The sequence below is a fragment of the Nitrososphaera sp. genome, from assembly GCF_037447015.1.
GTDB lineage: Archaea > Thermoproteota > Nitrososphaeria > Nitrososphaerales > Nitrososphaeraceae > Nitrososphaera.
In genome coordinates, this window is sequence record NZ_JBBIHK010000014.1 from 1 (window position 1) to 43967 (window position 43967).

48 protein-coding genes, 2 tRNA genes and 1 pseudogene are annotated in these 43967 nt (G+C 56.6%); 24 read left to right on the forward strand and 27 right to left on the reverse strand.

Annotated elements, in window-relative coordinates; all coding sequences use genetic code 11:
* Positions 1-5 precede the first annotated feature (5 nt).
* The 5 genes from WKI84_RS06755 to WKI84_RS06775 form a co-directional block, all read right to left on the reverse strand.
* A tRNA-Leu gene (locus WKI84_RS06755) sits at positions 6-150 on the reverse strand.
* Positions 151-204: 54 nt separating this feature from the next.
* A complete protein-coding gene (gene hsp20, locus WKI84_RS06760) occupies positions 205-798 on the reverse strand; it encodes an archaeal heat shock protein Hsp20 (RefSeq protein WP_337862774.1) in 594 nt (197 codons plus the stop codon).
* A gap of 38 nt (positions 799-836) precedes the next feature.
* A complete protein-coding gene (gene dnaJ, locus WKI84_RS06765; protein ID WP_337862775.1) occupies positions 837-1991 on the reverse strand; it encodes a molecular chaperone DnaJ in 1155 nt (384 codons plus the stop codon).
* A gap of 51 nt (positions 1992-2042) precedes the next feature.
* Positions 2043-3932: a molecular chaperone DnaK gene (gene dnaK, locus WKI84_RS06770; RefSeq protein ID WP_337862776.1), complete on the reverse strand. Its 1890-nt coding sequence runs from the start codon at positions 3930-3932 to the stop codon at positions 2043-2045.
* 26 nt (positions 3933-3958) lie between these two features.
* Complete coding sequence (locus tag WKI84_RS06775; protein ID WP_337862777.1) at positions 3959-4567, reverse strand: nucleotide exchange factor GrpE; 609 nt, start codon at positions 4565-4567, stop codon at positions 3959-3961.
* A gap of 139 nt (positions 4568-4706) precedes the next feature.
* Here WKI84_RS06775 and trxA point away from each other — a divergent pair, with 139 nt between their 5' ends.
* A complete protein-coding gene (gene trxA, locus WKI84_RS06780) occupies positions 4707-5156 on the forward strand; it encodes a thioredoxin (protein ID WP_337862778.1) in 450 nt (149 codons plus the stop codon).
* A gap of 45 nt (positions 5157-5201) precedes the next feature.
* On the opposite strand, the gene WKI84_RS06785 is transcribed toward trxA, so the two are convergent.
* Both WKI84_RS06785 and WKI84_RS06790 read right to left on the reverse strand, forming a co-directional pair.
* Positions 5202-6125: a hypothetical protein gene (locus WKI84_RS06785; RefSeq protein WP_337862779.1), complete on the reverse strand. Its 924-nt coding sequence runs from the start codon at positions 6123-6125 to the stop codon at positions 5202-5204.
* 62 nt (positions 6126-6187) lie between these two features.
* On the reverse strand, positions 6188-6403 hold the full coding sequence (locus WKI84_RS06790) for a hypothetical protein (protein WP_337862780.1): 216 nt from the start codon (positions 6401-6403) through the stop codon (positions 6188-6190).
* 217 nt (positions 6404-6620) lie between these two features.
* Between WKI84_RS06790 and WKI84_RS06795 the strand changes: the two genes are divergently transcribed.
* A complete protein-coding gene (locus WKI84_RS06795) occupies positions 6621-7160 on the forward strand; it encodes a hypothetical protein (protein ID WP_337862781.1) in 540 nt (179 codons plus the stop codon).
* A 68-nt stretch (positions 7161-7228) separates the two neighbouring features.
* On the forward strand, positions 7229-7456 hold the full coding sequence (locus WKI84_RS06800) for a hypothetical protein (RefSeq protein WP_337862782.1): 228 nt from the start codon (positions 7229-7231) through the stop codon (positions 7454-7456).
* On the opposite strand, the gene WKI84_RS06805 is transcribed toward WKI84_RS06800, so the two are convergent.
* Positions 7453-7884, reverse strand: a complete 432-nt coding sequence (locus tag WKI84_RS06805) for a translation initiation factor IF-2 subunit beta (protein WP_337862783.1) — start codon at positions 7882-7884, stop codon at positions 7453-7455. The two genes, WKI84_RS06800 and WKI84_RS06805, sit on opposite strands and share 4 nt — an antisense overlap.
* A 799-nt stretch (positions 7885-8683) precedes the next feature.
* Here WKI84_RS06805 and WKI84_RS06810 point away from each other — a divergent pair.
* Together WKI84_RS06810 and WKI84_RS06815 are read left to right on the forward strand one after the other, a co-directional pair.
* The gene (locus WKI84_RS06810; RefSeq protein WP_337862784.1) at positions 8684-9352 is read left to right on the forward strand and encodes a hypothetical protein; all 669 of its coding nucleotides are present in this window, start codon (positions 8684-8686) and stop codon (positions 9350-9352) included.
* Between the two features lie 4 nt (positions 9353-9356).
* Positions 9357-9887, forward strand: a complete 531-nt coding sequence (locus tag WKI84_RS06815; RefSeq protein WP_337862785.1) for a hypothetical protein — start codon at positions 9357-9359, stop codon at positions 9885-9887.
* A gap of 427 nt (positions 9888-10314) precedes the next feature.
* Here WKI84_RS06815 and WKI84_RS06820 read toward each other — a convergent pair whose 3' ends face one another.
* The 5 genes from WKI84_RS06820 to WKI84_RS06840 all read right to left on the reverse strand — a co-directional run bounded on the left by WKI84_RS06820 (position 10315) and on the right by WKI84_RS06840 (position 14353).
* Positions 10315-10938, reverse strand: a complete 624-nt coding sequence (locus tag WKI84_RS06820; protein WP_337862786.1) for a hypothetical protein — start codon at positions 10936-10938, stop codon at positions 10315-10317.
* A gap of 179 nt (positions 10939-11117) precedes the next feature.
* Positions 11118-11327 carry a hypothetical protein gene (locus tag WKI84_RS06825; protein WP_337862787.1) on the reverse strand — a complete coding sequence of 70 codons (210 nt, stop codon included), beginning with the start codon at positions 11325-11327 and terminating at the stop codon, positions 11118-11120.
* Positions 11312-12730, reverse strand: coding sequence for a glycosyltransferase (locus WKI84_RS06830; protein WP_337862788.1), 1419 nt, complete (start codon positions 12728-12730; stop codon positions 11312-11314). Before WKI84_RS06830 ends, WKI84_RS06825 begins: the two co-directional genes overlap by 16 nt.
* The gene (locus tag WKI84_RS06835) at positions 12727-13491 is read right to left on the reverse strand and encodes a polysaccharide deacetylase family protein (protein ID WP_337862789.1); all 765 of its coding nucleotides are present in this window, start codon (positions 13489-13491) and stop codon (positions 12727-12729) included. Before WKI84_RS06835 ends, WKI84_RS06830 begins: the two co-directional genes overlap by 4 nt.
* Positions 13492-13498: 7 nt before the next feature.
* A complete protein-coding gene (locus tag WKI84_RS06840; RefSeq protein WP_337862790.1) occupies positions 13499-14353 on the reverse strand; it encodes a hypothetical protein in 855 nt (284 codons plus the stop codon).
* A gap of 224 nt (positions 14354-14577) precedes the next feature.
* Here WKI84_RS06840 and WKI84_RS06845 point away from each other — a divergent pair, with 224 nt between their 5' ends.
* The 6 genes from WKI84_RS06845 (at position 14578) to WKI84_RS06870 (ending at position 20087) form a co-directional block, all read left to right on the forward strand.
* Positions 14578-15702: a DegT/DnrJ/EryC1/StrS family aminotransferase gene (locus WKI84_RS06845; protein WP_337862791.1), complete on the forward strand. Its 1125-nt coding sequence runs from the start codon at positions 14578-14580 to the stop codon at positions 15700-15702.
* Between the two features lie 163 nt (positions 15703-15865).
* Positions 15866-17092 (forward strand): ammonium transporter, encoded by a 1227-nt coding sequence (locus WKI84_RS06850; RefSeq protein ID WP_337862792.1) that lies wholly within the window; start codon positions 15866-15868, stop codon positions 17090-17092.
* A 111-nt stretch (positions 17093-17203) separates the two neighbouring features.
* A complete protein-coding gene (locus WKI84_RS06855; protein ID WP_337862793.1) occupies positions 17204-18379 on the forward strand; it encodes a TRC40/GET3/ArsA family transport-energizing ATPase in 1176 nt (391 codons plus the stop codon).
* Positions 18380-18442: 63 nt separating this feature from the next.
* Entirely contained in the window at positions 18443-18823 is a 381-nt protein-coding gene (locus tag WKI84_RS06860) for a hypothetical protein (RefSeq protein WP_337862794.1), read from the forward strand.
* A gap of 64 nt (positions 18824-18887) precedes the next feature.
* The gene (locus WKI84_RS06865; RefSeq protein ID WP_337862795.1) at positions 18888-19424 is read left to right on the forward strand and encodes a ferredoxin family protein; all 537 of its coding nucleotides are present in this window, start codon (positions 18888-18890) and stop codon (positions 19422-19424) included.
* A 75-nt stretch (positions 19425-19499) separates the two neighbouring features.
* Positions 19500-20087 (forward strand): hypothetical protein, encoded by a 588-nt coding sequence (locus WKI84_RS06870; RefSeq protein ID WP_337862796.1) that lies wholly within the window; start codon positions 19500-19502, stop codon positions 20085-20087.
* Here the strand turns inward: WKI84_RS06870 and WKI84_RS06875 are convergent.
* Both WKI84_RS06875 and WKI84_RS06880 read right to left on the reverse strand, forming a co-directional pair.
* The gene (locus WKI84_RS06875; RefSeq protein ID WP_337862797.1) at positions 20076-20630 is read right to left on the reverse strand and encodes a hypothetical protein; all 555 of its coding nucleotides are present in this window, start codon (positions 20628-20630) and stop codon (positions 20076-20078) included. The genes WKI84_RS06870 and WKI84_RS06875 overlap by 12 nt on opposite strands.
* A 4-nt stretch (positions 20631-20634) precedes the next feature.
* The gene (locus WKI84_RS06880) at positions 20635-20919 is read right to left on the reverse strand and encodes a hypothetical protein (RefSeq protein ID WP_337862798.1); all 285 of its coding nucleotides are present in this window, start codon (positions 20917-20919) and stop codon (positions 20635-20637) included.
* A gap of 88 nt (positions 20920-21007) precedes the next feature.
* On the opposite strand from WKI84_RS06880, the gene WKI84_RS06885 reads away from it, so the two are divergent.
* Positions 21008-21171: transfer RNA gene (locus WKI84_RS06885), tRNA-Ser, on the forward strand.
* A 38-nt stretch (positions 21172-21209) separates the two neighbouring features.
* On the opposite strand, the gene WKI84_RS06890 is transcribed toward WKI84_RS06885, so the two are convergent.
* The gene (locus WKI84_RS06890) at positions 21210-22340 is read right to left on the reverse strand and encodes a CBS domain-containing protein (protein ID WP_337862799.1); all 1131 of its coding nucleotides are present in this window, start codon (positions 22338-22340) and stop codon (positions 21210-21212) included.
* A 57-nt stretch (positions 22341-22397) separates the two neighbouring features.
* Here WKI84_RS06890 and WKI84_RS06895 point away from each other — a divergent pair, with 57 nt between their 5' ends.
* From WKI84_RS06895 to hisF, 10 genes are all read left to right on the forward strand, one after another.
* Positions 22398-23549 carry a PQQ-dependent sugar dehydrogenase gene (locus WKI84_RS06895; RefSeq protein ID WP_337862800.1) on the forward strand — a complete coding sequence of 384 codons (1152 nt, stop codon included), beginning with the start codon at positions 22398-22400 and terminating at the stop codon, positions 23547-23549.
* 14 nt (positions 23550-23563) lie between these two features.
* On the forward strand, positions 23564-24826 hold the full coding sequence (locus WKI84_RS06900) for a hydroxymethylglutaryl-CoA reductase, degradative (RefSeq protein WP_337862801.1): 1263 nt from the start codon (positions 23564-23566) through the stop codon (positions 24824-24826).
* A gap of 136 nt (positions 24827-24962) precedes the next feature.
* A complete protein-coding gene (hisG, locus tag WKI84_RS06905) occupies positions 24963-25940 on the forward strand; it encodes an ATP phosphoribosyltransferase (protein ID WP_337862802.1) in 978 nt (325 codons plus the stop codon).
* Between the two features lies 1 nt (position 25941).
* The gene (gene hisD / locus WKI84_RS06910) at positions 25942-27258 is read left to right on the forward strand and encodes a histidinol dehydrogenase (protein ID WP_337862803.1); all 1317 of its coding nucleotides are present in this window, start codon (positions 25942-25944) and stop codon (positions 27256-27258) included.
* Positions 27255-28382, forward strand: coding sequence for an aminotransferase class I/II-fold pyridoxal phosphate-dependent enzyme (locus tag WKI84_RS06915; RefSeq protein WP_337862804.1), 1128 nt, complete (start codon positions 27255-27257; stop codon positions 28380-28382). The genes hisD and WKI84_RS06915 overlap by 4 nt, the downstream gene beginning before the upstream one ends.
* Complete coding sequence (locus WKI84_RS06920; protein WP_337862805.1) at positions 28379-29362, forward strand: HAD-IA family hydrolase; 984 nt, start codon at positions 28379-28381, stop codon at positions 29360-29362. The genes WKI84_RS06915 and WKI84_RS06920 overlap by 4 nt, the downstream gene beginning before the upstream one ends.
* A gap of 8 nt (positions 29363-29370) precedes the next feature.
* Positions 29371-29979, forward strand: coding sequence for an imidazoleglycerol-phosphate dehydratase (locus tag WKI84_RS06925; protein ID WP_337862806.1), 609 nt, complete (start codon positions 29371-29373; stop codon positions 29977-29979).
* 3 nt (positions 29980-29982) lie between these two features.
* Complete coding sequence (gene hisH / locus WKI84_RS06930) at positions 29983-30639, forward strand: imidazole glycerol phosphate synthase subunit HisH (protein WP_337862807.1); 657 nt, start codon at positions 29983-29985, stop codon at positions 30637-30639.
* Positions 30636-31340, forward strand: a complete 705-nt coding sequence (gene hisA, locus WKI84_RS06935; protein ID WP_337862808.1) for a 1-(5-phosphoribosyl)-5-[(5-phosphoribosylamino)methylideneamino]imidazole-4-carboxamide isomerase — start codon at positions 30636-30638, stop codon at positions 31338-31340. The genes hisH and hisA overlap by 4 nt, the downstream gene beginning before the upstream one ends.
* Positions 31337-32146 (forward strand): imidazole glycerol phosphate synthase subunit HisF, encoded by an 810-nt coding sequence (hisF, locus tag WKI84_RS06940; protein ID WP_337862809.1) that lies wholly within the window; start codon positions 31337-31339, stop codon positions 32144-32146. Before hisA ends, hisF begins: the two co-directional genes overlap by 4 nt.
* 78 nt (positions 32147-32224) lie before the next feature.
* Here hisF and WKI84_RS06945 read toward each other — a convergent pair whose 3' ends face one another.
* Genes WKI84_RS06945 through WKI84_RS06960 form a run of 4 tightly spaced genes read right to left on the reverse strand, consistent with a single transcriptional unit; the run spans position 32225 to position 36175 of the window.
* Positions 32225-33505: an ABC transporter ATP-binding protein gene (locus WKI84_RS06945; protein ID WP_337862821.1), complete on the reverse strand. Its 1281-nt coding sequence runs from the start codon at positions 33503-33505 to the stop codon at positions 32225-32227.
* Positions 33502-34548 (reverse strand): iron ABC transporter permease, encoded by a 1047-nt coding sequence (locus WKI84_RS06950; protein ID WP_337862810.1) that lies wholly within the window; start codon positions 34546-34548, stop codon positions 33502-33504. Before WKI84_RS06950 ends, WKI84_RS06945 begins: the two co-directional genes overlap by 4 nt.
* Positions 34545-35753 carry an ABC transporter substrate-binding protein gene (locus WKI84_RS06955; protein WP_337862811.1) on the reverse strand — a complete coding sequence of 403 codons (1209 nt, stop codon included), beginning with the start codon at positions 35751-35753 and terminating at the stop codon, positions 34545-34547. Before WKI84_RS06955 ends, WKI84_RS06950 begins: the two co-directional genes overlap by 4 nt.
* Positions 35754-35755: 2 nt before the next feature.
* A complete protein-coding gene (locus WKI84_RS06960; protein ID WP_337862812.1) occupies positions 35756-36175 on the reverse strand; it encodes a ChuX/HutX family heme-like substrate-binding protein in 420 nt (139 codons plus the stop codon).
* Positions 36176-36282: 107 nt separating this feature from the next.
* On the opposite strand from WKI84_RS06960, the gene WKI84_RS06965 reads away from it, so the two are divergent.
* Positions 36283-37272: a hypothetical protein gene (locus WKI84_RS06965; RefSeq protein WP_337862813.1), complete on the forward strand. Its 990-nt coding sequence runs from the start codon at positions 36283-36285 to the stop codon at positions 37270-37272.
* Positions 37273-37328: 56 nt separating this feature from the next.
* Here WKI84_RS06965 and WKI84_RS06970 read toward each other — a convergent pair whose 3' ends face one another.
* Positions 37329-37976 (reverse strand): DUF4443 domain-containing protein, encoded by a 648-nt coding sequence (locus WKI84_RS06970; RefSeq protein ID WP_337862814.1) that lies wholly within the window; start codon positions 37974-37976, stop codon positions 37329-37331.
* Positions 37977-38224: 248 nt separating this feature from the next.
* Here WKI84_RS06970 and WKI84_RS06975 point away from each other — a divergent pair, with 248 nt between their 5' ends.
* Positions 38225-38572 carry a hypothetical protein gene (locus WKI84_RS06975; RefSeq protein WP_337862815.1) on the forward strand — a complete coding sequence of 116 codons (348 nt, stop codon included), beginning with the start codon at positions 38225-38227 and terminating at the stop codon, positions 38570-38572.
* An 11-nt stretch (positions 38573-38583) separates the two neighbouring features.
* Here WKI84_RS06975 and WKI84_RS06980 read toward each other — a convergent pair whose 3' ends face one another.
* The 6 genes and pseudogenes from WKI84_RS06980 to WKI84_RS07005 form a co-directional block, all read right to left on the reverse strand.
* Positions 38584-38922 carry an acylphosphatase gene (locus WKI84_RS06980; protein ID WP_337862816.1) on the reverse strand — a complete coding sequence of 113 codons (339 nt, stop codon included), beginning with the start codon at positions 38920-38922 and terminating at the stop codon, positions 38584-38586.
* Between the two features lie 94 nt (positions 38923-39016).
* Positions 39017-39229 carry a hypothetical protein gene (locus WKI84_RS06985; protein WP_337862817.1) on the reverse strand — a complete coding sequence of 71 codons (213 nt, stop codon included), beginning with the start codon at positions 39227-39229 and terminating at the stop codon, positions 39017-39019.
* 200 nt (positions 39230-39429) lie between these two features.
* Positions 39430-40857: a GTPase gene (locus WKI84_RS06990; RefSeq protein WP_337862818.1), complete on the reverse strand. Its 1428-nt coding sequence runs from the start codon at positions 40855-40857 to the stop codon at positions 39430-39432.
* Positions 40799-41800 carry a carbamate kinase gene (locus WKI84_RS06995; protein WP_337862819.1) on the reverse strand — a complete coding sequence of 334 codons (1002 nt, stop codon included), beginning with the start codon at positions 41798-41800 and terminating at the stop codon, positions 40799-40801. The genes WKI84_RS06990 and WKI84_RS06995 overlap by 59 nt, the downstream gene beginning before the upstream one ends.
* Before the next feature lie 180 nt (positions 41801-41980).
* Positions 41981-43336: a hypothetical protein gene (locus WKI84_RS07000; RefSeq protein WP_337862820.1), complete on the reverse strand. Its 1356-nt coding sequence runs from the start codon at positions 43334-43336 to the stop codon at positions 41981-41983.
* Between the two features lie 263 nt (positions 43337-43599).
* Positions 43600-43967 (reverse strand): annotated as a pseudogene (locus WKI84_RS07005) (AAA family ATPase); the annotation flags it as partial.

The window sequence follows — 43967 nt, forward strand, 5'->3', positions numbered from 1 at the left end:
AAAAGTGCGGGGGGTGGGATTTGAACCCACGAATCCCTAAGGAATGAGGTGTCCCAGTTGGTCGTCGTCGTCAACTTCTGAGCATCGCGCCCCACTTTTCTACACAAAAAGTGCGGTCTCACGCCTTTGACCAGGCTGGGCGACCCCCGCCCGCTTTCGGGGTTGCTATCTGGCAACTAGAATAATATCCTTTCACTTGCCCGCTCACTCTATCTTGATTGGCACGCCGCCTTCGCCCTTTCTCTTGAGCTTGAGCGTTATCTCTAATATGCCGTTCCTGTAGCTCGACTTGGCGGTTTTTGGATCGACAGGCTCTGGAAGCTCGACGCGCTTGCTGTACCGTGGCTCGCCCGTGACGGACTCGATCATGACTGCGTTTTCGTCTGCCGACAGCCGCAGGTCCTCCTTGTTCACGCCCGGCACCTCTGCCACCACGCGCAGCTCCTCGCTCCCCTTGATAACGTCGACCAGCGGCTCGCGCTCCTCCTTGACTGCCACCCCTCCGCCGAGCATGCCGGGGAACGCGTTGATATTGCCGAACTTGCGTATCTCAGGCTTGCCGTCCGGCCCTATCTTGATCGAGTAGCCGTAGACGATGGGGCCCATCTCCCGGACCGTCGTGCCGTCGTCCAGCTTGCGCTCCTTGACCAGGTTCTTGGGAACCTGCTGCTCAAGGTTCTTGAACGCGTCCTGCATCATCCTGTCCATCTCGCGCATCATCTCGTCAATGTCCGGGAACCACGACCTGCGCCTTTTTCCACCGCCACCGCTAAACCATTCGTCAAATGGAGACGACATATACGCCGGCTGTTTATGTTAAAATTCTATTAAAGCGTTTACTGGTTGTTGTGATCTAGCTCCCGGTCAAGCTCTTTCAGGAGCGCCTTTTGCCTGTCCGACAGCTTGGTGGGCACCTTGACGTGCAGCTTTACAAGCAGGTCGCCCCGGCCCGGCCGGCCGTATCGGGGCAGGCCCTTGCCCTTTACCCGCATGAGGGCGTCCGGCTGCGTGCCCTGCGGTATCTTTAGCTTTTCCGTGCCGTCCAGAGTAGGTATTTTCAGCTCCGTCCCAAGCGCAAGGTCGGTAAAGCGCACATCATGGTTATAGAGCAGGTGGCCGTCTTCGAGCCGCTCGTACTGCGGGCTGGGCCGGACGTGGATCCGCACAACGAGGTCGCCGGGGATGCCCGTGTCCGGCGACGCCTCGCCTTCGCCCCTCATCTGCATCGCCATGCCGTCTTCGACGCCGGGCGGCACCTCTATCTTTAGCTTTTTCATCTTCCTCGTCTTGCCTGTGCCTTTGCAGCTGCCGCACGGCCTGTCGATTACCTCACCCCGGCCCTGGCACGTCCTGCACGGCTCGACCGACACGAACGTAGAAAACCTGTTCTGCGTGTAGACGCGCTGGGTCTGGCCCCGGCCGTTGCAGACCGAACACCTGCGCGGCTTTGTGCCCGGGGCCGCGCCAGAGCCCCCGCACTCGTCGCACCTTTCAAGCCGGGGCACCTCTATCTCTTCCTTTTTGCCCCTTAGCACGTCTTCGAGCGTCAACTCCATGTCGTAGACAAGGTCGCGGCCGCGCCGGCGGCCCCCTCCTCCTCCAAAGCCGCCAAAGCCGAAAAAGTCCCCGGCACCGCCTCCCCCTCCCACTCTGCCGGCGCCAAAGAACTGCTCAAAGATGTCGCGAAATCCGCCAAACCCTCCGATGTCTCTGAACACCTCTTCAAAGTTGGCCTCCGACCCGCGGAACGCCTCTTCGGCGCCCACGTGGCCGTACGCGTCGTAGCGCTTGCGCTTTTCGTCGTCTGACAGCACCGCGTAGGCTTCCGAGATCTCTTTGAATTTTTCCTCTGCCCCGGGCTCCTTGTTGCGGTCGGGGTGGTACTGGAGGGCCAGCTTGCGGTAGGCTGCCTTGATGTCCTCCTTGCTGGCGCCTTTCTGGAGCCCGAGTACTTCGTAATAGTCTCTTTTGCTGTTGTTGTTGCTGCTCATTCATGTTCACACATATACACATATGCGCTCATGCATACAGGCATGAACGCGCTACGGGTTGGGGTTTGGCCCGGCGCCCATCCCGCTCCCAGCCCCTCCCCCGCTGCCGGGGGCGGCAGTCTGTTGCGGTTGCTGTTGCTGCTCGCCGGCGGTGGCGGCCCCCTGCGGCCCTGCTGTTGAAGCTCCGGCGCTCCTGTACGCCTCGGCGCTGACCTCGGCCAGTATGTCCTTGAGCGCCTGCACCTTGGCCTTGACGGCCTCGGTGTTGTTGCTTGCAATAGCGTCGCGCAGCTCCTGCGCCGCCTTGTTGACCTTCTCGGCCTGCTCCGGCCTTATCTTGTCCTTGAGGTCCTGCTTGACCAGCTTGTCTGCCGCGTAGACGAGGTTGTCTGCCTCGTTGCGTGCCTCGGCCTCCTCTTTCTTCTTCCTGTCGGCCTCGGCAAACTGCTCCGAGTCCCTCTTTAGCTTCTCTATCTCCTCCTTGGAGAGCTTGTTGTTTGCAGTGATGGTTATCTTGGCCTCCTTCTGCGTCGCCATGTCCTTCGCGGCAACGTTCAGTATGCCGTTTGCGTCGATGTCAAACGTCACCTCTATCTGCGGCACGCCCCTTGGCGCCGGCGGTATCCCGGAGAGGTTGAACATGCCAAGCGAGACGCAGTCGGCCGCCATCGGGCGCTCGCCCTGCACCACGTGTATCGTCACCGCCGTTTGATAGTCTGCAGCCGTCGTGAACACCTTGCTCTTTTTGGTTGGGATGGTGGTGTTGCGCTCTATCAGCGGCTCCTTGAGCCCGCCCAGCACCTCCACGCCAAGCGTGAGAGGCGTCACGTCTACAAGCAGTATGTCGGTGGACACGTCGCCGGCGATGATTGCGCCCTGCACGGCCGCGCCCATGGCTACTGCCTCCATCGGGTCGATGCCGCGCTCGGGCTCCTTGCCCATGACCGTGCTGACAAACTGCCTCACCATCGGCATCCTCGTGGGCCCGCCGATGAGGATTATCTTGTCGATGTCCTGCGGCGTCATCTTGGCGTCCTGCAGCGCCTGCAGCATGGGCTGGCGGCAGCGCTCCACAATCGGCCTCATCAGCTCTTCCAGCTTGGCCCTCGTCAGCTGGATGACGAGGTTCTTGGGGCCTGCCTGCGGGTCGTACGCCAGAAAGGGCAGGTTTATCTCTGTCGACACGACGTTTGAGAGCTCTATCTTGGCCTTTTCTGCAGCCTCGCGTATCCTCATCATGGCCGCCTTGTCGTTGCGCACATCAAGGCCGGACTGTTTCTTGAACTCCTGCACGACAAACTCGACAAGCGTGTTGTCCATGTCGGTCCCGCCAAGATGCGTGTCGCCTGACGTGCTCCTGACCTGGAAGACGCCCCCGCCCATCTCCATGATGGTGACATCTAGCGTGCCGCCCCCGAGGTCAAAGACCATTATCTTCAGGTCCTTGTTGGCCTTGTCGAGGCCGTACGCAAGCGACGCAGCGGTCGGCTCGTTGATTATCCTGACCACCTGCAGGCCGGCTATCTCGCCTGCGTCCTTGGTCGCCTGCCGCTGGTTGTCGTTGAAATACGCCGGGACGGTGATCACTGCCCTGTCCACCGGCTCCCCAAGGAACGCCTCGGCGTCCCTCTTTATTTTCTGGAGGATGAACGAGGAGATCTGCTGGGGCGTGTACTCCTTGCCAAACACCCTGAACTTGAAGTCGGTCCCCATCTTGCGCTTTGCAGCTATCACGGTTCCTTCCGGGTTTGAGATCATCTGCCGGCGCGCCGGCTCGCCCACTATCAGCTGCCCTTCCTTTGTGAATGCCACCACCGAGGGGAAAGCCTTGCCGCCTACAGATGTCCCTTCAGCCGCCTGGATTATGGTCGGCTTGCCGCCTATCATTGCAGCAGCCGCCGAGTTGCTCGTTCCAAGATCTATGCCTATTATTTTGCCCATTTGTCATTTCGCCTCGATTATTATTGCTATGCGTTATTGTCAGTATCGCTATTTTTAACTATCTTCTTGGCTATTTCCACCATGCTGGGCCGGAGCACCTTGCCGTTGAGCATGTACCCCCGGCGGATTTCGGCAGTCACGCTGTTCTCAGGCACGTCGTCCCTCGGCGCAAAGGCGATGGCGTCGTGGACGTTTGGGTCAAACGGCGTCCCGACGGCCTCTATGGGCCTGACGCCTTCTGACGAGAGGAGCGAGTCGATGTTCTTCAGTATCCCCTCAAGGCCCTCTATGACTATCGGGCTGACGGCGACGTTTTCTTGTTTTTTGGCAGTCGCAAGCGCCCGCTGGTAGTCGTCGCGTATGTTGAGGAACTTTAGCAGCAGTTCAGCCTTGCCCGACTCGACCCTCGAGGCGACCTGCTTTTCCATCTGCTTGCGATAGTTGTCGAAATCGGCCATGAGGTATTTCAGCTTTGAAAGGTTTGCCTCAGCCGCCTGCCTGGCCGCCCTGAGCTCCGCCCTCAATGCCTCGAGCTCTTCTCCTTCTTCTTTTTCATTTTCTCCCTCCAGCCCGGTGGCCTGCTCCGCTTCCCGTCTGCCATTCCCGTCTTCTTTTTCTTCTTTGTCAGCTGCCATCGCAGAAAACCACCTCTATTGTTAACGCAGGTGATTTTTGGAGCAGGCGACAATAATTACATATCGTCGCCACACACGCACGCACGCATGCGCGCGCCGGCAGCAAGGAATAATACTTGTTTTGCCGCAAAGCATTGCCGTGTCCTCTTCAGCTTCAGATGACGCCCTTGAGGCGATAAAGCAGAAAAAGATGGCCGAGCTCCAAAAGATGGCAGAGGCAAGGGCCGCCCTTGCGGGGATAACCCAGCCGGTCCACCTCACAGATTCCAACTTTGCAAGCGAGGTGGCCAGATATCCCATCATCCTGGTAGACTTTTGGGCGCCCTGGTGCGGCCCGTGCAGGATGGTCGCGCCCGCAATCGACCAGCTGGCAAAAGAGTACGCCGGCAGGGTGGTGTTTGGCAAGCTGAACGTGGACGAGAGCCCGCGAACGGCCGGCGCGTTTGGAGTCCAGAGCATACCGACCATGATGATATTCAAGAACGGCAAGGCAGTCGACGTCATGGTCGGTGCCATGCCCAAGGGGGCGATAGAGGCCAAGATAAAACAGCAGCTGGCTCCTCCGGGCGGAAGCTCGATGTACGGATAAAAAGAAAAAGAGGAGGGGGTGGCGGGTGGGGCCGGGACTGGGAGGCTAGTGGCCCTGGCCGCTTGTCTCCATCATGCCTTTTTCCATCAGCGCCTCCCTCTGCCTTGCCAGCTTTTCAAGCCCCTCTGCGTCGTATTTTTCCGCCAGGCTCTCGTTGACGTGTATGACCGCCTTGTTCGTGTTCTCGTACGGGCTCCCCACTCTCAACGGGAGCGCGTCGGCCTGCTCCTGCGTCGTTATGACGCTTCCCGGCGGCACGTACTTGCCGTCAGGTATGACCACGCCGCCGGTTATCGTGCTTGCGACGCCCACTGCCACGTTGTTGCCCACCTTGGCGTTAAAGATCAGGCTCTCCATTCCGACAAAGGTGTCGTTCCCGACCCAGGCCGGCCCGTGCAGCATGACACCGTGGGCAAGGCTCGTCCTCTCGCCCACCCACACTGCATAGCCTTCTGGGAAGCGGGTGTCGTTTGCCGCAAGCCTGTCCCCGCCTGCCGTAAAGCGCCTGCCGTCTATGTTATGCCCGTCTTCAGTCGTCTCGAGCGCATGGATCACGACGCCGTCCTGGATGTTTGAGTAGCTGCTTATATGGATGGGCGTCCCCTCGTCGCCCCTGCACACGGCAGTCGGCGCGACCAGCACCATCTTGCCGATGTAGCAGTCGCCTATCACTATTGCAAACGGGTGGATGAACGCGCTCTTGCTCACCTGCGGGCCTGCGACCTGCGGGTTAAAGTCTGTCTCGACGTTTGGGTGGACGTTTGGCCACGCCCTAGAAGAGGATCTCCTCGCCAGGTCCGTGCCTGTTCCGGCGTCTGCCGGCTGGAGGCCCGGCGGCGCCGCTGCGACGATTGCGATCGCAAGTATCGCAGCAACAGCGGCGGCCGCCGCAACCGCGGCAGTAATAGCTATATGACCATGTTTCGTGGCAAGCCCATGAAAAGGTGTATTATATAATCCAATAACCACAAATGGTGAATTCTTCTATAAGAAAGCGGTGGCAGTACAAGAGAAAAAAGGAAGAGCCGCGCCTAGTTGATGCCTAGGTGCGGGAAGGATGCAACGCTTACGCCCAGTTCGCCCTGGATCTTGCGGATCTTACCTGCGTACTCCCTCATCCTTGCAGCATCGCCCTGAACCTTTGCGATGCGGTATCCCTTCCATGCCTTCCTCAGTGCGCCCCAGCTCTGGCCGGTCGTAAAGTTGCTGTTGGTTGCTTCGTGGTGAAGCGACATTATGGCTGTCATGATGAGATAGTTCTGGGTTGGTACTTAGCACCAATAGTCAATTTTTGCCAATTGAAAAGTGAAATAGGTTGACATGATGGTAGCGATTGAGGCAGTTTTATGGAAAAATTAGCGATTGAGGTGCTGCATCTCGTACATTTTGCAAGGTTTCCGGCATTCTCATTGCACGTCCTGCACCCAACATTTTAATCATCCGGCTCCCGTGCAATGAGGTAGAGTGGGGATACTGAATAAGAAAGAAGAGAAGGAGGAGCGGCAAAAGGCCGCCGAGCGGTTCTACGCCCTCCTCAAGGCGCTCATGGACGAGCTGTTTGATCACGCGCAAAAGAGCAGGCACGTCAAGATGCCCCGCAACGTCTCGTTCGGCCTCGTCTACGACCAGCGCGACGCCGTGCTCCTGACCGGCGTAGAAAAGGACACGGGCAAAAAGATGTACCTCTACAACGTGCGCATCATCGGCAAGACGTTTGAGGACAAGCGCCAGCAGATGATCGAAGACAATACGACTGCGACTCTCTTTAGCTGGATAGCCGATGTCTGCTCGATATACATCAGCCCCTTTGTCTACGAGTATGTGGTGAACGTGCAGCACAGGGGCGAGGGCACTGCCGAGCGCACCACCCGCCAGATCGTGCGCAGCTTTTTGGACAGGCTCGCCAATGACCCAGAGCTGAAGCACGTGCTTGACCCGCTGCGCGAGCCTTCCTCCAATTCCACAACTACTACTACCACTACTACTACCACTGATCAAAAATAGCTGACGCAGGGGGCAACCCCGCTCGATAACGCAGCAAATAATTCATTTTGATTTCTCCACATGATGATATGAGCCAAGACGCGCTGGTGCGGTGCAACATTTGCGACGAAAACGTCGGCATGCTCGAAGTCGCCCAGCACGTCGCAGGCAGGGGGCACGGCATCAAGAAAAAGGTGGCCGATTTCCAGGAGATGAACGCGCTGGTGCGCAGGCAGTACGAAAACGACCAGTCAGTGGTCGCGGCGTGGATAAGGAACCTGCACGGCTATGACTTTTTGTCGTCTGGCAGGACCTAGGCGTAGTTGCCCTTGATGGACGACTTGGCGCCGCACGCCTCGCAAATGAGAAAGCCCAGCTTTTTGTTCTTTTCCGTCCTGGTGTCTGGGCTGCCGCAGACTGGGCACTGCACATAGTCCTTGACGTACCTGTCGATGAGCGCATTGAACGACGAGGGCGTCTTGCGGCCAAGGAATATGACGCGCTCGCCCTGTATGTAGCCGGCAGACGCCAGCTCCTTGTTCAGGTACAGCAGTAATTTTTCCGGGTCGCGCCTGAGCGCCTTTGGAAAGTCCATAAAGTTGCGGAATATCGTGTTCTTGCCGACCCAGATTATCTGCGGCTGCGGGATCTCGAGCCTTGAGGTGGCCTTCCTTGCGTCCGTGCCCAGCTTGTCCTGCAGGCGCTTTAACAATGCTTCATAGTCGGCCTTTGCCGCTGCGCTCACAGCGGATTGGACGCGCTGCTGTTTAATGTATGTTGTGCCGTTCTTTCTTGGCGCGTGTGCATATGCGTGCGCGCGCGTCCACACTTCTACAACTACAATGGTAATTGTAGCTTTTAGTTCTTTTAAGCGCATGGATCTAAAATACACAGACAGACCGGCAATTGCTTGCTTGCCAGTTAGTTGGTTGGTTAGTTAAAGCGGCAGGACCGGCAGGCCGGCAGGCAGACATCCAAGAAAAGGAGATGCTGCGCGGCAAAAAAAAGAGCAGAGTGTCTGTCTGTGTGTGCTCGCGCGTGCCTGTATGTTATTGACGCCGTCCAATCTTGGGTTGATTTTCCCTTTCCTTCGCAGGTGTTCAATTCGGTTGATCAAGCGTTCAGTTAGTTAGGCTGACAGCGTCCTATCTAAAAAGATAAGAACAGGCTTTCATTCAGGATAGAATCCTGCTCGAACACTGTCTGTAGCTCTTCGCTCCTTTCGCTGTTTGGCGCGTTCGATCAGTTCCCTAATTAGCTGCTTTACATCTTCGTCCTCGATCTGCCCGAGAACGTAGCTGAGTTGCTCAATAACATCGTCGTACTGTTCCGCAAGATTCGATGTTTCGCTCTCCAGAAGAGATTGTTCGGGAAATGCAGATAGCCGTCGGAGACATACTAGATTGGGAAACTATGATGCAGGGTGGCAGAAAGATTGTTAGGGTAAAAAAGCTGGAATAGGGTAATCATGTGTTTTAGCTGTTAATATATTGCCATGTCAAAACTGACAAATATATATATGGCTAGCTAACACATAATGCGGCATGCAAAAACAGGAACTACTGAAAGGCGACGCATTCCTGTTCGCCCAGAGGCTGGACAGCAAACCAGTCTATACTATAGAAGATGCAATTTCAGTAGCTGGCTCGGCCAAGACTGCTTACAGGCGCCTGAATGCTTTAAAGTCTCTTGGTCTTGCCAAGTACAAACGCGGCAGATTCATACTCAAAAGCAGCGTAGTGTTACAGCCAGCAAACGTAATTGAAAAGCTTCTGCCGTCGTTAATTGCCCTAAGTAGAGCTAGGAGGTTTGGACGAAACTATAATGATTCTGACATCAGGTTTGCCATGAACAACATTTCAGACAAATTCACTACCCTGGATTACAGGGCGTACGAGCTCACAAAATTCCAGACTCCCCTGGATCTGTACATCTATGTAACAAATATTGACAAGGTTGCTGACTTTCTGAAGGAAAAGGGGTTCAAGGAAGGCAAGAACGGTCACGTAATACTGCTTCCGAAAATAGGCGATTTCTCTAATGAAATTGAAAGGGTCTATCTTGACTGCATAGCAAACGGCGAAAGAAGCACGATGGATGCGATAGCCATAGAGCTCCTATACGAGGACAGGCTGAGCAGTACAAGAGGCCTGTTTCCAGTACAGCTAGTTAAAAAGGTACAAGAAGACCTACCATTGTCGAACAGCAAGTGAAAGCATGCATCCGCTAATCCAGGAAGCGATTAGAATAACTGAAGACCCGGGGGATGTCGTCTTCATAGGGGCAGTTGGCATATTCCTGCAGACAAAGGCGACCAGAGAATCGCAGGACCTGGATTTTGCAGTAGCAAAAGAACTGCCTGCGGAAATGTTGGATGAGAAGCGGTACTTTGTACGCAAGGTGAAAGGAAAGGAAGCAAGGTACACACCAAGAGGCTACAAGATCGACATCTATACCAGGGATGTCAGCGGCATACCGGTAGACAGGGTAGTTGCAGCTGCAAAGGATATTAAAGTCAGGAAAGGAGCGACGATAAAAGCAGCAAGCGTGGAAGTGCTTGTTGTTTCCAAGTTCAGGGCTGCAGCGAAGAGGAAAGGTACTGATGATGTTGATGTACGCACGCTAGCCCAGAGAAAGTACAAGGACATAGATTGGAATGTTTTAAAGTCGCTGACTGATAGCGAGATAGAATACCAGAGGATAAAAAGTCAGATGGACGCGTTGCACAAAATGCAGCTAAAGTTCTAGCTCACATTTTACCCATACCTGGTCTAGCTATGAGTATCACTGACGTGGTAGGGGGGATAGATAGATATACCATATTACAAAAGTCAGAAAATTTTACAGTTATGCTCAATTTCTCTGCTTGAAGATATTTAGCAACAATGATTTTTTGAATGGTTCACGACTGTGCAACAAGTTATGCAACGCTTTTGTTGCATAATGAGCATAAGAAAAACTGTTTTAACAATGAATTTTCACATCCACTCGTCATGCAGCCACCTTTCAAACCGTGAAACTCGTCGTCAACCTGACTGAACGCTTGATCAACCGAATTGAACACCTGCGAAGGAAAGGAAAATCAACCCAAGATTGGACAGCGTCTTCTAAAGATAAACAGGTTGCATGGCCGCCTAAAGTAAAGGATAGATAGTTGCTGGATAAAGATGCAGAATTAGTATATCAGACCTCGAATCTTATTTTCGTTATTCTTCATTTCCTTTTCCAGGATTTCACTACATATGTGAATGAAAGCATTGCGAGGGTTAGTGGTCCATCTAATTATTTCATTGTCCCAGTTGTCGGTTATAATGGACTGCCATGTAGACCTGCCACCATCGTCACATGGTCTAATTAGAGCGAATAACGATTCAATGAATTCTTGAACATAATTTAGATTATCAAATCTGCGGACGTAGTTTAGGTCGTCTGGCTTTGTCAGGATGAAATTGGGATTGAATTTCCAAGTATCGGGTGTTGGCTGTATCCATGTGCTCATGCCGACAAAAATCTGTCGGAACTTGAAGAAGCCATCACTCTTCCACGATGTGGCGAGGCCAGAATATTCTAATTCGACGTTATCAGGATCGCCTTTTCTGCTGGATTTCTGGAATAATCCTGTGAGCACCAAAGCCTTGCGATGATTTACATCTCGTATTGCATCATACGCTTTGGGTCGATTCTCCTGCAAGTTGGCCAGGCTTTGCCTATCTATCTCATCTGCAAATACCATTATGGGATTTCGGTTCAGAGTGATAAAGGCAAGTTCTATGTCTTGAAGGCATGCACTCATGAACATACGGGCTGGCAACCATACTCCGTAAGACTGTGGTAACTAGAGCATGTTAGCAGTTTCTGGACTTGATTTTCAAGCTAATCAGGTTCTAGCAAGCAAGCCCATCTGTCTGATGTAACGGTCTGTCTGTCTGTCCGACGAATGCAGGCCCCTGCCAGAATCCGACAAAGAATTACCACAGATTAGCTGGGTCGGGGCATGCATGCTTTTTGTGCGTAATGCCTCGTCGAGTTCCACGACGTTTCCGCCTGCTCGATTGTCATGTCGTGGCCGTGTATCATGTGGCCCACAAACTGCCCGCGGCCTTCAAGCAGTATGTCGCACCTGTAGCACCGGGCTGCAAGCTGGACGGCTGTTGCTTCTTCTTCTGTTGTTGTCACCTTGTCAGCCACCTGTTCTCCTTGAACCTGTAAAGCGCAGGGAACAAGATCCACGACAGCACAAAGTTCGTCACCGCGACCGTCAGTGGGTAATACTTCCAGTTCTTTGCCGACGGATCCCTGTACTTGTAGTCAAAGCCTATGGCCCATCCCTTCAGGAACAGGCTGACAAGGAACGACAGCGAGTAATAGTATTGGTGCTGCAGGATGGGAGCATACAAAAAGACGGCGAGCACTATGAGCGGGGCGGTAAAAGTCGCCATGAACTCTGTGTAGAACACGAAAGAGATGAGTGGGTTGCGCTTGTGCCAAAAGAACGAACTCACAAAAAAGTTGGTCCTGATGTAGCCTTTCTTCCATCTTTCCTGCTGCCTTATGAACCCCTTGAATTTTTCCGGCACGTCAGTGTATACTATGGCGGTCGAGACGTACACGGTCTTCCACTTTTCAAGCGCCGAAGCGGTGAGCACCCTGTCCTCTGCGTCGTCATAGCGCGCCGCCGTCTCAAACAGCCGCTTTGATATCGGGGCCCCCATCACCTCCTTCATCTTCTCCTTTGCCCACCTTGAGCCGAGCACGTACGAGGTAAGCTCCCGGTCGTCGCTAAAGTGTATCTTGGCCCCTGCCCAGTACTTTATGAAGTGCTGTATCACGTCGCGCCGGTACGCCGCAAGACAGCCCGAGCAGCACGTTACGCTGCCAAACGTGCTCTCGCATGCCTTGCCCACGTTGAACGAAAAGTCGTACCAGGCGTCCTGGAACCGGGTCAGCGGGTTCTTGTCGGCGTTCCACACCTTGACGTGGCCCACCGCACCTCCGATCTTGGGGTCGGACTTGAAAGCCCGGATCAATTCAGTGATCGCGTCCTTGTCTATCACGCTGTCAGAGTCCAGCAGGAGTATGTACTCGCCCTTTGCTGCGTAAATGCCGCTTGCGACAGCCTTGCGCTTGCCTTCGTTCTTTTTGTGGATCACCTTCAGCTGGGGGTACTTTTTTGCAAGACTGTTCAGGATCTCGGGAGAGCCATCCTTGCTGCCGTCGTTTATGGCTATTACTTCGATGTTCTTGTGGGTCGACTGGAACAACGATTCTATCACGATCTCGATCATTTCTTTCTGGTTGTATACTGGAACCACCACCGACACAAGGTCGTCTGATGCTTCCGCCTTGGCAGGGTTGCGGTAATGGAACCACCCCACATACAGCGCCAATATCGAATGCAGGGGCATGATATTTGAGAAGATTAGCAGCGGATCCTGCATCTCGATGCCTGTCTTGAGGGTGAAAAAGAGGATGAGACCCATGCCTACTATGGTCGCTATGCGCAGGGCCCAGCCCTTTTTCGTCGTGACGATCCTGCCGGTGCTCGAGGTCTTTTGTAGCGAGCCTACCTGGAACTTTTGTTTCTGGCTCAAAGGGCGCCCTTCCTTATTGTCAGAGGCATGCGCGCGACATCAGATGCGTTTGCAAAGCGGAGCTTGTAGTCCTCGGGCTTACCGGCAGTAATTCCTGCCAAGAACGCATCTATCTGCTTGATCGGAACCGAGTTGTCAAAACTGATTATGATAGGATCAGATATCTCTTTTAAGGCAAAGAAATGCTCTGGCGGATATTGCGTCCCATCAAAGCTCTGGATCTTGTACCTGATGAACTGGCCGTCAAGGAACTTGTTGTAGTGCGTAGAGTAGGAAAAGTCGGCAAATATGCCCGAGCGTGAAAGCAAAGAGTAAATGTCCGGGTCAACGACTGTGCCAGATGGCGCGCGGAAAAGCTGCGAGTCCAGCCTGCCGGCCCGGTCAATTGCATGTTTGCCGCTCTTTACTTCATCAAGGGCCCTGGTATAGTCAGGTATCGAAGCAAGGTTCACGTAGCTGTACGTCTGGCTGCCTATGTCTATCCTGTCATCGGCGGCAAATTCTACAACGCACCGTGGGTAAGAATCCGCAACGCTGCCAGGCATAAAGATAGTTGCCCGCACGTCGTATTTTTTCAGAGTCTCTGCCAGACCTGTGCACCAGTAGGGCAGATTGTCTGCAGCGGCCTTGTTTACTTCAAAGACGAGCATGGCATCGAGCTGCGGCGGCGCGTTCTGCTGCGTAAAAGCCGGCAGGACTGCCACCATGCCCAGAATCACCACCAGCCCGGTGGACAGGGCACCGAGGTAGATTATCTTCAAGTGTCTGCTACCCTGCCTGCGTATGTATCTTCGGGATCATGGCAGGCACCGATATGTGCCGCCTGTATTCGCTGTCCACCTTTTTCGCAGCCTCGATTATCGAGCTGTCAAGCACGTTCTTTGAAAGCGACAGGAACATCTGGCTGTCCTTTGGCAGGCAGTGGCCGCCGATGCCGTCCCTTGCCTCCATCACCTTGACGTTCCATTTCGTGTTTATCGCCTCCCGCAGCTCTTTAAAGTCCAGGCCGGAGCGGTCGCAGAACATGCGCAGCTCCTCGGCAAACGCTATCTCCATGAACCTGTAGCTGTTCTCAACGATCTTGCACAGCTCGGCCACCTCGACGGACTGCACGGGATGCAGCGGTATGTCGAGCAGCTCGCCGTAGAACTCCCTTGCCTTTTCCACGCAGCAGTCGCCGCAGCCGCCTATGACGCGCGTCTGGCGCACGCCGTGGTCGCTCTTTTCGTGTATGTAGAACCTGTGCGGCACGTGCACGACGTGCATGCGGTGCCCGAGGATGTCGAGGATCTTTTTCGACGTGCCCCGGGTGATGGTGCTGTCTATGCCCACCAGGGCGCCGGTCCTGCCCTCCTTTGCCAGCCTGCTGGCAATGTCGTACAGGCCGTCGAGGAACGGCGCGAACATGTCGTCCGGCCTGTGGGTCGATATGCATATGACGTAATAGTCATAGTTGGCAAAATTGGCGGCCCTCTTCCTTATCACCTGGTCGTCGAGGGCGCGCCGGACCGCCTTTTCGCTGATGTCGTATCCGTCGACGGTCAGGCCCTTCATGGTCATGTATTCTGCGTTGCTGTAGCCTATCTGCCCAAGGCCGATAACTAGAACTCTTTTAGGGTGCATCTTCACTGAAGACTCGACCTGAATAAAAAGCCATTACGCAGGGTGCGTTTAGTGAAAAACACTGAAAGTAATATCTGGTTGCAGGCAATGTGTATGTTAATACCTAGTACAGGAGACTAAATAACAGGCACGTCGATCTGATTTCTTTCTTACGCCGTCCGATTCTGCCTGACAGGCGCTTGCTTTTTAATCAGTTGGGCCTTCCTTCAGGGCGTAGACAACACATGATACCGATAAACAGGCCGTGGCTCGGAGAGGAGGAAAAGCGTGAAGTGATGGCTGTGCTGGACGAAAATTCGCTCACGTCTGCCGCAAGCGACGGGGGCAGGCGCGTCCAGGATTTTGAGAGCGCGCTCGAGAAATACCTGGGCTGCAGACACGCTATCGCAGTCAACTCGGGCACGGCCGCGCTCCACGCGGCGCTGCTGGCTGCGGGCATCGGGCAGGGGCACGAGGTGCTCCTCCCCTCGTTCACGTTCGTCGCCACCGCAAACGCGGTCGTGGCGGCGGGGGCCAGGCCCGTTTTCGTGGACATCAGCAGGGACGATTTTACCATCGACGTGGCAGACGCCAGGAGAAAAGTGAGCCGCAGGACAAAGGCCATAATCCCCGTCCACCTGTACGGCCACCCGTGCAGGATGGACGAGATAGCCGAGCTTGCAGGCAGGCGCTCGCTTGCAGTCATCGAGGACGCCTGCCAGTCGCTTGGCTCCGCCCTTGGCAAAAAGCAGACAGGGACGTTTGGTGAGATGGGCTGCTTTAGCCTGTATGCGAGCAAGGTGCTCACTGCAGGCGAGGGCGGCGCGGTGGTGACAGACGACGACAGGCTGGCAGACAAGCTAAAGATGGTACGCAACCACGGCATGGTGCACGGCTACGACACAAGGACGCTCGGGCTCAACATGCGCCTGCCAGAGATGTGCGCCGCTATTGCCAAGGTGCAGATGGGCAAGCTGGAGCAGATGCTTGCGGCAAGGAGGCGCAACGCGCAGCTCCTGACAGAGCTCCTGTCGCCGGCTGCAAGCAAGAAGAAAGGGTTGTTTGCGCTGCCGGAGGAAAAAAGCGGCAGCCGGTTCAACTGGTACCTCTACACCGTGGCGTTTGCCAAGAGCGCGACGAGGGAGGCCGTAAAGCAGAGGATGCAGAGCGACGGCATAGGCGCGGCCGTCTATTACGACCCGCCGGTGCACAGGACGCCGTTTTACAGGGCAAACGGCAGAACAAAACTGCCAGCCACAGAGTGGTGCGCCAGGAGGGTGCTGTCGCTGCCGGTGCACCCGGGCGTCAGTGAGCAGGACGTGCGGCGCATAGCCGAGTCGCTCAGCTCTGCTGCCGCGGCGACAGGTTGAGCGCGACCAGCAAGCAAGCACGCACACACACACAAAATATTTTTTCTATATCAGGGCGTAGCAAGTTTCCCAACTTGTCCGATCATATCATAAAATTTGTATATTATGATAATATCCCGATTGCGATGCGTTTTTATAGCAACCATCTCAATAATCGCTGGAAATGCCGATCGACACTGGAGATACTACGTGGATGCTTATCTCTACAGGCCTCGTCATGCTCATGACGCCGGCGCTTGGCTTTTTTGAAGCAGGCCTGATCCGGAGCAAGAACTCGCTTTCCATAATCATGCAGACGTTTTCAGGGCTGGCCATACTGTCTACGCTTTGGTTCATAATCGGGTTCACCCTGGTCTTTGCGCCCACTCAGGGCGAGATCATCGGCGGGCTCGACTGGGTGTTCTTTAACAACGTGCCCTTCAACGACAGCCTGGACTATGCGCCCACGATACCCGGAGTCACGTTCGGGTCGTACCAGATGATGTTTGCAGTCATCACGCCCCTGCTCATCACTGGCGCGTTTGCAGAGAGGCTAAAGTGGAGCTCGTTCTTTGTGTTCATCATAATATGGAGCCTGGTCATCTACTACCCGCTGGCCCACTGGGTCTGGGGTAGGGGATGGCTTGCGGACCTGGGCGTGTTTGACTTTGCAGGCGGCATCGTCATCCACACGAGCGCAGGCATGGCCTCCCTTGCTGCAGCCCTCGTGCTTGGCAGGAGGAAGAACTTTGGCCCGGACATCATGGTTCCGCACAACATACCGCTTGCAGTCATTGGCGCGGCGCTGTTGTGGATAGGCTGGTTCGGCTTTAACGCAGGGAGCGCCCTTGCGTCAGGCTCGCTTGCCGCAAACACGCTGCTCGTGACGCACATCGGCTCGGCGACTTCTGCGATGGTCTGGATATTCCTGTCGTGGAAGCGCTCGGGCAAGCCGTCGACTACGGCAGTCATAAACGGCGCCATTGCAGGCCTTGCAGGCGTCACCCCGGCGGCAGGATTCATCGACGCGCAGAGCTCGTTCTTCCTAGGCATCGTGCTCGGCTTTGCCTCGTACTATGCCATCCTGCTCCTCAAGGAGCACTGGAAGATAGACGACGCGCTCGACGTCAGCTCGGTGCACGGCGTGACGGGCATAGTAGGCTCGCTTGCGATAGGCATACTTGCCACGCAGGTGGTCAACCCCGCCGGCCCCAACGGCCTGCTCTTCGGCAACCCGATGCAGTTTGCCATCCAGGCGCTGGGCGTCGGAGTCGCGGCCGTGATGGGCTTTGTCGGCACGGTCGTCATCATGAAGGTGATAGACAAGACCATGGGCCTGAAGGTCAAGGAAGAGGAAGAGGACATCGGGCTGGACATCACCCAGCACGCGGAAAGGGCGTACGTCACCTAGTAACAGGCGCCTTTCCCTCCTTTCTTTTCCCTCCTTTCTCCTTTCTTCTTCTTTTCTTTCATTCCGTATTCTTTTATTACTCCTTTTTACACAATTCTTTCTGCATCTTCTTTGAGGCTCATAATATACACAGGCAAGGGAGGCACAGGCAAGACCGTCACTTCGTGCGCGACTGCGATCAAGCTTGCAGAACACGGCCACAGGACGCTCGTGCTGTCGGCCGACCCGGCGCACACGCTTGCCGACGCGTTCATGATGCCCGGCGTCGGGAACGAGCCGCACCAGGTCGCCAAGAACCTGTACGCGCAGCAGATAGACCCCGTGACTGAGATGAGCAAGCAGTACAGCAGTATACTTGCGTACATGGCCTCTGTTTTCTCGGCAAAGGGCATAGACGAGACGCTTGCCTACGAGATTGCGATGCTCCCCGGCATGACGCAGCTGTTCTCGCTCCTAAAGATAGAGGAGGTGTCGCACACGGGCGCCTACGACGCAATAGTGCTGGACATGCCTGCTTCAGGCGAGGCCCTGCGCTACCTGTATTTCCCAAAGCTGGTGGGGAGCCTCGGCCGCAAGCTCTCCGGGCTTGCCGGCCTGTTCTCAGGGTTTGCCAAGATCTTCCAGCCCCTTGCCAACATACCGGCTCCAAGCAAGGACGTTATCAAGAGCGAGCTTGACCTGATAGACAGGCTCGACGTGTTGGCGGAAATAATCAGGGACAACGACACGACAAGCCTGCGGCTCGTCGCAAACCCGGACACGTTCAGCATCGAAAACGCCAAGAGGGCGCTGATGTCGGCGTCACTCTACGGCATAAACGTGGACATGGCAGTCGTGAACAAGATAATGGCAGGCTCTACAGACGCCTACTATGAGCGGTGGGCCGAGTTCCAGCGGGGCAAGGTGGACGAGGCCAAGGCAAACTTTTACCCGCTGCCGGTCAAGGAGACAGAGCTGTACGCGACAGAGCTTCGCGGCGTGGAGATGCTTTCTGCGCACGGCGACAAGCTCTTTGGGAGCCAGGACCCGGCCCAGGTATTCTACAGGGGCCAGCCCTACCTCTTTGAAAACGAGGGCGGCACGTCGATAAGGATGAGCGTGCAGGTGCCCTTTTCAGCTAAAGATGATTTTACCGTCGAGCGGTACGGCGACCGGCTGACGGTAGGGGTAAAGACCGCCGCCGGCCGCATAGTCAACATCATCCCGCTGCCGGTCGCAACTGCCGGCATGAGGCTGGCAAAGGCAAAGCTGGAAGACAGGCGGCTCAACGTCCTGTTTGAAAGGTAATAGTTGCACTAACTATAGCTTTTTCTAGGGCGCCTGCTTTGCAATAAGCAGGGAGAAAGACGCATGGTTCTTCCTTCTCCAACCCTTACGATAAGCTGCGCCGGAGATGCCAAGCTTGCCGCAACCATCCGGGAGTTTTTGGTGGCTGAAGGCATAGCCACGGCAGGCCGGGAAGGCGACGACGAGATTTCAGTGGCGGTAGAGCCGGAGGGCGGGCGCGAGGATATCCTTGCGGCCCTTTCAAAATACGCGTCGGCAAGGCTTGAAGGATACTCCCTGATAGAATTTGGAGATGATGTCGTAATAGTTGGAATGAAGGCAGAGCCGGAGGAGCTTGGCCTGCACGTCTGCGGCCAGTGCGGCTTTCAAACAGCGTCAGCGGATGCCATGGCAGAGCACAGCAAACTGCACGGCGGCTACCTTTTCATGCCACCATTCCTGTAAATAACCAGTTCTTTTATCGCAAACAGTTTATATAATATTTGCAACCCCCTCTTGTCAGAGTAATATGCCAATAGATCCAGACTTTCCGAGGAATCATCAGCCGATAGGAAGGATCAATCACGCAGACGGTGAGCACTTCCACTTCTTCTGGGGCCCAGGCAAGGTAGCTGAAGCTGCCGAGAACGAAGAGGTCAAGCACGCCTACGAGGCGCGCGGCGAGGAGCTGGTCCCGCTCGGCGTTAGCGGCACCATGGTCGCGATCGACTGGGACTCTTGTGTCGCAGACGGCGCATGCATCGAGGCATGCCCCGTGCAGGTCTACCAGTGGTACAGGACAGAGCACGACGTCCCGGCAAAGGAGGCGATAAACCAGACCTTTGCAGGCACCGGAAGCTCGGTCAAGGAAGAGCGCAAGGATTACACGGACAAGGCCGACCCGATAAGGGAGCACGACTGCATCTGGTGCATGGCATGCGTGTCGGTATGCCCACCGCAGGCAGTCAAGGTCGACCAGAGCAACCTCGAGTTCCACGAAAAGGCAGCAGGGACATTCAACGAGGCGCTCTCAAAGAGCAGCGCGCCGCCACCTCACGCGCACTAACTAACTAGCCAGCTCTTTTCCCTTTTTTCTCTTTCTTCTTTACGAATAAATCAAAGTTCCTGCTCTACAATCCCGTTGCCTGTTGTTGCCGACTCGTACATGGGGCTTTTCCTGCCTGCCGACATTTCAGGCAGGATAACCAGGTTCCTGGCAGGCGAGGCGACGTTCCCCTACATCAAAAAGGAAGAGCTGATCGGCGCCTTTTTCATCTTCGGCAAGGATTACCGCGTCCAGGATTCCGAGGTAAAAGAAGCCAGAGACCTTGCCCGGCGCACGGTCGAGCAGTTTGCCAGGGACGTGCGCATGTATTCCTCCACGCCGGGCAGGCTCGACCCTGCCTTTACCAGGGAGAACTATACAAAGAGGATGCTGCAGATAACAGTCGACGCCAGGGGCGAAACAGATAACACGGAGATGGGCAGGCGGGTCGCCGGCGACCCCACGATACTGACAGACTGCTTTGCGCAGCATGTCGCACACTACAAACACGATTTTTACTTTGAGATCTTTGGGCCGCTCCAGAAACAGCAGGTGCCCTTCCCGTTGCGAAAAAAGCTGGAAGGCAGGATGCTCCTCCTTGGATACAGCGCCAGGAGCGCCAGAGAACTGCTGCCCTACGCCAGCTCGCTGGAGCCCTTTTTTGCATGGCTGTCAAAAGTTTGACGAGTGGTCCACGACGCGCACCATGTGCTTGACATCCAGTACCACGACGCCCTTTGGTAAATTTATCGCAAGCACCTGCTCCTTTGGCGGGCTGTACCGCAGGACATGGACGAGCGCGCCGGCCCTGCCGAGGCGCCTGCCCGACCTTTTTTCAATCGCAATCTCAGGGTCGTACAGGGCGTCAAACGCAAACAGGTAGGTGCTGCCCCACACGTTGACCGAGTATTCCACCCTGTAGTAGGGCACCGACATGCGCGGGAACATTAGCGCAGTCGCTGCGTGCAGGTTCTCCTCTGCGTCGTGCATCCTGTTGCCGTGCCACGCGTCGATAAAAGGCACCTTGGCATACACCGTCGAGTTGACGGCCTTGCGGGTGCACAGCGCCTCGTACCGCTTGAACTCCTCGTCTGGCAGCGTCGCAGGGCCGTACCTGGCGTCGTCGTGCATGGTTATCCTGCGGTTGACGACGAACTTGTCGCCCGACTCTAGCAGGCGGCGCAGGTTCTCGACAAACTGGTGCTCGTTGCACTCGTAGAGCGGCATTTTTCTAGTCCCCGCCCACTCCCCTTACCACGTGCGTTATCGTGCTTTTAGAGCCGCAGATGGTGATGATGGGGTCCTTGGGCCACGCGTCGCCAATCTCTTCTGAGACCGAGATGGTCTCGTCGCCCCGGGCGTACAGCATGCGCTTCCAGAACTTGCCGTCGGCCACGATGGTCGCGCTGTCCTGCAGCGTAAAGCCGATCTCGGACAGGCTGGACTGCACCTGCTCCAGCGGGACAAGTACCGAGATGGATTTCAGCAGCTTTTCCTGCGGCCCGCCCCTTTTCACAATAGTGCAATCGCATCCCAGATATAAAAATCGGGCGCCTGCCTGCATGATGAACATATAATAGTGAGGCAGCAAAGAAAGAGGCTGCGCAGACGTGGCAGAGTGGTCCCTCCCTGCGTGCGCGCATGCAGGGAGACACAATAATGCGTCGGCCTTGAGTCGGCTCGCCCCTCGGTGAGTCACGGCGGCGGCCGGACAGAAAGCCGATTCGCCTTCGGGCGATCAGGAGTTCAAATCTCCTCGTCTGCGCCACACTTCTTTTCTTCTTTTCTTCTTTTCTTTCTATTCCATTATTCTTCCTGCGGCGCCCTTCTTGCCGAGCCGCGCTGCTTTCTCCCCTTGACCTTTTGCGTGTGGTCGGCCTTGATCTGCCTGTCCAGCCTCTTTATCAGCTCCTTGGCCGCGCTTATCGGGTCGTAGCCGACTGCGTGCGCGTTTATCACGCCCTTGGCGGTTATCAGCCTGCACCGCACCGAATACTTTCTCGTCTTGTGCTTGTCCGCATAGACGACGACTGACTGGACGTCGCCCAGCTTGCCCTGGATCTTTTTGAGGAATTTCTGCAGCTGCTCCTCTATCTCGCGTCGCTCCTGCTGGTCCTCAAGGTGCGCCATGTGGATGGTGGCGTCGCCCTTTTTCGGCAGGATGAGCTCGAGCGCGTCCTTGGGCGTGACGATGCCCATCGGCCTGCCGTCGCCGACGACGACCACTTCCTCGCTCTTTTTAAAAAAGTCGGCAAGCTCGTTCAGCCTCGTCCCCCTCTCGACCGACACGGCGCGCCTGGCGATGTCCTTGACCTTGACTTCCCCCTTGACCTTTGCCTTGCCGCCAGAGATGGCCGCAGACCTGCTGGTGCGCTCCGTGGGGGTGGCAAGTATCGACGCCGCGTCCAGTATGCTCATCACGCCCCGCAGGACGCCGTCCTTGTTTATCACGGGAAGCCTGGATATGTTGTAGCGCCTCATCTTGGCGACCGCGTCTGCCAGCGGCGTGTCTTCTTCGATCACTATGGCGCCGGACATCACCTCGTCCACGGTCGCGCCGCCAAAGTCCGCCGTCTGGGCGATGTCGGTCTCGCTCACGATGCCGGCAAGTCTGCCCGTGTCCTTCTCCACGACGGGCAGGGCGCGGTTGCCGCTCCCGATGACCAGCCTGGCAGCCTTTTCGACGTCGTCGTCGGGCGAGAGCGTGGCCGTGTTTGCCACGTAGCTTTTCAGCTTTGAGAGGGCCGGGACGTTCCTTGCCAGCAGGCCCTTGACAAACACCATGCCCACGTACTTGCCGCCTCCTTCCTCATCCTCTTCTGCGACGACAGGGACCTGGTGTATCGACCTGTCGACCATGAGGCTGTACGCCTTGGCGACGGTGTCCTCCGGCGAAAGGGCTGCGACGTTCTTGACCATTATTTCGGAAACTTGCACGCAGAGTATGGACCGGGGATTACATTTTAAGCCTTCTCTTGCTGCCTTACCCACAGAATGGAAAGGGAGAGGCGGCTGGCGCTCGTGGCGGCTGTTGCCGTGGCCGTGGCTGCAATAGCGACGTTCTACTTCACCCCGTCAAGCACCACCATCCCGATACCCGAGCCCTCGGCCGTGCGCGACAGCGGCACCGGCCTCGGCTCAGGCGTGCAAGTGCTTGCCCAGAACCTGGAGGTCCCGTGGGCGGTCGACGTTGCAGAGAAGGAGGATGACGGCAGGGTCTTTTTCACCGAGAGGGCGGGCAGGCTGCGCATAATCGACAGCGACGGCAGCCTGCTTGAGCCGGTGTTCATCAACGTGGCGCAGCAGGGCGAGGCCGGCCTGCTCGGGCTTGCCCTGCACCCCGGCTTTGCAGAGAACCACCGGCTGTACGTCTACCACACGTATTCAAACGGCACGGCAGTCTTTAACAAGGTCGTCATGTTCACCGAGCGGGACAACAAGCTTGTAGACTCTGCGACCATAATAGACAGGATACCTGCCGCCGACAGGAACGACGGCGGGCGCATCAGGTTCGGGCCCGACGGCAAACTGTACGTGGCGACAGGCGACGCCAAGCAGCCGGGGCTTGCGCAGGACCTGAACTCGCTTGCCGGCAAGATACTCAGGCTCAACGACGACGGGAGCGTGCCGGAGGACAACCCGTTCCCCGGCTCGCCCGTCTACTCGTACGGCCACCGCAACGTGCAGGGGCTTGCGTGGGACCCCGTCACAAAAGAGATGTACGCAAGCGAGCACGGCGAGTCGGGCAACGACGAGATAAACAGGATAAAGGCGGGCGCAAACTATGGCTGGCCCGAAGAGGAATGCGGGGGCGACGGCGGCGGTGACGATGATCATGACGCGGCGAAATTTGAAAAGCCGGTCTATTGCTTCAACCCCGCCATTGCGCCGGCAGGCATGACCATCGCCAAGTCGGACGCGCTCGGATACAAAGGGAACATACTGCTTGCCGCGCTAAAGGCCAAGCAGCTGCGCGAAGTCGACCTTGACACGGGCAACACGGTCAACGTCCTGACAGGGTTTGGCAGGATACGCGACGTGGTCGAGGGCCCCGACGGGTCGCTGTACGTGCTGACCAGCAACCGCGACGGCAGGGCCATAGCAGAGCCGGGCGATGACAAGATTTTAAAAGTGACCAGCCCCTAGCTGGCGTACAAAAGATGGGGAAAAAGTTCTACGAGATGGAGGGCAGGGAGGAGCGCCTCGCATTCCTCAGAGAGGCTGCGGGGCTGGACGGCAGCGAAGCCGACGCTTTTGGCAGCCCGCTTGAGTTTGAAAGCGCAAACCGCATGGTGGAAAACGCGGTCGGCATCATGTCTGTCCCCCTCGGGATAGCCACCAACTTTGTCGTCAACGGCGTGGAGCGGCTCGTCCCGATGGCGATAGAGGAGCCGTCTGTAATTGCGGCTGCAAGCAAGGCCGCAAAAATAGCCAGGGCAGGCGGCGGGTTCAAGGCAGAGGCGGGCAGCTCGCACATGATAGGGCAGGTGCAGGTCGTGTCCGTCAAAGGCATCGAGCCTGCAAGGAAAAGGGTGCTTGCAAGGAAAAAAGAGATCCTTGCGATTGCAAACGCAAAGAGCAGGTCCGTCGCGGCGATAGGGCTGCAGGCCCGGGTCGTGCGCGACTCTAGCAAAAACAGGATGGGAAGCATGCTGGTAGCAGAGCTGATAATCGACACGAAAGATGCGATGGGCGCAAACGCGGTCAACACGATGTGCGAGGCGGTTGCCCCGCGCATAGCCGAGATAACCGGCGGACAGGTCGTGCTAAAGATACTGTCAAACTATGCGACGCGCAGGATGGTGAAATGCAGCGCGGTCTTTGGCAGGCAGGAGCTTGGCGGCGGTGACGGGACAGTCGAGCGCATCCTGTACGCGTACGCGCTTGCCCACTCTGACGTGTACAGGGCTGTGACGCACAACAAGGGCGTGATGAACGGCGTGGACGCAGTGGCGCTTGCAACGGGACAGGACTTTCGCGCAATCGAGGCCGGCGCGCACGCCTACGCGGCAAGGGACGGCACGTACCGCTCGCTGACGCGCTGGTGGCGCACAAAAACGGGGGACCTTGCCGGCGAGATAGAGATGCCGCTTGCGGTAGGGGTGGTGGGCGGGGTGGCAAACGTGCACCCGACAGCCAGGACAGCATTAAAGATAATGGGAGTAAAGAGCGCGCAGGAGCTTGCCGCAGTCATTGCGGCGGCAGGCCTTGCGCAGAACCTGGCGGCGATGAGGGCGCTTGCCTCCGAGGGGATACAGAAGGGGCACATGAGGCTCCATGCGCGCAACATTGCGGTGATGGCCGGCGCCAGGGGCGGCGAGATTGACGCCATTGCAAAGAAAATAGCAGACGCAGGCGCAGTCAACGTCGAGGCGGCGCGTGAGGCGCTTGCAGAGCACAGGCGGCGGCTGCTGCAGCAGTAGTAGCAGCAACAACAATAACAGACGCATGTGCACATATTTTGTGTGACAATAACAGGCAGGTTTTGTAAAACCCGGCCACGCCGGCTATAAGATATATATGCACACACCGGCTTATGCACTTCTGGCAAGAAAAAACATGCCCACGGTCAAATTTGCAGTCCCAAAGGGCAGCATCGAGGAGGTCACATTCAAGCTGTTGGAGCAGGCGTACCAGACGGTGAGCGGCAGGGGCAGGACGTACAGGGTCAGGCTGTCAGACCCCGAGATAGAGGTCAAGATACTCAGGCCGCAAGAGATCCCTACCTATGTGCAGGAGGGGTTCTACGACGTGGGCATCACAGGCAGGGACTGGATCAGAGAGGCCAAGGCCGATGTCGAAGTCCTGCTCGACCTGGAGATAGGCAGGGTCAAGCAGGTCATAGCGGTCCCGAACAGCTTTGACTATTCCGACCTTGACAGCATGGTAGCCGACTTTGCCAAAAAGGGCAGGACGCTGAGGTTCTCGTCCGAGTATTTGACGACTACCGCTGCGCACATCAAGTCCACCAAGGCGTACAAAAAGGCGTACGGCGACTCTGACCCCACCATAATAACGCCGTGGCTGCGCGTCGGCGACAACAAAAAGGTAGAGATATTCCTGTCGTTTGGCGCGACCGAGGCCAAGCCGCCGGAGGACGTGGACGCGATTTTCGACATAACCGAGACGGGCACCACGCTTGTCCAGAACAACCTGAAAATAATCGACACGGTTGCGACTTCGACCGCTGTGCTTGTCGCAAACAAGAAGGCGCTCAAGGACGCCAAAAAGCGTGAAAAGATAGCAGACATGGTGGCGCTGCTCAAGGGCGTGGTAGAGGGGCGCAAAAAGCTGCACGTGTTTGTCAACGTCAAGAAGGAGAACCTCGACAAGCTGCTAAAGACGCTGCCGGCGCTCAAGCGCCCCACCATCAGCCCCCTTTCAGAAGAAGGGTGGTACGGCGTGAACACGGTCATCGACAAGGAGGAGTTCATCAGGATAGTGCCCAAGATGAGAAAGCTGGCGCAGGGGCTGGTGGTGCTCGAGCCGAGGCAGATACTGCCGCTTGAAGAAGTGAATCTGGACGGATACTCTTGACATGAAGATCCTGCTGGACATAGCCGACCCTGCTGCAGAGGCGGCGCGCCTGCGCAGGGCAGGCGCCATCCCGGATTCTGCGATGGAGCAGGCAAGGGCGATAATGGCCGACGTGGCGGCAAACGGCGACCCCGCCCTGCTGGCCTACACCGCCAAGTTTGACGGCGTCCAGCTGCCGGCCGCAGGCACAAGGGTCACAGAGCAGGAGATAAAAGACGCGTACGGCAGGGTCACAAAGGCGCAGGTGAAAGCATTAAAGCTGATGAAAACGCGCCTGGCAAAAAGTGAAACTGCCCTGCTGAAAAGATTGCAAAACACCATTGTCGTCCGCTCCGACGGGGTAAAGATAGAGCGCGTGGTGCAGCCCGTGGCAAGCGTTGGCTGCTACATCCCCGGCGGCAGGGCGCGCTACCCTAGCACCGTCGTGATGTGCGCCGTGCCGGCCAAGGTGGCAGGAGTAAAGCGCATAGTGGCAATATCGCCCCCAGCCGCAAAGGACGGCTCTGTCGACCCGCTCACGCTCGTGGCGGCAGACATTTGCGGCGTCGACGAGTTTTACAGGGTGGGAGGTGCACAGGGCATAGCCGCGCTGGCGTACGGCACGCAGTCGATAAAAAAGGTGAGCAAAATAGTCGGGCCGGGAGGCATGTTCGTGACTGCAGCCAAGCTGGCGGCCTCTGGCGCCGTGTCGACTGACATGGTAGCCGGGCCCACGGAATTGCTGGTGTACGCCGACGAATCAGCTGATCCTGCGCTTGTGGCAGTGGACCTGATCTCGCAGGCAGAGCACAGCCCCGACACGGTCTGCGGGCTTGTGACCACGTCTGCCAGGCTGGCGTCGCAGGTGCAGGCCGAAATAGACAACAGGATAAGGAACATTGCCAGGTCAGAGATTGTGGCAAGGAGCATGGCCGAAAACGGCTTTGCGGCAGTCTGCAGGACGGTGCAGGGCTGCATCGACTTTATCAACGAGTTTGCCCCCGAGCACCTGGAGGTAATGTCAAGGAGGCCGGAGGCAGTTGCAAGAAAGGTCGAGTCTGCCGGGCTTGTACTGCTCGGCGCAGACGCGCCCTCCTCCGCAAGCGACTATTGCCTTGGCTCAAACCACGTGCTTCCGACGCTTGGCTTTGGCAAGTCCCGCGCCTCGCTCTCTGCGCTCGACTTTGTCAAGGTCACAAACAGGGTGCAGGTTTCAAGGAAGGGGCTTGGCAGGGTGGACGCGGCGGTAAAGGAGATGACAGCCGCAGAGGGGCTCCCAAACCACTACGAGGCCGTGAGGGCAAGGACAGCAGCAAAGAGGGAGAAGAAGAAGAAATGAAAAAGAAGGAGGAGGAGAAGAAGCGGCGGCAGGGCAGGATAGCCAGGGAGCTTGGCAGGATAGCAGGGCTTGACCGCTACGTCAGGCCGGAAAAGGTCAGGGGCGCCATCAAGCTGGACTCTAACGAGAACTTTGCCCTTGACAGCTCGTTCATAGCAGAGGTGGCGGCTCTGGCCGCAGGGGCAGTCGACCTGCGCGAGTACCCGCTGGACGAGTTCGACGCGCTGTCCAGGCAGCTTGCCCTCTACACCGGCATCCCAGAGAAATACATCGGCATAGGCTCTGGCTCGGATCAGGTGATCGAGCTCCTGCTGACCACTATTGCAGGCAGTGGCCGCAGGGCCTGCGCGTTCGTGCCCACTTTCTCTTATTTCATCAACAGGTGCGAGCTCCACGGCATCAGGGTGGATAAAGTGCCGCTCGACAAAAATTTCGAGCTCGACCCGAAAGCGTTTGTCAAAAGAGCCGCCAGATCGGACGTCGTGTACCTTTGCTCGCCAAACAACCCCACCGGCGGCCAGCTTGCAAGGAAGGACGCCCTGTACATGATAGACGAGCTGGAAAGCGACGACAGGCTTGTACTGGTGGACGAGGCGTACGCCGACTTTGCCGGCTACTCGCTTGCAAAAGAGGCCACGAGGCGCCGAAACGTCATCGTGCTCCGCACGCTCTCAAAGGCGTTTGGGCTTGCAGGGGCCCGCGTCGGCTACATGGTGGCAAACGAGGAGGTGGCAGGCGCCTTTAACTCTACCATCCAGTCCCCGTACCCGATAAGCACGCTGTCGCTTGCCATAGCCGCGCGCGTGCTGGAGCGGTCAGAGCGCGTCAAGAAGACGATAGAGGCCGTGAGGGAGGAGCGCAGGCGCGTGTTTGGCAGCCTCTCCGGATTCGGAAGCGGCATCAAAGCATACAGGTCGGACGCCAATTTCCTCTTTATCGAAGCAGGCGCCAGGAACTACGGGCCGATAGTGCGGGAGCTTGCCAGGAGCGGCATAGTGGTCAAGCTGATGGGCGACAGCGTCGCCGGCCACAGGGGCTGCATGCGCGTCACCATCGGGACGAGGGAGATGAACGACGCTTTCCTCTCGTGCATCGAGAGGGCCGTTGCAGGCGTTGCCAGATGACTGCCGGGGCGACTTTTGACTGCGCGCTGTTTGACATCGACGGCGTGCTGGTAGACATCCGCAAATCGTACAACGAGGCCATCAAAAAGACGGTCGAGTTTGTGCTGGAGCAGACAGGCAAAGGCACGAAAAAGTCCACCGGGCAGGCTACCGCCGTCGCCAGCGCCGCCGTCACGGACAGGCTGATACTGCGCTTTAGGCAGAGCGGCGGGTTCAACAACGACACCGACACGAGCTATGCCATCGCCCTCGCCCTCATGGCAAACCCGCAGCAGAGCGCCGCAAAGGCCAGAAAATTTCTAGAACAGGTCGCAGAAAACGCCGACGAGACCGGAATAGTGTCGGTGGAAAAGTTCCTGGCCCCGTACGGCATCGAAAAACACAAAGAATTGCTTGCATACCCTGCGCCCGTCAACGAAAGCTATATCGGCCGCGTGTTTGACGAGCTGTTTTACGGCCCGGGGCTTTTTGAAAAGCAGAACGGCTCCAGGCCGAAATACTGCAGGCCAAAGAGGCCGTTCATAGCAAACGACAGGCTGGTTGTGAGTAGAAAGACGATGGAGGCGCTCAGGCAAACGCTTGGCGACCGCCTTGCAATCGTGTCTGGCAGGAGCAGGCTTGCGGCCGAATACTCGCTCAGGCCGGTCTGGAAGTATTTCAACCTCGACGCGTGCGTCTTTCTGGAAGACGAGCCGAGGGAGCACGCCAAGCCAAACCCGTACGCCGTGAAGAGGGCGATGTCGGCCACGGGCGCCAGGACCGCCGTGTATGCGGGCGACTCGGCAGAGGACATGATGATGGCCCGGCGGGCGCAAAAGGAGGCAGGCTATGACATTGCGTTTGTCGGCATCTATGGCTTTTCGCCCCAGCCCGCCCTCACCGTGCGCCAGTTCAAGGAGCAGGGGGCAGACGCCGTGGCAAGGGACGTGAACGCCCTGCCAAAACTACTATTAAATTTAAATAAAGTAAAGCCGGCCTAGAATCTGTAGTGGCGTCATCGGCAGCAGTAGCAGCAGCCAGGAAGGCCAGGCTGGTCAGGGAGACCAAAGAGACGGCTGTCACCGTCGAGGTAAACATTGACGGCACCGGCCAGACAAAGGTAAAGACCGGCCTCCCGTTCATCGACCACCTCATCACGTCGATAGGCAAGCACTCTATGATAGACATCTCGCTTGCCGGCAAGTCAAACGACGGCATAGTGCACCACCTCGCAGAGGACGTTGCAATCGCACTGTCGCAGACGATAGACAAGGCGCTTGGCGACCGCGCAAGGATAGTGAGGTTCGGGAGCGCGGTGGTGCCGATGGACGAGGCGCTTGCTTTTGTCGCAATCGACCTGGTCAGGCGCCAGTACCACAGGGCCGAGCTAAAGCTGGCAAGGGACGGCGTGGAGGGCGTGCCCAGGGAAGACCTTGAGCACTTTTGCCGCTCGCTCCTGCAGAACCTCAACGCGTGCACCCACATGGTGGTAGAGTACGGCGACAACGACCACCACAAGGTCGAGGCGGCGCTCAAGGCGTTTGCCCTTGCGCTCAGGGCCGCAGCCGCGATAGACGGCAGGAGGAAAGGGGTGCCAAGCACCAAGGGTGCGATGTAGAGGATGGCCAGGGCAAAAAAAACAAAGAAGACAAGGATAGCGATATTCGACTACGGCGCAGGCAACCTGTTCAGCCTGAAGGCGGCGCTAGAGCGCAACGGCGCCGACGTGGAAATAATCCACGACATGAAGAACCTTGAAAAATATGACGGGCTGGTGCTCCCCGGCGTGGGCAACTTTGACCCTGCCATCAAGTCGATAGAGAAGGACTCGGCCAGCCTTTCGTCGGCGATAGAGAAGGGGATGCCGGTGATGGGCATCTGCCTCGGGATGGAGATGCTGTTTGACAGGAGCGAGGAGGGCAGGCTCGAGGGGCTCAAGATACTGGACGGCGACGTGGTGATGCTGCCAAAGGGCAAGGTAAAAGTGCCGCACATGGGCTGGAACAACCTGGCAATAAACAGGAAGAAGAAGAAAGACAGCCGTTTCCTGAAAGGAGTCGAGGACGGCGCATGGGTGTATTTCGTCCACTCGTACAGGGCCGCGCCGGCAGACAAAAAGCTGGTGGCAGCCACGGCAGACTACGGCACGAGCGTCCCGGCGGTGGTGGAAAAGGGCAACCTCGTGGGCGTCCAGTTCCACCCTGAAAAGTCGGGCGAGACAGGCGCGATTATGATCAGGAACTTTCTTGAAATGTGCAGGGATGCAAAAAGAAAATGATGGTGATGCCGGCAGTCGACATCATGGGCGGGTCGGTAGTCAGGCTGGTCAGGGGCGACCCCGCAAACAAGGTCGTGTATTCCGGCGACCCGGCAGAAACTGCAAAAAAATGGGAGGCGGCTGGGGCCGACATGCTGCACGTCGTCGACCTTGACGCGGCGCTTGGCACCGGCTCTGACAACTCGGCGGCGATAGAAAAAATAATTTCGTCGGTAAAGGTGCCTGTCGAGCTGGCAGGAGGCATCCGCTCGTACGACTCGGCCAAAAAGGCGCTTGATAAGGCCGCCAGAGTCGTCATAGGCACGATGGCCTACAGCGACCCTGACAGCGTGAGAAAGCTTGCCAAGAAACACCCGGGCAGAATAGTGATATCGATAGACCAGTCGGGTGGCAAGGTGATGGTCAAGGGGTGGCAAGAGTCGTCCGGCGTCCCTGTCGCCGACGCCATTTCGCAGTTTTCTGCGATGGGCATCGAGGACTATTTGCTCACAAGCATCGAGCGGGACGGCACGCTTGCAGGCCCGGACGTGGCGACGCTGGCAGAGGCCGTGAAATCCGGCGCAAGGATAATAGCTAGCGGGGGCGTCGCAAGCGTCGAGGACGCTATCAGGGTCAAGAGCGCCGGGTGCGCGGCGGTGATACTGGGCAAGGCGCTGTACGACGGCAGGGTCTCGGTGGAGAGGGTGAAGGCAGTAGCATGACCCTTGCAAAGCGCATAATCCCGTGCCTGGACGTGGACAGCGGCAGGGTGGTCAAGGGCGTGCATTTTGCTGACGTAAAGGACGCCGGCGACCCTGTCGAGCTTGCGAAAAAATACACGGAGCAGGGGGCAGACGAGCTGGTGTTTCTGGACATCACTGCGTCGCAGCAGGGCCGGGACATCATGAAGAACGTGGTGAAAAAGGTGGCAACCGTCATCGACATACCGTTCACGGTAGGCGGCGGCATAAAAAAGCTCGAAGACGCCCGGGAAATCCTGCTGTCCGGCGCAGACAAGGTCTCCATCAACACGGCCGCAGTCAAGAACCCGGAGCTCATCACGCAGCTGATGGACATTTTCGGCAAGCAGTGCGTCGTCGTGGCAATAGACGCCAAGAGGCGGTACGGCGGGAACATGGAAGGCAGGACCGTCTTTGGCGGCAGGGGAAAAGACAGGCACTGGTTTGAGGTGATGATTTACGGCGGCAAGGAGGGCACGGGCCTTGACGCCATCCAGTGGGCGCAAAAGGTCGAGTCGCTTGGCGCAGGCGAGATCCTGCTGACAAGCATCGACGCCGACGGCACAGAGAACGGGTACGACATCGAGCTGACAAAGGCCATCTGCTCTGCTGCCACTGTGCCGGTGATAGCGTCCGGCGGCTGCGGGAGCGCAAAACACATGCTCGACGTGTTTGAAAAGGCAGACGTGGACGCGGCGCTTGCAGCTTCTATCTTTCATTACGAAAAGTCCACGGTGGACAAGGTCAAGAAATACCTGAAGAGAAAAGGCGTCAAGATCAGGATATAACGCACGTGTGCGCGTTTCCAGACTTCTACAACTACAATGGTAGGTTGCAGTCGGAGCAGGCTGGAATAAAAGAATCAATTAATTTTTGATCCGCTTCAGACCGCCTACCATGTTCAAGACGGTCAGGCGTTCACGCAGACCAGCCATCTCTATCCTTTCTACCGCGGTATTTGCGCCATAAAGATCGACAATGTCAGCTTTATTCCGCATACAGAGAATACGCATGTTCAAATCGCACAGCGTTTTTAGCAGGGCCGTTATCTCACGGTTCGATGTGCCTATCGTGGCACCTGCGTCAATAACTAGCAGAGAATTTGGATCCAGGCGTGTCAGCTTTTTGATAACCCTGTCTACGTCTTCGTTTCGTACGTGCTCAAATGCTGGTGTCGCATCCACGTCTACTGCCATCAACTTTGCAAGCTTGCAATCCACGTCGTTCCCTTGCAATATTCCTGTGGAGAACCGTACATTATTGCGGGCAAGCATCCGAAATATCGGGATGCCGCTTCCATTTCCTGCAACTACATAGACGTACGGGACGCACCCGTGTGGAGCTGAGCTATTGTCATAGTTATTGTTATTATTATTGTTGTTGTTGCATATCAATTCCAGAGCACCAAAAAGTGGGCTCCATGCTGCACTTGACGTTGGGTAGATCTTGCCCACTTCTTGCTCGTTTAGGACTGATTCGGGTGTTCCAGAGATCCTTATTCGCCCTTCGTCAAGTACAACCACGCGGTCGGCAATCCTAAAGGCAAGCTCTATTTCATGTAGCGAGGCAATAATTGCAATCCTTTTGGATCGGGCCAGCGAGCGGATTTTTAACAGTATTTCCACCTTGGACTTGGCGTCGAGATGCGTTGCCGGCTCGTCAAGAATCAGGACGCGCGGTTCCTGGGCCAGTGCGCGTGCAATGAGGACTTTTTGCTTTTGCCCGTCGCTAAGCTCGCTGAATTTCCTGTCAAGCAGATCTCGCACGCCCATCATTTCTGCAGAATCTTGGATGATTTGCAGGTCTTCTTTTGCACCAAACGTCGACAGGGGGTTTGTGTAAGGGTACCGCCCCAGGGCGATCAGTTCTCCAGCCTTCATATTGAATGGATATACCCTGTCAGAAAGTACGACTGACCTTAGCCTCGCTATTTCTGATTCGTGTTTGAGCATAATGTCGGTGTTTTCTATCCACACCTTTCCTTTGGCAGGGGAGAGAAGCCTTGCAATGCACCGTAGAAGCGTGGATTTCCCGGCTCCGTTTGGCCCTAGCAGAGCCACAAGCGTCCCATTTTCTATGGAGAGGTCTACGCCTTCCAGTATTTGTCTGGCAGCATCGTAGCCGAATGAGACGTCCTGTACCCTTATTGCGACAGGCCCTCACCCTTCCTTTTCAGGAGGATCATTATTACCAGAGGAGCACCGATGATCGACGTTATGGAGCTTGTCGGCAGGTCGACAGGCGGGATCACTATCCTTGCCAGTATGTCCGCCCCGGCGGTAAGAAGTCCTCCGATGACTGCGGACAGCGGTATTATCACGCGGTGCATCCCGGAATGACTCATCAGCCTTGCCAGGTACGGTCCTGCGATGCCGATGAACCCGACCGGACCTGCAATGGCGGTTATCGTCGAGGTCAGCGCGCTTGACAACAGGACGGCTCTGTTCCTGAGCTGTCCTGCCTTCACGCCTATGCTTGCCGCGTAGCCCTCGCCCAGCAAAGACGCATCAAGGCTTTTTGACATGGCGTAGCTTCCCGCTATCGCCAGTGGCACTATTATGTAGAGGTAATTCAGCATATCCCATGTTATCCCCGCAAAGCTCCCGAGAGTCCAGGTGTAAAACACCTGAAGATCTGCCGCTTGCGCCATGACTGCCAGGATTCCGATTATAGAGAGCAGCAGCGCATTTATCATCAGGCCGACGAGCAGCAGCGTCGTGGTGTTTGTAGCCCTTGGTATTATTGCCATTATTACAAACATGGTGGCAAGCGCGCCTGCAAAGGCTGCAACAAACACCGATTGCACCCCGAATGCGTGTACTGGAATGCCGATGCTGATGCCGCCTATGACAAGCAGCGCCACCCCAAGCGAAGCCCCCGACGAAATGCCAAGTATTGATGGGCTGGCCAGGGGATTTCTGAACAGAGCCTGGAGCAACGCTCCTGCCGTTGCCAGGCCTGCTCCCCCCATGAGGGCCGCAAGGGTCCTTGGAGCCCTTATTTTCCATACGATGTCTTCCATCACCCTGTCCTGGCAGCTGCCCAGAAAGCATGACAGCGTGTCTGGAGCACTGTACTTTACTGATCCTAGCGCCAGCCCGCCCAAAACCGTGACTGGCACCATCACTGCAACTATAGCAGCAGCAGCCATGTACCGCGCTTGTCTTGCCTTAAATTTGTGGCGCATCATTTCTGTTGCAAGTCGCAGTTCAGCTTCCTGAATTGTTTTAGTTGGTAGTAGTCAGGAAATGCTTCGGGATGCATTATTGTCGCTACGTCGCTTACCGTGTCGTCGAGCTGGTCTAGCTTTTGCCAGTACCACGGTTCAAACGCATATACTTGGCAGGATTTTATTGCAGCCATACCTGCCAGCAGCGGCGACTCTCTGATTATTTCACTCGTGCTGTTTGTCTCTGTGCTTGAATAGACCAGGATCTCGGCCCTGCTGCCCCTGGCCACAAGCTCTTCCATGCTTATCTGCGCAGAGCCAGTGCCGGGAAGATCCTCAAACAGATATTTGCCGCCTGCCATCTCTATCATCTTTCCCACATAGCTATCAGTGCGGGGCACGTACGCCGTGCCTTTGAAGACTCCTGCCCATGCCACGCCAGGCTTGTCTAGGCCCTCTATGCGTTCAATGACGCTCTCCACCTTGCCTTTTGCTTCATCAAAGACCTGGACGGCCTTTTCTTCGTCGTCTGTCAGCGCTGCAAAGAACTTTATCCACTCAAACCGTGCCACCGGATCGCTCTCCAGCCACTCGGAATTTACGACGTACCTGATGCCAAGCTCGTCGAGTTTTCTCGCCTTGTCCTCCCACATTCCCGTTCCGCCAACCAGCACGACCAGGTCGGGTTTGAGTGACACTATTTCGTCATAGCTGGGGTTGTTTCCTTGCCCGATGTCCATTATGCGCCCTGCCTTGAGGCCGTCCTTTATGCTGTCGATATACCATTCATAACCTCCTCCCCAGGCGACCCCCACGATCCTGTCCGCTATCCCGAGCCTGTCCATCATCGCTGCATGGGTAGACGAAAACACTATGATCCTGTTGGCAGGGATGAATATCGCATTATCAGGTTCGGCGTATGCGGCTGGAACGGAAGCAGTTATCATGCTACGGGAATCAGCAACGGCCGGTTGTGTTTCACTGCTTCTCTGGAGTATCAGCGTCCTGTTGGCACCGTCCATCAGGACCTTCCTTTCGCCGCTGTAATAGACGTTGAACAGTTTTGCATATTCGACGTAATCGCCCTCTCCCACAGGATTGTACTGCTTTACGTCTGGAATCCTGTCATTTTTTTGAACACCGGTCACTGAAACGATCCCGACTCCTAGAACCACCGACGCAATGGCAACTAGCAGACCAAACCTGGTTACACCTCCTTTTGCCAACCTTATGCCACCTTCAACGGGATGCTCTCTCTTCTGCCGTATTTTGCAAAAAGGGCCTCGTATCTTGCGAGCTTTTCATTGTCCAGCTCGCCACTGGCGCTGTAAATGTTTGTAAAATATGCTCGCATCTTGTACTCACCCTTTGAATCTGCAAACCTAACGCTGCAGTTCATTTTGTTTTCATGGCCTTTTTCTTTGACAAACCTTGCCTCCGCAATTTCCGAGACGTTCAGGTGTATGTGCCAGGGACGGTTTTCGTCGCCTATTGTAGCCCAGTTTTCAAGTATCCTGAGCTGCATCCCTTTTTCCGCCTTGGCTTCGCATATTGCGCTTCCGCTGCTTACTGTAAGAACTATATCGTCCTGAGAAAGTATGTCCTTGATTAGCTGCTCCGCTATCGAGAAACTTGAATTGTCATTCATGCAAACCTGCATTCCGGCGCACAGATATAAAGTCTTGGATAGTTTGTCCAACATATTGGATAAACTATCCAACACCATAAATAGCTCTGCCATACTGCCAAAACGTCATGATGGCATTTTTACCTAAAACAAATGAACGGGAATGGCGTCAATCTGCAGCTCTTGCATCTGTCGTCCTTTTACTCGTCTTGGACGGGTTGGATGGTAGTCCAGATGCCGGAAACTCTGGCAGCAGCCATGCATACGCACAGGAGATGCTCTTGGAGATGGATGAGAAATACTGGGAAATGATGGTAAACGGAACGTGGTATTTTGAACCAGGTACCCATCAGATGACAGTAGCCGTCACGCCCAGAATTGTAATCACCAACGTAACAGACGGCACTATTGAGGGCAGGATAGTCGACAGTCGTGCTGGCCATCTTCTTGAGGCATATGGAAAAGAGTCGGCCATTATGGCAAAATTTGGGAGGGATAATGGATCCTCTGGCGAATGGCAATTTGCAGGAAAACCTGGTAATGGAAGGTTTGTTATTCAAATCCCAGACAAACATCGGGATGCAGACTATGTCAGGCTTTATGTTAATTCCAACAGCTTTTCTGTGAGCCCCTCCAGAGATGCCTTGCTGCCACAAAAAACTACCACCATATCCACGACGACCGCACAAAATGTCACAGGCATTTCGACCATAAGAGTTGCTAATGCAACTGCTATGACTACGGGTCAAAACGGAAACGCCACTATTACGATAACTGTCACCAATTCAACTGCCACCACCACGATCAAGGTCATCAGTGCAGCAGCCGTTGCTACAAATCAAACAGGGGCCACTGCTACCGTGACTATAGCTAATGCGACAAACATTGTCACCACGGTAGAGAAAACTGCAATGACAGTAAAAAATCAATATCTGGTCGGAGAAATGCTCACGATCACTGTCAAAGAGGAATGGATCGGGCTCTTTGAGATAAAGGGCCCCTTGCTGTCAATCATGATGCATGGCAAGAATGGGGTTTCGCCGGAACCCAGAGTTTACCAGCCGCAGATCCGGGTACGGACCGACAGCGTCTTTGAGGATTTGAGGTTGGATCTATGACCAGAGGCCGGTTCCTTTCTCGTCATGATCCAGGAGCTTTTAAGAAATGCAGGATCTTAAACAGTCTCGGCATGCCTCTCGTGGCTTAATATCGTAAAGAGTGCTGCATTTTTTGCAGAGAGCTCTGCCGTTATCATATCTTTGTCGGAACTGCCTATAATGATGGCATCCCCTTCTTCAGGCTTTAATCTATCAATCAATATTTTCCGTATTTCAGGTTCTTTCCTCAAGGAATCCTGGTTGCTGGTGGGCATCACCAATTTGTTGTCCCTGAATAGCAGGGTGGTGGCTCCAATGCCGCCCATCTTTATCGCAGCATCTCTTTGCTCAATTCCGGATCTAACAGCGTAGCCAAGCTCCTTCAACAACACCGCCTGATTGAACCTGCCAAGAGCGATGGAACACTTGGGGAGAGATGTTTCAGCAGGGACGGAAGAGATAATTTCGGTAAAGATCGCCTTTCCCTTCTTGGTCATTTTTGTACCGCTATTGCTCGTTCTTACAAGGTCATTCATTTTCAGGTGCTTGACCAATGTCTTGATGGCCCCTTCGCCAAGCGCAAGTTCACTGCATAGCATAGCTCTGCTGATGTGCCCTCTGCTTTCTATGAGCTGCAGTGCCTTGAACACATGCACAACGTCAAAGGAAAGCGGCCTGCTTGGCGCATATCTGTTTGCAACCTTGGTTAGCGTCCTGACGTACATGTGCAAGATAAAGGTCTCTATTAGCAGGGCGGGCATTTGAAAATTTATGTTTTTACATTGCACGCTCGGCATATAGAAATAGCTCTGTCAAGAACGGGGGCCAAAAACCGATTGTCTCTCTATGCAGAAATGGCTCCCTGCCAAAAGTTTGTTGCATATACAATTACTCCCGGTCTGATTGCATCTAGCATGCAACGAAATCAAAAAATAATTGATTATCAACAGCAAAATATGCACAGGTCAGCTCTATGGACAGCAGCAAGTTCGGCTTTGTCTCACCCAGCGGAGGGCCACCATTTGAGGCGCACCTTGAAAAACTGGACGAGCCTGCAAAATCAATTCTGCTCGATCTCAGGGCGTTTGTCAAGTCCCTCGGTCCAAACGTGATAGAGGAGGTCAGGCCCCACAGAATAGTCTACGCCAAGACGCTCACGTTCAGGACGTTCCTCGACATCGAGCCGGCCGGCGGCGACCACCTGATAATAGAGATCCGGGCGGGCAGGCAGGAAGCGCCGGTGCGCGCGACGGTCAGGACGCAGCAGGATGCAGACGAGGTAAAGGAAAAGATCGCGCAGGCGTACGAAAAGGTGCGCTAGCTGTGCTGCCATCAACGGCTTATCAAGAAATCCGAGAACTCGCCCGTGTATCTTTCCCGCACGACTTGCAGGTCGTCAACCCTTGCGGCAGGCGGGCCGGTGCGGCACCACTCTACCACCTTGTCCACACTGTCGCCGTCTCCTTCCAGCACGGCTTCCACCCGGCCGTCAGGCAGGTTGCGCACCCACCCGTAGACGCCGTGCTCTGTCGCGACGATCTGCGTGTTTTGCCGGAAATAGACTCCCTGCACCTTGCCGGCAACAAAGAGGCGGACGCGCGTTTTGCTGTTGCTGCCGCTGCTGCTGCCGCTGCCGCTGCTGCTGCCGCCACCACCGGTAGTCAATGGCAACTGGCTGCCTTTTGCTAAATTTTAGTTTTAGCTTTTTTGCGTGCACGCGCCTCTGCAAGGGGCAGCAACTCTCTACTGCCACCGCTGGCCAGTGTCAGCTCGGGAGGACCTGCCGCGCCTGCTCTCTGGGGCGCAAGAGCCTGGCGGCAGGCAGGCACCCCGGTCTGCATCGACAGCTGGTCAAGGTCTGCCTGCGTCCAGCAGGCCTGCTTGACGCCATCATAAAGCGGATCCGCGAAAATGCCGCAAGCTCGCCTGCGCTCAGCCGCAGCATGGTGACCGGATACAGCCCCTTTCCCTCTACCATCTTTCTTTCTTTTCAAGGCCCCCGCTTGGGGGAGGGCGGGTGGCGCCACGACGGCAGCGCCTGCTGGCCCACGCAGCCGGCGTATTGCAGCGCCGCGCTTGCCCCCGCCCTTGTGCAGGTCGCCTTTACCTTGCCAAGCTCAAAGGAATGGGACGCGCCGGCCGTCTGGCTTTATCGCGTATTTTTTTGGTGTCCACGCGCTATTTCAGCCCCGCAAACATCCCGTCAAGGTATGCGGTAAACGAAGGTCCCCCGGCGCCGGGCGAGTCGGTGCCCTCGAACCTGACCCTGGCCGCCGGCCTGTCTATCCTTATGCGCCTGCGCAGGTCTGCCGGCGTGCCCAGGATGACGGCGTCGCATTCTGTCTTGTTGATGCTGTCCTGCAGGTCCTGCAGCTGGGCTGCGCTGTAGCCGAGCGCAGGCATGACTGCGCCCATCCAGGGGTATTTCTCGTACGCCTGCTTTATCGAGCCCACCGCCGCCGGCCGCGGGTCGACCGGCGTGCAGCCAAGCTGCCGCGCCGCAGACATGCCGGCGCCTTCTTTAAGCTCGCCGTGCGTTATCGACGGCCCGTCTTCGACCACAAGCACCCTCCTGCCCCTGACAAGCTCCGGCCTGTCCACGGTCACTTCCGAGTCCACCCTAAAGATTCTCGCGCCGGGGTTGAGCGCCCTGCACGACGCCTCCAGCCTCTCCACGGCATCGCCGGCGGCGGCCACGTTGGCCTTGTTTATCACAATCGCATCGGCCATTCGGACGTTCACCTCGCTTGGGTGGTAGGCAGATTCGTGCCCCGCCCTCAGCGGGTCGGTCACCACTATCGTGCGGTCGGCCCTGTAGAACGAAAAGTCGTTGTTGCCCCCGTCCCAGATTATGACGTCGCACGTTTTTTCGGCCTCGTCCAGTATCTGCCGGTAGTCGACGCCGGCAAACACGTCTGCGCCCATGCCTATGTGGTCAGAGTACTCTTCCTCCTCCTCGACGGTTATCCCGTGCCTCGCAAAATCGTCGTAGGTTGTAAAGTGCTGGACGGCTGAAGATTCCAGGTCGCCGTAGGGCATCGGGTGCCGCACTATGGCCGGCTTTAGCCCCGCCTTCCTTGCGCTAGTGACCGCCATCCTGGCTATGGTGCTCTTGCCTGCCCCGGTCCTCGTCGCCAGGACTGCCACCACGGGCTTGCTCGATTTCAGCTGCGTGTCGCCGGGCCCAAGGAGCGAGAACGAGGCGCCTGCCGCCATCGCCTTGGACGCAAGGTGCATCAGGTTCTCGTACGAGATGTCGCTGTACGAGAAAAAGACCTCGTCGACCTTGTACTCTGCTATGAGCTGGACGAGGCGCTCCTCTCCAAAGATTGGCACGCCGTCCGGATACAACCGGCGGCCGGCGAGGCTGGCAGGGTACGTCCTGTCCTCGATGTACGGGATCTGCGCGGCCGTGAACGCGACCACCCTGTAGCCCGGGTTGTCGCGAAAGTAGACGTTGAAATTGTGAAAGTCCCTGCCTGCGGCGCCTATTATTATCGCCCTGCGCACCATGTGACAGAGGCTATCTTGGGCACTGTTGTTATTATCATTTGTAGTAGACGACAGTGCCTGCTGCAAGGCCGGCGGCCTGCCGCACCCTGCCAAGGTGCGCTATCACTGCGCTCCGGCCCGTGTTCTCGGCAAACCTCACGGCGGCCCTGACTTTGGGCTCCATCGTCCCCTCCTCAAAGTGGCCGGCGGCAAGCAGGTCTTTCATCTCGGCCACCGAAGCTTTTCTCAGGAGGCGCCGGCGGCTGCTCCGAAAGTCGACGTAGGCGCCTGCCACGTCTGTGAGGCAGACCAGCCTGGAGGCGCCGATGGCGCTGGCGAGCCTCTCGCTTGCAAGGTCCTTGTCGACGACCGCATCCACGAAGGACAGCCCGCCGCTGCTGCTTTTGCTGCTTCTTCTGCCGCTGCTGCCGCTGCCTGTTCTTCCTTTTTTCACCACCACAGGGATGCCGCCACCTCCGCATGCTATTACGATGTAGCCGGCGGCAAGCAGGCGGCGCACGGCGCCGGCCTCAAGGACCGACACCGGGTCGGGCGAGGGCACGACCCTCCTGTATCTGCCCGGAGCGACCTGCCTCACAGGAAACGGGTAGCGAGGAGGGGCGCCCGGCTTTGCGCCATTATAGGGAAGGACAGGCCCGACTGGTTTTGTGGGCGCCTCAAACGCCGGGTCGGCGGCAGAGACCAGAACGCGGGTCACAAGCGTCGCCACCTTGCTTGAAATGCCTCTCTCTGTCTTTATCCAGCCGGCGAGTGCCATCTCTATCATCGCGCCCAGCATCCCCTGCGTCTCGGCCACGCAGGCGTGGAGGGGCAGGGGCGGGGCGAGCGGCGCAGAATGTTCGCTCCGCAGCAGGGCATCGCCCACCTGCGGGCCGTTGCCGTGGGTTACCACTATCCTGTAACCATCGCCTGCAAGCCGCGCTATCTCTCTTGTAGCAGCCCTCACTGCCGCATACTGCGCGTCAAAGGTGCCGCCCGATTTTGCGGCGATGGCGTTGCCGCCAAGCGCAAACACCAGAATATCCCCGGGCAACAAGGATGGCTAGCCAGGAGCGGTATAAAACGATAAAAAACAGCAGCAGCATCATCGTCGTCGCCGGCAGTTCATACAGGGCACCCGCCGCTTTAGCCCCGCTGCAATGAAGCATCGGAGCGTTGCACGGTTACAAAATACATAGAAGAGAGAGAAAAAGGAGGTTTTTTAAAAAAAACCGGGCTAGGCTATGTCGCCGCCCTCTTCTACGAACAGCTGCTCGTACGATGTCCCTTTCCTCACCAGGCGGTACTTGCCGTCGCTGTCCTTCATGACGATCGGCGGCTTGGTCTGGCAGTGGAACGGCATGTTGAACACCACCGAGTAGGCGCCCACGTTGTAGAACGACACGAGGTTGTTCACGTGCGCGCCGCTCATGTCCGAGACCTTGGACAGCGGGAACACGTCGTACGTGTCGCACAGCCTGCCCGCCAGGTGGGTGTTCTTGCTCGCCGGAGCTGCAGCAAGGCCGGTCGTCCGGTCCTTGTTGTCGACCACCGGTATCACCTCCTGCGGGTACTCTTGCTTCAAGAGCGCGGCGTCGAGCAGTATGTGGTAGCCTGCGTCCACTATCACTATCTTGTGCTCGTTGTACTCTTTGGTGTTCACTATCTTTGAGACGAGTATGGACGACTCGGCGACCAGGAACCTGCCCGACTCGATCATCAGGGTGAACGTCCCGTGCGTCTCTGCCAGCTGGTTGAGCCTGCCCACGTGGTTCTGGGCCATCTCCGCCGGCGTCGGCACAGGGTCGTTGTAAAAGACAGGAGTGCCCCCGCCAATGTCAAACGTGTTGACCTGGAAGCCGGGGTGCTCCTTCTTCATCTTGGTCATAAAGGCGTCCATCTTGTCCAGCGCGTGGGTGTAGCAGGAAAAGTCGGTGATCTGCGACCCCAGGTGGAAGTGGAACCCCTCGAACCTGAGCAGGTCGCTTCCCATCATGTGCTTGACCATCCTGGCCGCGCTGTCGATCGTGCCGCCGTTGAAGGGCACTCCGAACTTGCCGTTCTTGTACGAGGCGCGCACCTTGGCGTCGGTTGCGACCTCCGGGTTGACGCGGATCATGGCAAGCGGCCTGACGCCCACCTTGCCGGCCGCCCTGGCCAGGTTCATCATGCCGTTGTGTGAACTGACTACGACTCTGCGCACACCGCTCCTCAGCACCTCGACGTATTCCTCCGGCTCCTCCGTCACGCTGGTGTAGATGACGTTCTCAGGGTCTGCCTTGCACCTGTTGATGAAATGGAGTTCGCCAAGCGACGTGAGGTCGAACGTGAGCCCGTCCTTCATGAACGCCTTGACCACCGCGGGGCTAAAGTTCGCCTTGATAGAGTACGCCACCTTGACGGGGCCGGTGAACTTTGAATATGCCCTGTGGAGCTCCCTTGCCTTTGCGTGCAGGGTGTCCTCGTCGACAAGGTAGAGCGGCGTGCCGTACTGCGCGACCAGTTCCTTGATGTCCAGAGGTGTTGCGAAACGGTTCAGTGCTGCTGCAGTTGTTGGTTTTGTTACAAGTTGGACTTGGGAATTTTCAACCAATTTTTTCGGATGCTTTTATCAATATAGCATTACTTTAAAAACATTACCCCGAAATTTCTGCCGCGGCCGGCCGGAATTTTTGCGCTGCATGAATGATCGGCGTTCCTGCGCGCGCAGATTTTTCCTTTGTGCAAAAGAAAAAGTGTGCGGCGGGGGAAGAAAAAAAGTTTTTTGCCTGTCTGAAAGAAAGAAAATGAAAAGGGGAGAAAAGGAGAAAAGAAAAGGCCCTGGCGCGCCTGCCGCCGCAGCTGCTGCTTTTTTTTCTAGCGGTAGTATGGCACCGTGACCTTTTCGCCTGGCTTGCCTTCGCGCTGCGTCTTGATCTTTTTCACCGCGTCTTCAAAGTGGCGCATGTTGACGTGCGCCTCCGCAGCGTGCTTGGCCGCCTCTTCCGGAGTCGGGTACTTTGCAAGGTACTCGTGCAGCACCAGAGACACCGCAGTGTTGACGACAGAGCTCGTGTCTGCGCCAGAGAACCCGTCGGTCAGCTCGGCCACCTTGGCAAGGTCGACGTCCGGGCTTATCGGCTTGTTCTTGGCGTGTATCTCCAGTATCTTCAGGCGCGTCGCCTTGTCCGGCATCGGCACGAACACTATCTTGTCGAACCTGCCCGGCCTCAGCAGAGCGGGGT

Excerpts from the sequence above, each read along its gene's own strand:
- hsp20 (WP_337862774.1), bottom strand. The coding sequence starts at position 798 with ATGTCGTCTCCATTTGACGAATGGTTTAGCGGTGGCGGTGGAAAAAGG.
- dnaJ (WP_337862775.1), bottom strand. The coding sequence starts at position 1,991 with ATGAGCAGCAACAACAACAGCAAAAGAGACTATTACGAAGTACTCGGG.
- dnaK (WP_337862776.1), bottom strand. The coding sequence starts at position 3,932 with ATGGGCAAAATAATAGGCATAGATCTTGGAACGAGCAACTCGGCGGCT.
- WKI84_RS06775 (WP_337862777.1), bottom strand. The coding sequence starts at position 4,567 with ATGGCAGCTGACAAAGAAGAAAAAGAAGACGGGAATGGCAGACGGGAA.
- WKI84_RS06790 (WP_337862780.1), bottom strand. The coding sequence starts at position 6,403 with ATGACAGCCATAATGTCGCTTCACCACGAAGCAACCAACAGCAACTTT.
- WKI84_RS06800 (WP_337862782.1), top strand. The coding sequence starts at position 7,229 with ATGAGCCAAGACGCGCTGGTGCGGTGCAACATTTGCGACGAAAACGTC.
- WKI84_RS06810 (WP_337862784.1), top strand. The coding sequence starts at position 8,684 with ATGCAAAAACAGGAACTACTGAAAGGCGACGCATTCCTGTTCGCCCAG.
- WKI84_RS06815 (WP_337862785.1), top strand. The coding sequence starts at position 9,357 with ATGCATCCGCTAATCCAGGAAGCGATTAGAATAACTGAAGACCCGGGG.
- WKI84_RS06820 (WP_337862786.1), bottom strand. The coding sequence starts at position 10,938 with ATGTTCATGAGTGCATGCCTTCAAGACATAGAACTTGCCTTTATCACT.
- WKI84_RS06840 (WP_337862790.1), bottom strand. The coding sequence starts at position 14,353 with ATGCACCCTAAAAGAGTTCTAGTTATCGGCCTTGGGCAGATAGGCTAC.
- WKI84_RS06845 (WP_337862791.1), top strand. The coding sequence starts at position 14,578 with ATGATACCGATAAACAGGCCGTGGCTCGGAGAGGAGGAAAAGCGTGAA.
- WKI84_RS06850 (WP_337862792.1), top strand. The coding sequence starts at position 15,866 with ATGCCGATCGACACTGGAGATACTACGTGGATGCTTATCTCTACAGGC.
- WKI84_RS06860 (WP_337862794.1), top strand. The coding sequence starts at position 18,443 with ATGGTTCTTCCTTCTCCAACCCTTACGATAAGCTGCGCCGGAGATGCC.
- WKI84_RS06865 (WP_337862795.1), top strand. The coding sequence starts at position 18,888 with ATGCCAATAGATCCAGACTTTCCGAGGAATCATCAGCCGATAGGAAGG.
- WKI84_RS06875 (WP_337862797.1), bottom strand. The coding sequence starts at position 20,630 with ATGCCGCTCTACGAGTGCAACGAGCACCAGTTTGTCGAGAACCTGCGC.
- WKI84_RS06895 (WP_337862800.1), top strand. The coding sequence starts at position 22,398 with ATGGAAAGGGAGAGGCGGCTGGCGCTCGTGGCGGCTGTTGCCGTGGCC.
- WKI84_RS06900 (WP_337862801.1), top strand. The coding sequence starts at position 23,564 with ATGGGGAAAAAGTTCTACGAGATGGAGGGCAGGGAGGAGCGCCTCGCA.
- hisG (WP_337862802.1), top strand. The coding sequence starts at position 24,963 with ATGCCCACGGTCAAATTTGCAGTCCCAAAGGGCAGCATCGAGGAGGTC.
- hisD (WP_337862803.1), top strand. The coding sequence starts at position 25,942 with ATGAAGATCCTGCTGGACATAGCCGACCCTGCTGCAGAGGCGGCGCGC.
- WKI84_RS06915 (WP_337862804.1), top strand. The coding sequence starts at position 27,255 with ATGAAAAAGAAGGAGGAGGAGAAGAAGCGGCGGCAGGGCAGGATAGCC.
- WKI84_RS06920 (WP_337862805.1), top strand. The coding sequence starts at position 28,379 with ATGACTGCCGGGGCGACTTTTGACTGCGCGCTGTTTGACATCGACGGC.
- hisH (WP_337862807.1), top strand. The coding sequence starts at position 29,983 with ATGGCCAGGGCAAAAAAAACAAAGAAGACAAGGATAGCGATATTCGAC.
- hisA (WP_337862808.1), top strand. The coding sequence starts at position 30,636 with ATGATGGTGATGCCGGCAGTCGACATCATGGGCGGGTCGGTAGTCAGG.
- hisF (WP_337862809.1), top strand. The coding sequence starts at position 31,337 with ATGACCCTTGCAAAGCGCATAATCCCGTGCCTGGACGTGGACAGCGGC.
- WKI84_RS06950 (WP_337862810.1), bottom strand. The coding sequence starts at position 34,548 with ATGATGCGCCACAAATTTAAGGCAAGACAAGCGCGGTACATGGCTGCT.
- WKI84_RS06960 (WP_337862812.1), bottom strand. The coding sequence starts at position 36,175 with ATGAATGACAATTCAAGTTTCTCGATAGCGGAGCAGCTAATCAAGGAC.
- WKI84_RS06965 (WP_337862813.1), top strand. The coding sequence starts at position 36,283 with ATGATGGCATTTTTACCTAAAACAAATGAACGGGAATGGCGTCAATCT.
- WKI84_RS06970 (WP_337862814.1), bottom strand. The coding sequence starts at position 37,976 with ATGTACGTCAGGACGCTAACCAAGGTTGCAAACAGATATGCGCCAAGC.
- WKI84_RS06975 (WP_337862815.1), top strand. The coding sequence starts at position 38,225 with ATGGACAGCAGCAAGTTCGGCTTTGTCTCACCCAGCGGAGGGCCACCA.
- WKI84_RS06985 (WP_337862817.1), bottom strand. The coding sequence starts at position 39,229 with ATGGTAGAGGGAAAGGGGCTGTATCCGGTCACCATGCTGCGGCTGAGC.